50 protein-coding genes and 3 pseudogenes (2 of these 53 running past the window's edge) are annotated in these 57,671 nt (G+C 55.8%); 23 read left to right on the top strand and 30 right to left on the bottom strand.

Going from position 1 to position 57,671, the window contains the following annotated elements; translation table 11 throughout:
* Both FYJ63_RS00785 and FYJ63_RS00780 read left to right on the top strand, forming a co-directional pair.
* Positions 1 to 268: the 3' portion of a potassium channel family protein gene (locus FYJ63_RS00785; protein ID WP_277027357.1), read on the top strand. 395 nt of this gene lie to the left of the window's left edge; the window shows 268 of its 663 coding nt (coding positions 396–663); its start codon lies off the left edge, out of view; the stop codon is at positions 266 to 268.
* Between the two features lie 3 nt (positions 269 to 271).
* Positions 272 to 1,078: a potassium channel family protein gene (locus FYJ63_RS00780; RefSeq protein WP_154542813.1), complete on the top strand. Its 807-nt coding sequence runs from the start codon at positions 272 to 274 to the stop codon at positions 1,076 to 1,078.
* Positions 1,079 to 1,090: 12 nt separating this feature from the next.
* Here the strand turns inward: FYJ63_RS00780 and FYJ63_RS00775 are convergent.
* The 4 genes and pseudogenes from FYJ63_RS00775 to FYJ63_RS00760 form a co-directional block, all read right to left on the bottom strand.
* Positions 1,091 to 1,768, bottom strand: a pseudogene (locus FYJ63_RS00775) (DUF3159 domain-containing protein); the annotation flags it as partial.
* Positions 1,765 to 2,019, bottom strand: coding sequence for an OB-fold nucleic acid binding domain-containing protein (locus tag FYJ63_RS00770; RefSeq protein WP_154542811.1), 255 nt, complete (start codon positions 2,017 to 2,019; stop codon positions 1,765 to 1,767). The pseudogene FYJ63_RS00775 and the gene FYJ63_RS00770, both read right to left, overlap by 4 nt.
* A gap of 29 nt (positions 2,020 to 2,048) precedes the next feature.
* Positions 2,049 to 2,777, bottom strand: coding sequence for a DUF3710 domain-containing protein (locus tag FYJ63_RS00765; RefSeq protein ID WP_154542809.1), 729 nt, complete (start codon positions 2,775 to 2,777; stop codon positions 2,049 to 2,051).
* A gap of 44 nt (positions 2,778 to 2,821) precedes the next feature.
* The gene (locus tag FYJ63_RS00760) at positions 2,822 to 3,121 is read right to left on the bottom strand and encodes a DUF4193 domain-containing protein (protein WP_154542807.1); all 300 of its coding nucleotides are present in this window, start codon (positions 3,119 to 3,121) and stop codon (positions 2,822 to 2,824) included.
* 143 nt (positions 3,122 to 3,264) lie between these two features.
* Between FYJ63_RS00760 and sepH the strand changes: the two genes are divergently transcribed.
* The gene (sepH, locus tag FYJ63_RS00755; RefSeq protein WP_154542951.1) at positions 3,265 to 4,443 is read left to right on the top strand and encodes a septation protein SepH; all 1,179 of its coding nucleotides are present in this window, start codon (positions 3,265 to 3,267) and stop codon (positions 4,441 to 4,443) included.
* Between the two features lie 162 nt (positions 4,444 to 4,605).
* Here the strand turns inward: sepH and FYJ63_RS00750 are convergent, their stop codons facing one another.
* On the bottom strand, positions 4,606 to 5,757 hold the full coding sequence (locus tag FYJ63_RS00750) for an alkaline phosphatase family protein (protein ID WP_154542805.1): 1,152 nt from the start codon (positions 5,755 to 5,757) through the stop codon (positions 4,606 to 4,608).
* Between the two features lie 98 nt (positions 5,758 to 5,855).
* Between FYJ63_RS00750 and FYJ63_RS00745 the strand changes: the two genes are divergently transcribed.
* Entirely contained in the window at positions 5,856 to 8,312 is a 2,457-nt protein-coding gene (locus FYJ63_RS00745) for a DNA gyrase/topoisomerase IV subunit A (protein ID WP_154542803.1), read from the top strand.
* A gap of 17 nt (positions 8,313 to 8,329) precedes the next feature.
* Here FYJ63_RS00745 and FYJ63_RS00740 read toward each other — a convergent pair whose 3' ends face one another.
* On the bottom strand, positions 8,330 to 9,352 hold the full coding sequence (locus tag FYJ63_RS00740) for an N-acetyltransferase (RefSeq protein WP_229769828.1): 1,023 nt from the start codon (positions 9,350 to 9,352) through the stop codon (positions 8,330 to 8,332).
* A gap of 94 nt (positions 9,353 to 9,446) precedes the next feature.
* Entirely contained in the window at positions 9,447 to 11,570 is a 2,124-nt protein-coding gene (locus FYJ63_RS00735) for a DNA gyrase/topoisomerase IV subunit B (protein WP_338106776.1), read from the bottom strand.
* A gap of 198 nt (positions 11,571 to 11,768) precedes the next feature.
* On the opposite strand from FYJ63_RS00735, the gene FYJ63_RS00730 reads away from it, so the two are divergent.
* Positions 11,769 to 12,626 (top strand): DUF4300 family protein, encoded by an 858-nt coding sequence (locus FYJ63_RS00730; RefSeq protein WP_154542799.1) that lies wholly within the window; start codon positions 11,769 to 11,771, stop codon positions 12,624 to 12,626.
* 230 nt (positions 12,627 to 12,856) lie between these two features.
* Here the strand turns inward: FYJ63_RS00730 and FYJ63_RS00725 are convergent, their stop codons facing one another.
* On the bottom strand, positions 12,857 to 14,482 hold the full coding sequence (locus FYJ63_RS00725; RefSeq protein ID WP_154542947.1) for an RNA polymerase sigma factor: 1,626 nt from the start codon (positions 14,480 to 14,482) through the stop codon (positions 12,857 to 12,859).
* A 287-nt stretch (positions 14,483 to 14,769) separates the two neighbouring features.
* Here FYJ63_RS00725 and FYJ63_RS00720 point away from each other — a divergent pair, with 287 nt between their 5' ends.
* A complete protein-coding gene (locus FYJ63_RS00720; protein ID WP_229769827.1) occupies positions 14,770 to 15,747 on the top strand; it encodes a polyprenyl synthetase family protein in 978 nt (325 codons plus the stop codon).
* Here FYJ63_RS00720 and FYJ63_RS00715 read toward each other — a convergent pair.
* A complete protein-coding gene (locus FYJ63_RS00715) occupies positions 15,744 to 16,106 on the bottom strand; it encodes an Rv2175c family DNA-binding protein (RefSeq protein WP_154542795.1) in 363 nt (120 codons plus the stop codon). The genes FYJ63_RS00720 and FYJ63_RS00715 overlap by 4 nt on opposite strands.
* Positions 16,107 to 16,186: 80 nt before the next feature.
* On the opposite strand from FYJ63_RS00715, the gene pknB reads away from it, so the two are divergent.
* Positions 16,187 to 18,373 carry a Stk1 family PASTA domain-containing Ser/Thr kinase gene (gene pknB / locus FYJ63_RS00710; RefSeq protein WP_338106772.1) on the top strand — a complete coding sequence of 729 codons (2,187 nt, stop codon included), beginning with the start codon at positions 16,187 to 16,189 and terminating at the stop codon, positions 18,371 to 18,373.
* A gap of 25 nt (positions 18,374 to 18,398) precedes the next feature.
* Here pknB and FYJ63_RS00705 read toward each other — a convergent pair whose 3' ends face one another.
* The 3 genes and pseudogenes from FYJ63_RS00705 to FYJ63_RS00695 all read right to left on the bottom strand — a co-directional run.
* A complete protein-coding gene (locus FYJ63_RS00705; RefSeq protein WP_338106771.1) occupies positions 18,399 to 19,805 on the bottom strand; it encodes a class II 3-deoxy-7-phosphoheptulonate synthase in 1,407 nt (468 codons plus the stop codon).
* Positions 19,806 to 19,859: 54 nt separating this feature from the next.
* Positions 19,860 to 21,059, bottom strand: a complete 1,200-nt coding sequence (locus FYJ63_RS00700; protein ID WP_338106770.1) for a pyrophosphate--fructose-6-phosphate 1-phosphotransferase — start codon at positions 21,057 to 21,059, stop codon at positions 19,860 to 19,862.
* 37 nt (positions 21,060 to 21,096) lie between these two features.
* A pseudogene (locus FYJ63_RS00695) lies at positions 21,097 to 21,804 on the bottom strand (lysophospholipid acyltransferase family protein); the annotation flags it as partial.
* Positions 21,805 to 21,851: 47 nt separating this feature from the next.
* Between FYJ63_RS00695 and FYJ63_RS00690 the strand changes: the two are divergent.
* A complete protein-coding gene (locus FYJ63_RS00690) occupies positions 21,852 to 22,190 on the top strand; it encodes a hypothetical protein (protein WP_154542788.1) in 339 nt (112 codons plus the stop codon).
* An 18-nt stretch (positions 22,191 to 22,208) separates the two neighbouring features.
* Here FYJ63_RS00690 and FYJ63_RS00685 read toward each other — a convergent pair whose 3' ends face one another.
* From FYJ63_RS00685 to FYJ63_RS00660, 6 genes are all read right to left on the bottom strand, one after another.
* The gene (locus FYJ63_RS00685; RefSeq protein WP_154542786.1) at positions 22,209 to 22,613 is read right to left on the bottom strand and encodes a response regulator transcription factor; all 405 of its coding nucleotides are present in this window, start codon (positions 22,611 to 22,613) and stop codon (positions 22,209 to 22,211) included.
* A gap of 60 nt (positions 22,614 to 22,673) precedes the next feature.
* Entirely contained in the window at positions 22,674 to 23,735 is a 1,062-nt protein-coding gene (locus FYJ63_RS00680; RefSeq protein WP_154542784.1) for an FKBP-type peptidyl-prolyl cis-trans isomerase, read from the bottom strand.
* Positions 23,736 to 23,755: 20 nt separating this feature from the next.
* On the bottom strand, positions 23,756 to 24,640 hold the full coding sequence (locus FYJ63_RS00675) for an FKBP-type peptidyl-prolyl cis-trans isomerase (RefSeq protein WP_338106769.1): 885 nt from the start codon (positions 24,638 to 24,640) through the stop codon (positions 23,756 to 23,758).
* A 133-nt stretch (positions 24,641 to 24,773) separates the two neighbouring features.
* Positions 24,774 to 25,121, bottom strand: a complete 348-nt coding sequence (gene erpA, locus FYJ63_RS00670; protein WP_154542782.1) for an iron-sulfur cluster insertion protein ErpA — start codon at positions 25,119 to 25,121, stop codon at positions 24,774 to 24,776.
* Positions 25,122 to 25,236: 115 nt separating this feature from the next.
* On the bottom strand, positions 25,237 to 25,647 hold the full coding sequence (locus tag FYJ63_RS00665) for a hypothetical protein (protein ID WP_154542780.1): 411 nt from the start codon (positions 25,645 to 25,647) through the stop codon (positions 25,237 to 25,239).
* Positions 25,648 to 25,659: 12 nt separating this feature from the next.
* A complete protein-coding gene (locus FYJ63_RS00660) occupies positions 25,660 to 27,012 on the bottom strand; it encodes a dipeptidase (RefSeq protein WP_154542777.1) in 1,353 nt (450 codons plus the stop codon).
* Positions 27,013 to 27,076: 64 nt separating this feature from the next.
* Between FYJ63_RS00660 and FYJ63_RS00655 the strand changes: the two genes are divergently transcribed.
* The 3 genes from FYJ63_RS00655 (at position 27,077) to FYJ63_RS00645 (ending at position 29,971) form a co-directional block, all read left to right on the top strand.
* A complete protein-coding gene (locus FYJ63_RS00655) occupies positions 27,077 to 27,718 on the top strand; it encodes a DUF3043 domain-containing protein (protein WP_154542775.1) in 642 nt (213 codons plus the stop codon).
* 79 nt (positions 27,719 to 27,797) lie between these two features.
* Positions 27,798 to 28,811, top strand: a complete 1,014-nt coding sequence (locus tag FYJ63_RS00650) for an aldo/keto reductase family protein (RefSeq protein WP_154542772.1) — start codon at positions 27,798 to 27,800, stop codon at positions 28,809 to 28,811.
* A 128-nt stretch (positions 28,812 to 28,939) separates the two neighbouring features.
* Entirely contained in the window at positions 28,940 to 29,971 is a 1,032-nt protein-coding gene (locus FYJ63_RS00645; protein ID WP_154542770.1) for a quinone-dependent dihydroorotate dehydrogenase, read from the top strand.
* On the opposite strand, the gene FYJ63_RS00640 is transcribed toward FYJ63_RS00645, so the two are convergent.
* Positions 29,968 to 30,624, bottom strand: a complete 657-nt coding sequence (locus FYJ63_RS00640; RefSeq protein WP_154542767.1) for a hypothetical protein — start codon at positions 30,622 to 30,624, stop codon at positions 29,968 to 29,970. The two genes, FYJ63_RS00645 and FYJ63_RS00640, sit on opposite strands and share 4 nt — an antisense overlap.
* 189 nt (positions 30,625 to 30,813) lie before the next feature.
* On the opposite strand from FYJ63_RS00640, the gene FYJ63_RS00635 reads away from it, so the two are divergent.
* The gene (locus tag FYJ63_RS00635) at positions 30,814 to 31,686 is read left to right on the top strand and encodes a TrmH family RNA methyltransferase (RefSeq protein WP_338106768.1); all 873 of its coding nucleotides are present in this window, start codon (positions 30,814 to 30,816) and stop codon (positions 31,684 to 31,686) included.
* Between the two features lie 19 nt (positions 31,687 to 31,705).
* Entirely contained in the window at positions 31,706 to 32,287 is a 582-nt protein-coding gene (locus FYJ63_RS00630) for a sugar O-acetyltransferase (protein WP_229769826.1), read from the top strand.
* A gap of 81 nt (positions 32,288 to 32,368) precedes the next feature.
* Here FYJ63_RS00630 and FYJ63_RS00625 read toward each other — a convergent pair whose 3' ends face one another.
* The 5 genes from FYJ63_RS00625 to FYJ63_RS00605 all read right to left on the bottom strand — a co-directional run bounded on the left by FYJ63_RS00625 (position 32,369) and on the right by FYJ63_RS00605 (position 41,026).
* A complete protein-coding gene (locus FYJ63_RS00625; RefSeq protein WP_338106767.1) occupies positions 32,369 to 33,151 on the bottom strand; it encodes an HAD-IIB family hydrolase in 783 nt (260 codons plus the stop codon).
* Positions 33,152 to 33,347: 196 nt separating this feature from the next.
* Complete coding sequence (locus tag FYJ63_RS00620) at positions 33,348 to 34,529, bottom strand: methyl-accepting chemotaxis protein (RefSeq protein WP_154542763.1); 1,182 nt, start codon at positions 34,527 to 34,529, stop codon at positions 33,348 to 33,350.
* Positions 34,526 to 35,791 carry a methyl-accepting chemotaxis protein gene (locus FYJ63_RS00615; RefSeq protein WP_154542761.1) on the bottom strand — a complete coding sequence of 422 codons (1,266 nt, stop codon included), beginning with the start codon at positions 35,789 to 35,791 and terminating at the stop codon, positions 34,526 to 34,528. Before FYJ63_RS00615 ends, FYJ63_RS00620 begins: the two co-directional genes overlap by 4 nt.
* Before the next feature lie 3 nt (positions 35,792 to 35,794).
* Positions 35,795 to 37,771 carry an excinuclease ABC subunit UvrC gene (gene uvrC / locus FYJ63_RS00610; protein WP_154542759.1) on the bottom strand — a complete coding sequence of 659 codons (1,977 nt, stop codon included), beginning with the start codon at positions 37,769 to 37,771 and terminating at the stop codon, positions 35,795 to 35,797.
* Positions 37,772 to 37,783: 12 nt separating this feature from the next.
* Positions 37,784 to 41,026: an efflux RND transporter permease subunit gene (locus FYJ63_RS00605; protein WP_154542757.1), complete on the bottom strand. Its 3,243-nt coding sequence runs from the start codon at positions 41,024 to 41,026 to the stop codon at positions 37,784 to 37,786.
* A 306-nt stretch (positions 41,027 to 41,332) separates the two neighbouring features.
* Here FYJ63_RS00605 and FYJ63_RS00600 point away from each other — a divergent pair, with 306 nt between their 5' ends.
* Positions 41,333 to 42,079, top strand: coding sequence for a type IIL restriction-modification enzyme MmeI (locus tag FYJ63_RS00600; RefSeq protein ID WP_154542755.1), 747 nt, complete (start codon positions 41,333 to 41,335; stop codon positions 42,077 to 42,079).
* Between the two features lie 29 nt (positions 42,080 to 42,108).
* Here FYJ63_RS00600 and FYJ63_RS00595 read toward each other — a convergent pair whose 3' ends face one another.
* The 4 genes and pseudogenes from FYJ63_RS00595 to FYJ63_RS00575 form a co-directional block, all read right to left on the bottom strand.
* A complete protein-coding gene (locus FYJ63_RS00595; RefSeq protein WP_154542753.1) occupies positions 42,109 to 43,530 on the bottom strand; it encodes a hypothetical protein in 1,422 nt (473 codons plus the stop codon).
* Positions 43,531 to 43,550: 20 nt separating this feature from the next.
* Positions 43,551 to 44,078: a hypothetical protein gene (locus FYJ63_RS00590; protein ID WP_154542751.1), complete on the bottom strand. Its 528-nt coding sequence runs from the start codon at positions 44,076 to 44,078 to the stop codon at positions 43,551 to 43,553.
* Between the two features lie 211 nt (positions 44,079 to 44,289).
* A pseudogene (locus tag FYJ63_RS11535) lies at positions 44,290 to 44,698 on the bottom strand (hypothetical protein); the annotation flags it as partial.
* Positions 44,699 to 44,882: 184 nt separating this feature from the next.
* Positions 44,883 to 45,707 (bottom strand): recombinase family protein, encoded by an 825-nt coding sequence (locus FYJ63_RS00575; RefSeq protein WP_229769825.1) that lies wholly within the window; start codon positions 45,705 to 45,707, stop codon positions 44,883 to 44,885.
* A 13-nt stretch (positions 45,708 to 45,720) separates the two neighbouring features.
* On the opposite strand from FYJ63_RS00575, the gene FYJ63_RS00570 reads away from it, so the two are divergent.
* The 4 genes from FYJ63_RS00570 to FYJ63_RS00555 all read left to right on the top strand — a co-directional run bounded on the left by FYJ63_RS00570 (position 45,721) and on the right by FYJ63_RS00555 (position 50,897).
* Positions 45,721 to 45,927 carry a hypothetical protein gene (locus FYJ63_RS00570; protein WP_154542743.1) on the top strand — a complete coding sequence of 69 codons (207 nt, stop codon included), beginning with the start codon at positions 45,721 to 45,723 and terminating at the stop codon, positions 45,925 to 45,927.
* A gap of 122 nt (positions 45,928 to 46,049) precedes the next feature.
* Positions 46,050 to 47,477 (top strand): leucyl aminopeptidase, encoded by a 1,428-nt coding sequence (locus FYJ63_RS00565; RefSeq protein WP_154542741.1) that lies wholly within the window; start codon positions 46,050 to 46,052, stop codon positions 47,475 to 47,477.
* 190 nt (positions 47,478 to 47,667) lie between these two features.
* Positions 47,668 to 49,035 carry a dihydrolipoyl dehydrogenase gene (gene lpdA, locus FYJ63_RS00560; RefSeq protein WP_154542739.1) on the top strand — a complete coding sequence of 456 codons (1,368 nt, stop codon included), beginning with the start codon at positions 47,668 to 47,670 and terminating at the stop codon, positions 49,033 to 49,035.
* A 44-nt stretch (positions 49,036 to 49,079) separates the two neighbouring features.
* Complete coding sequence (locus tag FYJ63_RS00555) at positions 49,080 to 50,897, top strand: biotin/lipoyl-containing protein (RefSeq protein WP_154542736.1); 1,818 nt, start codon at positions 49,080 to 49,082, stop codon at positions 50,895 to 50,897.
* A 2-nt stretch (positions 50,898 to 50,899) separates the two neighbouring features.
* Here the strand turns inward: FYJ63_RS00555 and FYJ63_RS00550 are convergent, their stop codons facing one another.
* Positions 50,900 to 52,489 (bottom strand): protein kinase domain-containing protein, encoded by a 1,590-nt coding sequence (locus tag FYJ63_RS00550; protein ID WP_154542734.1) that lies wholly within the window; start codon positions 52,487 to 52,489, stop codon positions 50,900 to 50,902.
* A 123-nt stretch (positions 52,490 to 52,612) separates the two neighbouring features.
* Between FYJ63_RS00550 and FYJ63_RS00545 the strand changes: the two genes are divergently transcribed.
* The 4 genes from FYJ63_RS00545 to FYJ63_RS00530 all read left to right on the top strand — a co-directional run bounded on the left by FYJ63_RS00545 (position 52,613) and on the right by FYJ63_RS00530 (position 56,244).
* Positions 52,613 to 53,338, top strand: a complete 726-nt coding sequence (locus tag FYJ63_RS00545) for a DUF4191 domain-containing protein (protein ID WP_229769824.1) — start codon at positions 52,613 to 52,615, stop codon at positions 53,336 to 53,338.
* Positions 53,339 to 53,437: 99 nt separating this feature from the next.
* Complete coding sequence (locus FYJ63_RS00540) at positions 53,438 to 54,379, top strand: transporter substrate-binding domain-containing protein (protein WP_154542730.1); 942 nt, start codon at positions 53,438 to 53,440, stop codon at positions 54,377 to 54,379.
* Positions 54,380 to 54,469: 90 nt separating this feature from the next.
* Positions 54,470 to 55,381, top strand: coding sequence for an amino acid ABC transporter permease (locus FYJ63_RS00535; protein WP_154542728.1), 912 nt, complete (start codon positions 54,470 to 54,472; stop codon positions 55,379 to 55,381).
* Positions 55,378 to 56,244, top strand: coding sequence for an amino acid ABC transporter ATP-binding protein (locus FYJ63_RS00530; RefSeq protein WP_154542726.1), 867 nt, complete (start codon positions 55,378 to 55,380; stop codon positions 56,242 to 56,244). The genes FYJ63_RS00535 and FYJ63_RS00530 overlap by 4 nt, the downstream gene beginning before the upstream one ends.
* A 92-nt stretch (positions 56,245 to 56,336) precedes the next feature.
* On the opposite strand, the gene FYJ63_RS00525 is transcribed toward FYJ63_RS00530, so the two are convergent.
* Positions 56,337 to 56,984, bottom strand: coding sequence for a phosphatase PAP2 family protein (locus FYJ63_RS00525; RefSeq protein ID WP_154542724.1), 648 nt, complete (start codon positions 56,982 to 56,984; stop codon positions 56,337 to 56,339).
* Positions 56,985 to 57,094: 110 nt separating this feature from the next.
* On the opposite strand from FYJ63_RS00525, the gene FYJ63_RS00520 reads away from it, so the two are divergent.
* On the top strand, positions 57,095 to 57,671 hold the 5' portion of the coding sequence (locus FYJ63_RS00520; protein WP_154542722.1) for a hypothetical protein. Its footprint extends 92 nt past the window's final position; 577 of the gene's 669 nt are visible here — the first part of the coding sequence; it begins with the start codon at positions 57,095 to 57,097; its stop codon lies off the right edge, out of view.

Raw genomic sequence — 57,671 nt, 5'->3', positions numbered from 1 at the left:
GCTCGATACCGAGGTAGTGTTTACGGAGGAAACCGGAAAGCTTGTTCTGTGCCGCGCTTTGATTGAGACCTCCTGGGTGGGGCGCACCATTGCAGAAGTTGAAAAGGTGCTCGGGGTGCGCGCCGCCTATGTTCTGCGTTTTTCGAAAGTCTCTTTGGTCAGTGAAGACACCGTTCTCCAAGAAAACGATGAACTGTACTACTTCACTCGCGAAGCCGAGCGCCCCGCCGTTTCTTCCCGTCTTGCCCGAGCCTTCAAGGAGGATTAAGCCATGCAGATTGTGATTGCGGGAGCCGGATCCGTGGGGCGTTCCATTGCGCGGGAACTCATAGCGCGCGGCCACGGGGTGACTTTGGGTGATAAGGATCCCGAAGCGATGAAAGTGTCCTCGGTGGCGGACGCGAACTGGATTCTCGGCGATTTTGCAGCCCCCGACGTGTTGGATCGAGCCGGAACTGACCAGGCTGAAGTTTTGGTGGCCGCTACTGGAGATGACCGTGCGAATCTCGTGATTTCTCTGCTCGCCAAAACCCAGTTCGGGGTGCCGCGGGTGATTGCGCGGGTGAACAATCCGAAAAACGAGTGGATGTTCGATGAGTCCTGGGGTGTCGATGTTCCGGTTTCGACCCCGCGGATGATGACCGGTTTGGTGGAAGAAGCGGTCAGCGTGGGAACTCTCGTTCCCCTGTTTCACTTCTATAACTCTCGAAATTCCCTCTTCTCGGTGGTCTTACCAAGTATCTCCCCTGTTCTATCTCTGAGTCTCGAAGAAGTGAACTGGCCAGCGGGCGTGTTACTGTGTGCGGTTATGCGGGAAAGTCAGCCGCTGTTGCCGAGCCAAATCCACACCCTGCAAGCCGGAGATCAACTGTTGTTCTTGATTCCTGACGGGCGCGGCGAGGCGCGTGAGGAGTTAAGCGATGTCCTCGTGGGGACTATTAGCGTCGAGATCCCCGAGGGAGACGGCGCTACCGGTGCCAGTGGCGTGGTCAGCGGGCTCGGGCAGGCCGGAGTCGAGGAAGGAGCCGCGGGTGCGTCTGAGCAACAGCCAACTGAAATAGAGGAAAAGAGCAAATAACGGCACCCCCATCAAGAGATGAATCGTCCCCAAAATCGGCACGTTACCAGCCAGGTAGAGCGGAAGTTTCACGAGTAGGCGCGCCGCGAAAAGAATCATCCACAAAACAGTCACCACGTAATAGGCTTTGCGGTCGCGGCGTAAGCGAGGGTCTTTGCGCCACTTCACGCCTTGCCCGCGGAACCAGCCGACTACGAGACCGATTAAGGGATAACGCACCAGAACTGAAATCCCCAAGGCGAGGAAATACGCCGCGTTCAGAATCAAGCCATAGAGGAAATAATTCTCTCCTTTGCCGCTCCACATCGCCCAGACAACACCGATAATCACCCCAAAAAAACCGGCAGTGGCCTGGGTAATCGTCTGTTTGGAAAAGAGCCTGGCAATAATCAGGCCCACCGCAAGACCCAGTGCTACCGCTCCGGATTTCCACACGTCCAAGCCAGCCACATAAGCCACTACGAAGACCAGGGTCGGGCCGATCGATTCGATGATTCCGCGCGGCCCCCCGACGGCATCTTGCCAGGAGAATTCTTCAGAGTCGAAACGTCCCCCAAAGTTGTTCCCCACCGTTTCTTGGAACTCTTTCAAACCTGAGACCAGTTCAGGTGGCTGGGATTCCAGGATTTCCGAAGTTTCACGGGACTGCCCGCGTGTCTCGGAGGGTTCGGTAGATTTGTTTGGGCTCATGCACTCGCCTTCAACAACTGATAGTCGGGATTAATGAGGTCAAGAGTGTCCTCGTTTCGAACCGGTATCCCTTTGACCTCAAGTTTCGAGCCGAGACCCACTCCTGGCACTTCGCGTCGCCCCAGCCACTTGACGGAGAGAACTCCCTCACCGGTTTCCAGGCGCACGGCATACATCGGCGCACTCTCGGGAGGGGAGAAAGTGGTGGAAAGCACCGTTCCCACTCGGGAGATGGCTTCGCGTTTTTCCATGAATCTCAAACCAATCTTGGCGCGCGACTCTAGGCGTTTTGGAGTTGGCTCAACTGGCGGGCCAGCTCGTCGGGCAAAACTACCGGAATAATGGATCGGGGGGTCATCGGCTTGTCGCCGCGCACCACCACGAGGGTTTTGACGACCGCTTCCAAGGTCACCAAGTCGGGGTCATCAGGGGTCACCACTCCGTTGAAGACGAGACGGACAAACCAGTTGGGGCCGTCCACGCCACAGTAGCGAACCTGAATATGGCCGCGTTGACCATTCGGAGCCTGGACCGCCATCTGGACCAGAAGCTCCTTGCCGAAACTGCCGACGCGTTCTTCACAGGTGTTTCCCTGTTTCGTGGTTTCCCCGCGAATATCGGCGCGTAAATCTCCCCAGAGTCGTTTCGATTTCGGCGCCGCCACCGCCAACAGTTCCACGGCAGCTTTCCCGTACTGGAGAGTCAAAAAGCCGAAGCTCTTTTCATCCAAGGGAGACTCGGGATGAACCGCCAAACCCGGCATTTTCGGGACGAGAAAAACCCCGAAATCAGCGTAGTCAGACATCTGTTCAGCAGTGATTTGGGAAAAGTCTAACGGCCCTTCGGGAAGAGACTTGGGTTGAGAGTTGGATTGAGAATCGTCCGTGGTAGCACTTGGCGAGTTCTCTTCCTCCTCGGTTGCTTCCGCTTTGGAGTTCTCGGCCAAAACTGCGGAATCGGTTTCCTCAGTTTTTTCTTCCTGTTTTTGTTTTTTTGAAAAAAGCCCCATGCCTCGCCTTATCCCTTGTTGAATTCGACCTCACTAAACGCAGTCTAACCCGCGCACTCAATACATACTGGTTTACCGTCTTCCTCATAGGCCAATTGGGAGGCGTGGTGAACCATGAAGCATTGGGAGCACACAAACTCGTCTTCCTGTTTGGGAACCACCCGCACGGAAAGTTCCTCATTGGACAAATCCGCCCCGGGAAGTTCAAAAGAGTCTGCCGCTTCGCTTTCGTCTTCGTCGACAGAAGCATCCTCGGAGTCTTTACGGCGAGATTTCAGTTCTTCCAGGGACTCCTCCGGAGTCTCCTCATCTCGCTTGCGAGGGGCATCGTAATCGGTTGCCATAACCTATCCTTAAATCATTGTGGTTTGCTCTAGCGTGGCGATACTAGCACCAACTGAGAAAAAATGCGATTTGAACGGATTATACCGGCGGGTTGCCTAGAGTTGAAACTCTATTTTTGGCACTCTTAGGTCAGGAGGAATTCATGAAGGATCTGTCACTGCTCGGAATCCATACGGATAGCGAACATCTGGTTTTAGTCGATGAGGAAGGCGAACGCTACCTTTTACCGATTAACGAGGAACTTCGCTCTATAGTGCGCCAGCATCGTCGGAAGATTGCGGCGGCGCTTGAGAACGCGCCCGCGGGTTCGATTCGCCCCAAAGAAATCCAGAGCATGATTCGCGGTGGAGCCACCGCGGAAGAAGTTGCTACTGCCGCTGGAATCGAGTTGGAGCACGTCAAACGCTATGAGGCTCCGGTGCTCTCCGAGCGCGCTTGGGCCGCCCAGCAGGCTCGACAAACCCGCGTAGCTCCCGATCCGGACGCCCCCGATTTGGGGGATTTGGTGATTGACCGCCTCGCCACTCGCGGGGTCGCTCCGGAGTCCCTCCGCTGGGATGCGACCCGTCAGCCTGGTGAAGAGTGGATGATTCACCTGGAGTTTGTTCAAGACGCCAAGACTTTCGAAGCGAACTGGGAATTCGACATGGATAATCGGGTCATCTCCGCCTTGGATGAGCAGTCGCGGTGGTTGACCGAAACCGCGACTCCTTCCGGCTCAGCCTCGCTGATTCGGCAATCCATTTTCGGCCGTGACGCCGAGACTGCGGCGGATCCGAGCGGGGGCGAGAGGTCAACAAGCGGTGCTGGTGGCGCTTCCGCTGGAGTTTCCGCAGGGGGCGGGATTCCTGTGGATTCTCCGGCTCTGTCAGAAACCGAAGCCCTTTTGAACGAGTTAAATGCGGCCAGAGGAACGCGGCTGACAGTCGTGAGCGGAAACGATGATGATGATGTGGCTGCCATGGAGGCCGCGATTGCCTCCGGTTTCCAAGAACCGCCCGAAGACGGGGTCGCGCAATCTCGCAGTTACACCGCGGATATTCCGATTGGGGCTGCGAGAAAGAGCTCCGCTAGCGCCGATTCGTCTGGTTCGGAACGCGACAACGTAACAAGTTTCAGGTCTCTGCGAACTCAGGGAGGGATTATTTCTGAAACCGAGCCGCCTGCTCCTGATGACGTCTCGGAGGGGATCCTTCCCGGAATGGAGGCGCTTGCTTCTGAAACTCCTCCAGCTCCGGAGCCGCCGAGACGCTCCCGCCAATCTGGGCGCGCGCCCATGCCTTCTTGGGACGAGATTCTTTTCGGCTCCAAATCCGAGTAGGCTATCAATTCATTTATGAGATTCCGGTTCCAGTTCCAGAAAAAACGGTTCGCACTGCCACTATTTCAAGTGCGAACGATATTCTTCCGGGTTTGGATCCTCCCATAGTTGTCTAGCCGCACGATCTTCGCGAAAGATTTTCTTCGCTCCATGCTCGGTAAATTACGACCGGTATTTCAACAGAGGCACTCGCATTTCGATTTCCGAGAGCCCGCCATGGACTCCAACCATATGAAACGTTTGCTCTTTGAAGAACCTCGAATCCAAGACTTGGGCTGACCCGCCGCTGACAATTACCAAGTCACCCAAGAGATCGCCGCGACTAACGGACACCCCGTTATAAGCCTCAAACAGCCCCTTCGCCTCAGCTCGAGTAAACACATGCGAATCCGGAGAAAACTCCGCCAACGCTTTTTCAACTGTCCGCGCAACTATCGCGACGTCCTGCAACTCCACTCGCAGGTGCAGCACTCGCCCCTCCCCCGACACGTTCACAATATGACGCGATTCGTGGTTCGTCGCCAGATCGTAGGTCTCCTCCGCAGAGGTATTCAACATGCCGTGGTCGGCGGTTACAATCAGCTCCGTCCCCGAAGGGAGCTCATTTAGCAACACGCCCACTGCCCGGTCGGCCTCCTCCAGAGCCGCCAGCCACGTATCCGAGCCCACCCCGTGGCCGTGTCCCGCGTGGTCCACTTCGGCCATATAGTAATAGGTGAACCTGCCCTCACTCGCCACGCGAGCCGCATCGCGGGCCCTCGCCTCCAGGCTTTCTGAAGCCACATATTTCCCGCCCCGCAGCGCCGCGCGGGTGAGTCCTCCCCCAATAAACTTTTTTGGCCCCAGAGCGAAACTCGTCTCCCCGCGAGCCGCGAGTCGCTCAAACCAGGTGGGCTGGGGCTGGAATTGTTCGACCACTCCGGGGTAGCCTTCGAAGCTGATGAGATTGAAACGTTTGCGAACCTCGGGATCAAACACCTGGTAGGACAGCATGTTGTGGGCTCCCGGAGCAAGTCCGGTCAAAAGAGACGTAATCGCGGCGGCCGTGGTGGAGGGGAACACACTGCGAGCCGTGTCGGCCTCGCCTACCTTTTGCGCCACCCCATCTCTGAGTTCACCCTTGATGAGCCTGCGCAAAGTTGGGGCGTAACTCAAGTACTCTTGGAGATTCCACCACCCGAGCCCGTCAATCAACACCAAAACCAGGTGCCGCGTCCCCTCGCTGTCCCCCAGTTCTCCGTCCAAAATCTGTGGCAGAGCCAAGTCCGGATCGTCGGGTTTCACAAAGCGCGTCAAGGATTCTTTCGTATTCATCAACTTATTGTTTCATTTCCGCGCCTCTCCCTCGGGATTTTTGACCTCAACCGGCGCGGGAAACCCAAAATCGAAACTGTTTTACCACAATTAACCTTATGTCCAATTCCTCGCAAACCACTGTTGACCATATCGAAGACATCGACGTGATAGAGGAAATGGAGAATTCTTTTCTCGAATATGCCCTCTCCGTCATCCACTCCCGTGCACTTCCTGACGCGAAGGACGGCCTGAAACCAGTGCAGCGCCGCATCCTGTTTCAGATGAAACAGATGGGTTTGACCCCGGACAAGGGCCATGTGAAGTCCTCCCGCGTTGTCGGCGAGGTCATGGGTAAACTCCACCCCCACGGTGACGCTGCAATCTACGATGCGCTGGTTCACTTGGCCCAGCCCTTCAATCTCAGGCTCCCCCTGGTGGACGGCCACGGCAACTTCGGCTCTCTCGATGACGGCCCGGCAGCGGCACGCTACACCGAAGCGCGACTCTCCCCTGCGGCGCTCTACCTGGTGGAGGGCCTTGATGAAGACACGGTCGATTTTGTCCCGAACTATGACAACCAGTTCATGCAACCGGCGGTGCTTCCCGCAGCATTCCCGAACCTGCTGGTCAACGGGGTCAACGGCATTGCGGTCGGGGTGGCGACCAATATTCCGCCCCACAATGTGGGAGAAACCATCGCGGCGGCGATTCACCTGTTGGACCATCCCGAGGCGGAGCTCGACGATTTGATGAAGTACTGTCCCGGCCCGGACCTCCCCGGTGGCGGAGTCATTGTCGGAACTTCGGGGATTCGCGAAGCCTACGAGACCGGTCGCGGGATTTTTGTAACGCGCGCGCGGGCTTCGATTGAGCAGGTCACCGCCCGCAAACGCGGCATTGTCATCACGGAGTTGCCCTATATGGTGGGTCCGGAGAAAGTCGCAGAGAAGCTCAAAGAAGCCGTCAACTCGGGGAAAGTCAAAGGGATTTCCGGCTGGCAGGATCTTTCCGACCGGAAAAACGGGATGCGACTCGTTATCGAGGTGAAAAACGGCTTCCATCCCGAGGCGGTTCTCGCGGCTCTCTATAAGCACACCCCGCTCCAGGAGTCTTTCGGGATTAACGCCGTCGCCCTAGTTGACGGGGAAGTGAAAACTCTTGGCCTCAAAGCTGCGCTCCAAGTTTTCGTAGACCACCGCGTCGAGGTCACCAAGAGGCGTTCCGAATTCCGGCTCGGTAAGAAACGTGACCGGTTGCATCTGGTTGACGGCTTGCTGATTGCCGTGTTGAATCTTGATGAAGTGATTGAGGTTATCCGCACCTCGGATGACTCGGGGGCGGCTCGCACGCGCTTGATGAGCGTATTTGACCTTTCGGAGCCGCAAGCGGAATATATTCTCGAGTTGAAGTTGCGTCGCCTGACAAAGTTTTCTCGCATCGAACTCGAGGCGGAGGCTGATGAACTGCGCGCGGCCATTGCTGAACTCGAAGAGATTCTAGGCTCCAAGGAGAAACTACACGGGGTAGTTAGAACCGAACTTCAAGAGACTGCCCAAGCGCTTTCCACCCCGCGGAGGACGGCACTCCTGGAGGAAGACGGCACCGAGGTTGCGATTTCTGAGAATGCGGAGGCGCCACTGGTGGGGGCAACGCTTAGCGCGGAGGTTCCCCTGGAGGTTCCCGACGAGCCCTGCCGGATTGTGCTGTCTTCCGACGGGCTCGCGGCCCGTCTGAGCGATGTCGGTCCCCTGGTGCGCCCGAAAGGGGTAGCCGTGGCGGGAAGTTGCGTGACGCGGACTCGCGGAATTTTCGGGGCGGTGACATCTTCCGGTTTCGTCGTGAAACTGGATGCTTTCACCCTGCCTCCTGCCGCCACTGGCCCAGACGGGGATTCGTGGTCTTTCGCAGGCGCACCGCACTTGGCTGCGACCGCGAATCTGGAAGAGGGAGAAACTGTTGTCGGGATTCTTTCCCTCGATGAGGATGAAACCGTGGGGATGATTACCGAAAGCGGGGTCATCAAGCGCATGCGACCGGACTATCCCACCACTCAGAACCGGTTTACCATCATCAATCTTGAAGACACTGACCAGCTTATCTATGCCGGACCAGCTCCCGATGATGCCCAATTCGTGCTGATTTCCACCGATGCCCAGCTTCTGCGAACCTCCGCCGGAGCGGTGCGTCCACAGGGGCGTAATGCCGGAGGTGTCGCTGGAATGAGTTTGAAGGCCAACACTAAAGTTTTGGGAGGCGCAGTCCTGCCGGAAACGGAGGTGGCCGGCGCGGTGGTGGCGACCGTGGCGGCGGTGATGGATGCGATGCCGGGAACAAACCAGAGTTCGGTGAAGCTCACTCCCCTCGATCGTTTCCCGATGAAAGGTCGCGGCGGACAGGGTGTACGCGCCCAGCGCTTCTTGAAGGGAGAATACGCCCTCGATAAGGCATTCGTGGGCCCCGATCCGGTGGTGGCTGTGAGCGACCGTGGGAAAACCGAGACCCTGCCGGAGCTAGACGAGCGCCGCGACGGCTCCGGAAGCCCGCTGAAAACCCAGATTGCTTTCTTTGGCTAAAGTCGTGCGGGCTTGACTCAGGCAGCAGACTGGTTGGCCTCGGCAATATCTTCCAAGGTAGGTTTGTCCTTCAAATCCACCACCCACATGGTCGAACCGCCGGTCGCCTGATACCCGAAACTGGTGTAGAGTTTCGCGACTTCAGTCGGGTTTTCTTCGGCCAACCCCACGGCAGCAAACGCCATCCCGGAATCTCGGTAGGTGTTCAAGGTGCGACTCAAAAGCGCCTGGGCAACTTTCGACTCCGCATAATCAGGCAGCACCCCCAGTATTTCGGTGTAGCCTTCTTTCCAACCCAAGGCTTCCCAGTCCTGTTCGTAACGTGCCGACAATAGATATCCCGCTACCTCGGCCACATCGCTGGATTTATCGAGAGCGATGAAGGACCATTCGGGGGCAAAGAAAGGACGGTTCGAGGTCCAAGACTCCATGTCTTGGGCTGGCGACCCGGAAGTGAGTTCCATCAACTCGTTGTGAGCCCGACGCACGCGGTCATCAAAGGTTTCGCTCCACGGCACGATTTTGAGGTACTGTCCCGGCTCAATCTCGGGAATGGGTTCATTCAGGTCTCGGCGCAACTCCAGGAAAGAGTGTTTCTTTTCGAAACCGAAAGTGTACATCCACCCGGAAATATTGCTCGAAGACCGGTCCACGAAACATACAATCTGAGCCGGACGGGGCTTATCTGCAAGCATTTTCCGTGCAGTGGCGACTTCCCATTGAAAAATCTCCGTTCCCACGCCGCGCTTGCGCCAGTTTACTCCCACCCCACCGGAACAAATCGCTTGGTATCCGTTGGTTTCCACCAGGCGAACAATGGCATAGGCAACAAGTTGAGAATCCTGGTCCCAGCCGCCAAGTCCGGCATAGGTGACAGCAAAAATCTGATCCACTTCCTCAGCAGAGGTTCGGTAGGGCGGGTTGTCAATGCGTTCCATTTCAGCAATGAGCCTGATGAGGTCATCGCGGTTTTCGGGCTGAAGCGGTTCCCACACGAGTCCCGGGGTTTCCGGCAAAGCCACAGGCGTTGAATCTGACAAAAAACCCACTCCTCCCCGGTCGGTAACTCGTTTGCGTTTGTTCGAAACTCTACTGGCTTGTCAAGGCTCGCGACAAAGCCGTCTGGAAAAGAGTCTAGGCGTCAATCATCTCTGCGTCCAACTTGGCCGCTCCCTCAACGATGAATTCTCTCCTGGGCGGAACCGAGGAACCCATGAGAATTTCGAAGACTTCCTCGGCCTTGTTAACCGCCCCTTCATCGGAGAGTCGAATCCGGCGTAACGTGCGGTGATGTGGCTCCATTGTGGTTTCCGCAAGTTGGTCGGCATCCATCTCTCCGAGGCCCTTATACCGTTGAATCGGCTCCTTATAGGTTCGTCCGGTCTTTTCAAGTTTGGCGAGTTCCTTGTGGAGTTGATCCTCGGAGTAGGTGTAAAGGAACTCCCCGGGCGTTTTCCCCTTGGCATTGACCTGGATGCGGTGCAAGGGCGGAACCGCGGCATAAACTCTTCCGGCGGCAATCATCGGCCGCATATAGCGGAAGAAGAGGGTCAACAAGAGCGTGCGAATATGGGCTCCGTCCACGTCAGCATCCGTCATCATAATGACTTTCCCATACCGAGCCTGATTCAGGTCAAAGGTTCTTCCCGAGCCGGCGCCGAGAACCTGAATAATGGCAGCGCATTCGGCGTTGGCGAGCATCTGGGCAGTGCCGGTTTTTTGGACATTCAAAATCTTGCCGCGAATGGGGAACAGGGCCTGGAACTCGGAGTTACGCGCGGCCTTGGCGGTTCCGAGCGCCGAGTCACCCTCGACAATAAACAGTTCGGATTGTTCCACGTCATTGCTCCGGCAATCCACGAGTTTCGTCGGGAGCGTGGAAGTCTCAAGCGCATTCTTTCGGCGAGTGATTTCTTTGGACAGACGCGCGGAAAGCCGCGAACGCATTTCGGCAACAATTTTCTCCAACAAGGCGCTCACCTGGGTCTTATCCTCGCGCCTTTTCGAATGGAGGAAAGCAGCGAGCCTGTCGGAGACCACTTTGGTGACGATCGGCTTGACCTGCGCCGAGCCGAGAGCCTCCTTGGTTTGCCCCTCAAACTCCGGTTCGGGAAGACGCACGGTGATAACCGCAGTCATGCCCGCGAGGATATCTTCTTTCTCGATTTTCGTGTCTTTATTGCCAAGTTTCAGCTTCCTCGAGTTGGCTTGAATCTCGGCGCGCATAGTCTTCACCAGCGCAGCTTCGAAGCCGGCAAGGTGCGTCCCTCCGACCGGGGTTTCAATAATGTTGACGTAGCTTTGCTCCACTGTGTCGTATCCGATTCCCCAGCGCAGCGCCACGTCCACCTCGCAGGTGCGTTCCATTTCTTTCGGTTCCAGATGTCCTGTTTTCGGATTCAAAACCTGGACGGTTTCGGTAAAAGTTCCGGAGCCGACGAGCTGCCAGGTGTCGGTGATGGCCGTGTCCGGAGCGAGGTAATCCACGTAATCTACGGTGCCGCCTTTGTGGAGATAGGTCTCGCTTTGGTGCTCTTCGCCGCGAAGGTCGTTGACGGTAATGGTGAGGCCGGGAACTAGGAAGGAGGTTTTCCGAGCGCGTTCTTTCAAATCCTCGAAACTGAATTCGGTGGATTTAGGGAAAATCTGGAAGTCTGCCCAAAACCGGACGCGGGTTCCGGTCGTGCCTTTCTTGACCTTGCCGATTTGGGTGAGCTTGGAGGAATCTTCAAAAGGCTGGAAAGGGTTGTTGGGGTTGAGCTCACCCTTCGGATCCGTAAACACTCCCGGTTCCCCGCGGCGGAACTGGAGTCCCTGGGTGAGCCCGCCACGGTCAACCTGAACGTCCATCCGCGCCGAGAGAGCGTTTACGACCGAGGCACCCACCCCGTGCAGGCCACCGGCCACCTTGTAGAGTCCGGAATCGAATTTGCCGCCCGCGTGGAGTTTCGTATAGACAACTTCAACCCCGGAAAGGCCGGTGCCGGGGACTTCATCAACGGGCACGCCGCGCCCATTGTCCCTTACTTCCGCAGAATAATCGGGGTAGAGGAATACCTCAATGTGGTCACAAAATCCCGCCAAAGCCTCATCAACGGAGTTATCGATAATCTCCCACAGGCAGTGCATGAGCCCGCGGTGATCCGTGGAGCCGATATACATGGCTGGCCGCTTGCGGACAGCCTCCAACCCCTCCAGAACGGAGAGGTGATGAGCGGAATAATCTGATACGTCTTTTGCTGTTACCACGGGTTTTATCCTATGCAATCAGCGCGGGGTAGCGAGATTCCCCCGCCGAAGGTTCCGGAATTTTGGATGTCCCGGGGGGTCTTCACGACGCGCTTCGCGAGCAGTGAGACAGAAAGTTGCTGAAGTTTTTTAGCGGGTTTTGGCTCCTGTCACGGGCGGAGCCGGTTTATCTTTAGTTGTCCAAATAATTCCACTACGAGGAGTGTCATGAGGAAAATACTTGCTGCCGTTGCGGTGGTGGCCCTGTGTGGGCTCGGTGGTTGTCAAACTGGTGCCGGGGCGGAAGCGGCGTCTCCGTCTAGCCAGGTGTCATCGAGTTCCGCAAATGCCTCTTACCAGGTGTCTAACTTGGCTGATAAAACCAGTGTCGCGGAAGTTACCGCCGCCTTAAAGACGGCTCTTCCCGCGGCAGACGTGGAGAAGTTCATGGGCTTGGTGAAGGATTATAACGATACGATTCAAAACACCAGTCTCACCTCGGGTTTTCAGGCAAAGGCCCCCGAATACGACATGGCGGCAATCTCCGAGCTGTGGCAAAAGTCGAAGGGCACCTTTGTTGGCACCGATTGCCGGATTAATACCTTCACGCTCCTGAAAGACACGATTGAATCCCGGGCCAGCGGGAGCGACGGCACCTTGCTGTTTATGGACCTGGAGGCGATTCAAGACGGGAAACTCTTTGACGGGCCGGACACGGAAAAATTCCAGCAGCTCTTCTCGAGAATCCCAACCGAATCCACTAAAGACGTGAAGGTTCACGCTCAAAAGATGCGCGAACATTTTGCTAGTTTCGATTTCGGGTCAAAGGCCTCCATGGTTTCTGTCGTGGTCCACGATACTCTCGAAGGGAGCTATCTTTTTGTCGGCCACGTCGGCGTTCTCGTCGCGGATCAGGGAGGGTATCTTTTCTTGGAAAAACTCACCTTCGAGGAGCCCTATCAGGCCTTGAAGTTCCAGACGAAGGAAGCTTGTTTCCAATACTTGCTCGGAAAGTATTCCGCCTACACGGACGAACATTCCGCCAAGCCCTTCATTATGGAAAACGGTGAACTTGCCGCTTCCTGATTTTTTCGAAAATGGGTGACGTGAATAACCACGGTCCTTACCTGAATAACCACAGTAGCATGGATTTTTTGTGGGTGATTTTTTACAACCCCAGGTCAAGCGAATTCCCCATCCGGTATGATACCTTGTACAGAAGGACGTGTGGTTATTCATGTCACCCTTGTGGTTATTCACGTCACTCCTCGGAATCGCAGCGCCTATAACCGCTTGCAACTCAAGGCGACCCATCGCTAATTCAAATAGTCGCGCAAGGACTGGGAGCGGGCCGGGTGGCGCAACTTCGACATGGTCTTCGACTCAATCTGGCGGATGCGCTCGCGGGTCACGCCGTAGCGACGCCCGATATCATCAAGGGTTTTCGGAACCCCGTCGCTCAGGCCGTAGCGCATCGCAATAACGCCAGCTTCGCGTTCACTCAAGGTGTCCAAGACGCGTTGGAGCTGTTCTTGGAGCATGACGAAACTCACCGCATCGGCCGGTACGACTGCCTCGGAGTCTTCAATCAAATCCCCGAATTCGGAGTCACCATCCTCCCCAAGAGGAGTGTGGAGCGAAATCGGCTCGCGACCATATTTCTGAACCTCCACGACCTTTTCCGGGGTCATGTCAAGTTCGCGCGCCAGTTCGTCCGGGGTGGGTTCGCGTCCGAGATCTTGGAGCATCTGGCGCTGAACGCGGGCAAGCTTATTAATGACCTCGACCATGTGGACCGGAATCCGGATCGTGCGCGCCTGGTCCGCCATAGCGCGGGTGATGGCCTGACGAATCCACCAAGTCGCATAGGTCGAAAACTTATAACCCTTGGAATAGTCGAACTTTTCCACTGCGCGAATGAGCCCGAGGTTGCCTTCCTGAATCAAATCGAGGAACAGCATTCCGCGTCCCGTATAGCGCTTCGCCAAAGAAACCACCAAGCGCAGGTTCGCTTCCAAGAGGTGATTCTTCGCGTTCACGCCGTCTTGGACAACCCAGTGGAGTTCGCGAACTTGTTTTGGGGTCATCGAGTCTTGTTCGGTCTTCAACAGGTGTTCGGCGTAAAGTCCCGCCTCGATGCGTTTGGCGAGGTCAACCTCTTGTTCCGCATTCAGCAAAGCAACTTTACCGATTTGCTTCAAGTAGTCCTTCACTGGATCGGAAGTTGCCCCGGCTACGGTGACTTTTTGGGCCGGCTCGTCGGTTTCGTCCTTTTCCGAAATCACGAATTCGGCAGGCTTGCCGTCTTCCGCAGTCTCCTCCGACTTGCCTTTACCGTTATCTGAGTCCTCGTCCTCCTCGGAATCATCCTCGGAATCGCTATCCGCGTCGCCGTCTTCAGACTCTTCATCTTCGTCAGACTCAAGATCGTCCAAATCGTCATCCGAGAGGTCGGTATCCTCCAGCTCCCCGTCTCCCGGTTCGGTTTCTTCATCCTCGTCTTTGATTTCTTCGTCTTCCAGAGGCCTGACTTTCGATGCCTCTACGGTTTCTTCGTCTTTCTTTTTAGACCGGCGAGGGGTGGTTTTCTTGGCGGCAGTGCTTCCCTTGGCGGTTGTGGCCGCTTTCTTGGCAGTTTTAACAGTTGCTGTTCCGCTCTTAGCCGCAGTGGCCTTGGTTTTCTTAGTTGTGGCACCAGCGGTTTTGGTGGTACCGGAAGTCTTACCAGCAGTCCCAGTCACGCTAGCCCTAGCTTTAGTCCCGGCAGCTTTAGTCCCGGCAGCTTTAGTCCCGGTCGTCATCTTCGCTTTAGTCGCGGTAGAACCAGTCTTTGCCTTCGCCGCGGAAATTCCCGCCTTTGCGGTGAGAGACTTTTTGGTCGAAGATTTTGTTACAGTGGCCTTTCCCGCCCGCGTCGCACTCTTCTTGGCAGCGGTTTTCATCGGGGTTTTGGAGGTGGTGTTCTTTACGGTTCCCTCAGTAGATTCGGCTTGAACTTTGCCAGTTTGCTTTTGATTTGTAGACACCAGGAACCTTTCTCACGCTAAGTCATCATCCAAAACGTACAAGGCTCAATTATAATTGGATACTACCAGTTTTTCTCGTCACATGGTAAATTTGAGCCATGCTCGAGGAAATTCCCCTTATTGCAGAAGTCCGCTCTGGTGTTGGCGAACGCCTTAATAAACCTTGGCAATATTGTACCAGTCCCGCTCTCTCGGCTGAACAATTGGACCGTTTCTCTGCCCCCGCTGTCGACTTACTGGGACGTGGCAAGCGGTTTCGCGCTATCGGTGCCTACATCGGATGGATTGCTGCCGGTGGTACTGTTGAGCCGGAAATTCCCAGTCCTTTGCTGGATTTAGGAACCTGCCTCGAACTGTTCCAGGCTTCCGCAATCGTTCATGACGACATCATTGACGAAGCGAGAATCCGACGCGGCCTGCCTTCCGCCCAAATCGCATTCATGACTTCGAGTCCGGAAGGCGGGCCAAAGTTTGGAGAATCCGCTGCGATTCTTTGGGGTGATTTGATTTTCGCGGCCGCGAATTCATATTTTGCCAAGGCCGCCCGCAACCTTGATACCGACTGTTTCCATCGCGTATGCCAACTGTTTGTCACGATGCAAGCCGAGGTCGCTTACGGCCAATATTTGGATCTTTTTGCGGAAACCCGTGAGCTGACTGCGGATGTTCCTCCGAGCCAGGAAAACGCCATGGAGGTGATCCGCCACAAGACCGCGCGCTATTCCGTTGTGATTCCCATGCTGATGGGAGCCGGATTGGCCGGTGGGTCTGCAAAGTTCCTTGACCAGCTGGCGGGCTTTTCTACGCCCCTCGGGATTGCCTATCAATTGCGGGATGACGATTTGGGGATTTTTGGTGACCAAGAGTTGACTGGAAAACCGAGCGGAGATGATATCCGTTCCGGAAAACGCACGGTGCAACTGGCCTTGGCCTGGAAGATGACCGATGATGCGGGGCGCGATTATCTTCAGCGCTACTGGGGTGCTCCCGACCTCACTCCCCCGATTATTGCCAACATCCAGGCCATCATTACGGGTTCTGGTGCTCGGGGTGCGGTTAGCGATCTCATGAATAAAAACCTGGATCAGTCCCAGGCAGTGCTCGATAGCATGGATTGCTCGGCGGACGTGAAACAACAGATGCTGGCTTTCGGAACGTCCCTAGTGAACCGCGCCAGCTAGAGCGCTAAAGCACCCGCCACCCGCCGAACCGCTTTCTTCTTACCCGACAGAAGTGCTGCGAGCGGGGTTTGTCCCAAAGAATCTTCCACAGTGAAAAGCCAGGTCACTGCCTCCTGGTCGGAAAAACCGCAATCGCGAAGCAGCGTCACTGTCCCGCGTAGCGTCTCCAAGGGTCCCGCGTAGTCTTCTTGTTTCACTAAAAAGTCTTTCGGAACCGCCTGTTTACCGTCTTCCGGACTGGGAACCGCGAGGAGTGACCCGTCCTTAATCCAGGCGCGAACCACCTTGGGCTCCACTCCCAAATACTCCGCAGCAACTTTCGGAGACATCCACTCGAGGTCTTTCCAAATATCACTCATGTAACAAAACTATGATGAAAAGTGGAGCTTATCGGGGAGGGACACAGAAAAGTATCAGATTTTCCCTTAGACTTACCGGCGTGACGGAAACGCGCGCATCGAATCAGACGGATCTCCCCGCAGATACCACTAGAGGTGAAAACCCGGCTCTCCCCGAGGAGACAGTCGGCTCAACGGACACTACCCGGATTTCTTCACCCGAACCGGATTCGCAGCCCAGCGAGAGGGAGAACTCCAACAATCGCGGCAAGCCCAGTTCCGGCGGGAAACACAGCGCCGGGGTTCCCGAGTCCTTCCCGCCACAAGATTCTGACTCTGTCAAACCCCAGTTCCCGCCAGTGGTTGGTTCCAGCAAGCCTGCGGAAACTTCGCTTCCGACTTCTATTCCAAAACTGCATGAAGAAATGGGAGATGCCCTGGTGGGGACGACGGTCGATTCGCGCTACGTGATCGAGTCGCGGATTGCCCGCGGAGGGATGGCCACGGTTTACCGTGCGCGCGATACCCGTCTTGACCGGCCCGTGGCGTTGAAAATCATGTATCCGCATCTTGCGGAGTCCCAGGATTTTGTGGCGCGGTTCCGCCGCGAGGCTAGGGCTGCCGCGAAACTCACGCATCCCGGGGTGGTGGCGGTCTATGACCAGGGAACTACCGAGGGGTCGAGCTATCTCGTGATGGAGCTCGTCCAGGGGCCGAATCTGCGCACGTACCTTCGCTCCCAAGGCTGTTTGAGTGTCAAGGATGCGCTCACAATCACGAAACAAATTTTTCAAGCGCTCGCCGCGGCACACCGTTCCGGCCTGGTTCACCGCGATGTCAAACCGGAAAACGTGCTTATCCCCGAAAATGGCCCAGTCAAGGTAGCCGACTTTGGGCTCGCTCGTGCAGCCTCGGAGGCTACTGCGGCCACTACTGGTTCGATTCTCGGAACCGTGGCTTATCTAGCGCCGGAAACCGTCTCCGGAGATCCGGCCGATGGACGCGTCGATGTGTATGCCACCGGAATCATGCTCTATGAGCTCTTGAGCGGGGTGCCGCCTTTTACCGGTGACTCGCCGATTCAAATCGCTTATGCTCACGTCCACGATGACACCCCGCGGATTCGAGAGGCGGAGACTTGGGTTCCTGAGTCCGTTGACGATTTAATCGCGAAACTGACCGAGAGAGACCCCGCGAAACGCCCTTTGGACGGAGAAGCCGCCGGCACTTTGGTCGATGAAGTTCTCGCCAACTTGAGCGAAGAGGAACTGTCGCTGCGCGGAACGGCGGAGCCCACTTTGGATGATTCCAGCGACTTGGCCGGGGTCATGGTTACTCCCACATTGAGTGAAGTGCCGTTGCCGGAGGCCAAGAAGAGGAAGCCCAAAGCTTCTTCTCCGGCTTCCTCTCGCCGTAATCTCCTCATCGGGATTATCGCTGCGGTCGTAGCCATCCTGATGCTTTTTGGCTTGTGGTTTTTCCTGTGGGGCCCGGGTTCCTACCGCCCGATGGTAGATGTCACCAATCAGCAATGGGCTAGCGCGTCCAAAACCTTGACGAGCAACGAGATCGATTTTGAAAGAATCGACGTCTTCCACGACACTGTTCCTGTCGGCAATGTGGCTCGAACCGATCCTGCGCCGGGGAAGCCCCTGGGACGATTCCAGAAGGCAAAAATCTATGTCTCTAAAGGCATCGAGATGCTGCAAATGCCCGATTTGACCGGCAAGACTAAAGATGAGGCACCGGCTCTCGTCACGAAGGCACGCTTCGACCAGCCCCAACTGAGCGAGGAATTCTCCGACACGGTGCCCGCCGGTCAAGTCGCGGCGCAAGATCCCGCGCCGGGAGCGTCTGTCCCTCACAATACGGTCGTGAAAGTCACGATCTCGAAAGGACGAGAGCCGGTAACGGTACCGGAAGTCGCCGGTAAAATGCGGGACGAAGCCGCCGCCATCCTGACCCAAAGCGGGCTTTCCCCCGAGGTCAGCGAGGACTTTTCCGACACGGTTCCCAAGGGCGCAGTGATTTCTCAAAGTATCAAGGCGGGAACAACGGCTTTCCGAAACGACAAGGTTGGGATCGTAGTCTCCAAGGGGCCACAAACCGTGACTATGCCGAACGTTGTCGGGAAGAGGGTTTCGGAGGCCCGCGCCACCCTGGAGGGGCTGGGATTGGTCGTGAAAGTTGATCAGATCTATGCCATCGCTGGTATCGTGGCTGAGTCGCGGCCGAAAGCCGGCACCCAGGTCAAGGTGGGCTCCACCGTCACTATCCGGACGATTTAGTCGCGGGGCGCGCCTAGGTGACGAATTAGAAACCCAGAGCCGGAAAATCCGCAAGGTCAGCGGTTTGCAGGCCGGGACGCAATCCCGCGAGCATTTCCGCCACCAAAAACGCCAGTTCCAAGGACTGCTGGTGGTTTAGACGCGGATCAACCAAGGTCTCGTAGCGTTTCGCGAGAGCGGATTCATCGACTGTCTCGGTTCCGCCAACGACCTCGGTAACATCGTCCCCGGTCAACTCCATGTGGATTCCCCCGGGAATCATCGACTCACCCTCATGAACCTCAAAGAAGCCCCGCACCTCATCGAGAATCGTCCCGAAGTGGCGCGTCTTGTAGCCGCTGGCAGTTTTCACCGTATTGCCGTGCATCGGGTCACACATCCACACCAGGGGCACGCCCGTCTCTTTACCGGCACGCAACAAAGACGGCAAAACCTCGCGCACGTTATCGGCCCCCATGCGGGCAATCAGAGTCAGTCGCCCCGCGACTCCTTCCGGATTCAAGCGTTCCACGAGGGTTTTCACCTCATCAGGAGTCGTGGTCGGACCGAGTTTAACCCCGATCGGATTGTGGATTCGAGAGAGCATCTCCACGTGCGCCCCGTCGGTTTGACGGGTGCGTTCCCCTATCCAGATGAAGTGGGCGGAAGTGTCGTAGAGGTCGCCCGAGATAGAATCCACTCGGGTCAGCGCACTTTCATACTCCAACAACAGTGCCTCGTGAGAAGAATAGAAATCCACGGTTCGAAGCGCGTCCGAGGGAACCCCCGTCGCCTTCATGAACTGCATGGCCGCATCGATAGAACGAGCCAGCGCATCAAAACGCGAATAGGCCGGATTCGTCATGAACCCCTTGTTCCACTCGTGAACCCGTCGCATATCGGCGTAACCACCCTGGGTAAACGCGCGAATGAGGTTCAAGGATGCCGCCGAGTACTGGTAGCTTTCTACCAGGCGATGCGGGTCGGGGGTGCGTGACTCCTTGGTGAACTCGTGACCATTCACGGCATCCCCGCGGTAGGCCTCGAGAGTGACCCCGTCGCGCGTTTCCGTGTTGGATGACCGTGGTTTCGCGTACTGTCCAGCCATCCGTCCCATCTTCACCACTGGCAGACCCGCACCGTAAGCCAACACGACCGCCATCTGGAGGATAGTTTGCACCTTCAGCTTCAGGTGGTCTGCGGTGGATTCCGCAAAAGTCTCCGCGCAATCCCCTCCGGTCAGAACAAAAGCCTCTCCCCGAGTAGCTTTCCCGAGTAGCTCGCGCAGTTCATTGACTTCACCGGCAAAGACGAGAGGCGGGCGCTGCTTCAACTCGGCAGTCGCTTTCGTCACCTCAGCAGAGTCTGGGTATTTGGGCTGTTGGACGGCAGGGCAAGCCCGCCAAGCCGTTTCAAAATCTTGCAGGATGTTTGCTTCGCTGGTGTTTTCCACTCTTATAGTGTCCTCATAATTTTGGTTGGGAAAAACGGTTAAATTAACCGCGACCTAGGCTTGCCCGATTTCGGCCAGCATCTGCTTGAACCACGGCAGGTTCACATCGAAAGGCTTACCGCCCTTGATGCGCTTGAAATCGATACAGCTTAGAATGTCGCGATTTTCCTCATCGTGACCGATTACGCCGGACTTCCCTTCAAAAGCGCAGGTGACACCGAGATCCACCATGCCTTTGATGAGTTGAACATCGGCCTTGTTGGAGGGAGCTGAACGCGCGAAATAACCTGACTTTTGAACAAGTACCTTTTCAGCGTCCAAAGCCAAAGCGAACCGCTTCGCAAAATATTGTCCCGGATTGATTTCATCCAGGCGCACGTGCCCAAAAGCATCGCGGTTCACGGTTTGACCGGCCGCTTCCATCTCCGCCACAATATCCATCACTCCGGCACCCTCGGAGAGGAAAATATTCACGTTGCCAGTCTGATCCATAATGGTTTTCAAACGCTTCGATTCCGCGTCGATATCCATGTGCATTTCTGGAACATAAATCCCGTGAATGTCCCAGTGGGCTCGATCGAGACCAACGGAGGGAACAAAAACCTGTTCGTCCAGCCATTCGCGGTAGAGTTTCGCAGCATAAGCGGTCAGCCAACCACAGTTGCGCCCCATGACCTCGTGCACAATCAGCATCCGCGGGGAAACCCGGGACTCGGAGATAATGTGGGACGCGAAAATCGCAGTGTTTTCGGCGGCCGTGTAGGCGCCCAAGGACTGGCGAATCGGCACGACATCGTTGTCGATAGTCTTCGGCAAGCCCACCACGGTGAGGTGATAGTTATTGTCCTCAAGATAGGCTGCCAAGTCAGCGGCGGTGGTGTTGGTGTCATCACCACCAATGGTGTGCAGGACATCTACTCCGTCTTTCACCAAGCGATCCGCCGCGACCTTCAAAGCATCCTCGCCTTCTTGAATGAGGCCACGTTTCACCAAGTCGGCAGTGTTGGTGAGTTTCACGCGAGAGTTCCCGATGGGAGAGCCGCCGTAAAGCTGGAGGCGGGCAGCTTTGGCGCGAGCATCTTGATCAATTGTGAAATATTTACCGGTCAACAAGCCGTGGTAGCCGTGTTCATAGGCGATAATCTCCACATCGGGATTGGTTTCGTTGTATCTTTCAATCAACATCCCTACCGCGGTAGACAGACAGGGGGCAAAACCCCCGGCGGTTAGGAGAGCCACTCGCTTCACAGTCACTTTTTCACCTTTCGTTGTTGGGTTTCTATTTCTGGACAGTTTCTTTTTCCGGTTCTTTCGCGGATTTCTTTTCCGCTTCCAGTCGCTTCTTCACGTTCGCAGCGTACTCGTCCACGTATTCTTGACCGGAAAGCAGCATCAGGGAGTACATGACTTCGTCAGTAATAGAACGCAGCGCGAAGCGGTCGTTCTCCATGCCGGCATAGCGGGAGAAGTCTAGGGGCTCCCCCACAATGACGCCGATACGCTCCGGACGAGGCAGCCGTTTCCCAATCGGTTGGGACTTGTTGGTTCCGACCATAGCCACGGGGATAATCGGGGCCCCAGACTCCAGCGCGAGGCGCGCGATACCGGTTTTCCCGCGGTAGAGGCGACCATCGGGGGAACGGGTTCCCTCGGGGTAAATCCCAAACAGTTCCCCGCGTTTGAGGACTTCCAGCCCTTTTTCGAGCGCCACCTGGGAGGCTTTACCCCCGGAGCGATCCATGGGGATAACCCCTACAGACTGCATGAAATGCTTGGTCAACCAGCCTTTGAAGCCGGTTCCGGTGAAATAGTCGGCTTTTCCGACGAAAGTAATCTCCCGCTTCGACATGAGGGGAAGAAACACCGAGTCGATCACAGCAAGGTGGTTGGAGGCCAAGATGGCAGGTCCCTCATCGGGAATGTTTTCTGCGCCGCGAATCCACGGTTGAAACAGCAGATGCAGCAAAGGACCCACAATGAGCTTTGCTAACCTATACATTCGAACCTCCGCTTGCCTGTGAGTAATTTTCTGGATATTTTTGCGATATGTCTTTATTTCCGAAACGCCGCCCCGAGGAGTTTCCTGAAAACGATGCCGAAATCGAACGCCGTTTCGAGGAACTTGCCGCCGCCACTCCGGAACTGGGAGGTTTCGGACCTCGAGATTGGTCTCCGGCTGAGGACACCGAGGGATTTATCCCGCCGGATCCGCCCCTACCGAGATTGCGTCCCGCCACGATGTGGGGTTGGATTCTCCTCGCCATTGCCTTGGGAGGCTTCATCGTTTTGGGGATTCTCCGTCCGGCTTTTTCCGCAGTTCTCGCCGGGGGCTGTCTCCTCGTCTTGGCCGTAAGCTTCTATCTCTTGATGTTCAAGAAACGCTAGCTCAAAGCCAGCGTGGGCTCAGTTGGCGGGTTTCAAAACCTCGCGGATGGTGTCGACGACGTCCTCGGCATCATAGGGTGCCGGTACGCACCGCTTTGCTCCGGACCAGCGGGCCATCCACTCGTCTTGTTGACGCGCCACCAGCATCACCACCGGTGGAACCTTCTCGCTGTGGTCATGCAACCAGCGCGAGACGGATTCACCGCCCTCTTTGGGGACTTCCGCGTCCAAGACGAGAGCCGCGAAACGTCCTTCCTCGAAGTTCTGTTTCACGGCAGCGGAAGTTGCGACTTCCAACCACTTGATGGGAGGGAGGTCGAAAACGCCGCTGACTCCAGCCGCGTCCATGATGGTTTCGCGAGTGTGTCTGTCGTTGCTGAAAAGCAAAATCTCCACAGCATCGGGGGCTGCTTTTACATCCATAAAGGCTCCTTTTCTTGGCTTGTTCCAGTCTACCCTCGCTGGCGGGGGCGACAAAAAGAATCACTGGGCGGGTACGGCTCCCTTGTCGGAAAGGCTCATGGCGTCGACAATGTCAACAATCTGGACCACTCCGCGCGGGGCAGACTCGTTGGGAGGTCCCACCAAGACGGCACGAGAGCCTACCTTCTTCCCGACCGCTTGCACGTCTTCGGCTTGGGCCCAACTGACGCTAGAGCCGTTGGTCCAGGTGGATTTAGGGGCGTCACCCCAGGACCCGTAGACAATGACATAGCCAATCTGGTCTCCCGCCTCTATGGTGCGACCTTGGCCTTCCATCGTCCACACGGTTCGCGGTTGGGAAGGAACTTTCGAGTTTTCCACATAAGCCGGCTGGGGTTCTTCACCGGGTTGACAATAAATCTTCAAACCGTCAGGGAGTTTTGCCCCGGTAGGCATCGATTTGGACAGGACCTGGGTGTAGGCGGCGAGTTGGGTTTCGGCCAATACCGGCGGAGAAAACACCACATCGACCACGAATACCAGGGTTTCACCGGCGAGTTCATGCTTACCGGGAACCTGCTGGCCGGCGGCTTTTAATGCCTGCTCATCAGGGGTTAGCTCCCGGTAGCCGAGCTTCGGGGGAATCACGAGTTCCACCCGATCCCCCACGTGGGTTCCGGCGAGTCCCCAACGCCAACCATCCACTACGTTGTGGAGGTTGAAAGAAGCTGTGGAACCTCTTCCCCAGGAACTGTCGAAGACCTCCCCGTTCCATTTCTGTCCCTTGTAGTTCACGACCACATCTGCTCCGGAAGACACTTCCGTACCGGTTCCCGAGATGAGGATATTGCGGATGAAGTCATTGGGGGCATTGCCCTCACCCGGAGCAATCGCCGGTTCTTCGCCAAATTTTGTTCCCGCAGTTACCGCCGGAACCGGAGCGTTTTCAGCCGGTTTCACTTCGGGCACTTCCGCGGAGGCCGCCGGAGTGATGGTTTTCACACAGGCTTTCGGATTCGCCAAGGGGGCATTTTCACTTTTCCCCTCATTCGTGCAGGCGCTAAGCACTACCGTCAGGCCAAAAACCGCCAAAATAGACGCAAACCTAGTAATCTTTAGCAAGTTAATTTCCTCTCTTCGGATTAGCGGCCCGCATCGTAGGCAGCAAGAATCTGAACTAGGGTCGCCTGGGGTCCACTGGAAGGCGTGGCGGGATAGAGCACCACGGCAATGGTTCCGAGTGGCTGGTTTTCGAGGTTTAACACGCTCGCGGAAGTGGCGCTAAGTTTCGAAGCCGTCCAGGCCTCGGGAGTGGAGGCTTCGCCCCAGTTGGCCACCACCTGTTTGATGACCACAGATTGTCCGGGCGCCACTGCCGACCCGTTGCCGGCGGCATAAACTGCAGTTTCTTGCTTCGTGGGATAGGCGCGTGCGGCTTTAGCATCTACTATCATGGCTCCCTTATCGCTAGCGGTGACGGTGACACCGGCAGGGAGAGGATTATTCGTTGGCGTAGTCTGGAATTGGCTCGCAGCATCGGGTGACACGGTGGAACGAATATCTACCACGTAGGCGAGAGTATCGCCTTTCTTCACTCCAATGGATTCGCTGCCGAGGTCGCCGTAAGCCTGCTGGGGAGGAACCACCAACAACACTCGCTGACCCGTTTTCGCTCCCTTTAGCGAAGACCAGCCCTCAATCGGCGGGTCGACCAAAGAAATCGCCCTAGGCCCAGTCGCATCCGTAATCGTGGAGTCGGGCAGCAAAGCGCCGCCCCACACTTTACCGTAGTAATCCACGACCACGAGGTCATTTTCGCCCACGGTAGCGCCCTTGCCGTCACCTTCGTCCAAGACTTTCATGACGACGCTCTTAGGCGGATTCCCAGCGGGGAATGAAATCTCCGGAACCGTACCATACACGGGTGAAGATACGGTGGGGAGAGCATTGCCACCGGATTTACCGCAAGCAGAAAGGGCAAATACCAAGCTCACGCTGGCCAAGATAACAGCTGCTTTTCGAAACACAATACTCCAATGAAATTGTTGAAACCCATGAAAAAGTTGTCTTTATTCTATAGGGAAACTCCCCTGAGCACTACAATTTAAAGCTATCAGGTTTCGATTCAGCGCTGGTAGACCTGTCAAGTGGTCTACCAGTCTAGTGGAAGGAACCTCCGCAAGAGCAGGTGTTGGCGGCGTTGGGGTTGTCGATGACGAATCCCTGTTGGGCCAAGGTGTCCTGGAAATCGATAGAGGCTCCAGCCAGATAAGGCACGCTCATCTTATCGACCACAAGTTTCACTCCATCAAAGTCGCGTACGGCATCGTTGTCCTCGATGACGTCATCGAATTCGAGCTGGTAGATGAGCCCCGAGCAGCCTCCCGGAGCCACCCCCACCCGCAGGTTCAAGTCATCGCGACCCTCTTGATCCAAGAGATGCTTAATCTTGTCCACGGCCGCATCGGTCAGGGACACTTCGTGGGTCAAAGTGGCGGTGTCGCTCATAGTCTTACCTTTCCTAAAAGTTGTTTATCCAGGTCTTCAGTTTAGACCGAGTGTTTTCGTAGCGCCTCTTTCAAGCGGAGCTTGTTCGCTTCCGGCTCAAAAACCGAGGTGGGATTCATTCCAGGTGCCAGGTTTGGGCGAGGATTCTTCCCCAGTCCTCCGGTCCGCGACGCGGCTGTTCCTCGCGGAAATAGGTGCCTGAAAAACCGAGTTCCTGGATTTGCCGCTTCGAAAGCGGCGTGTTTTGGGCAAGAACCACCACCGGTTGGATTCCCAGGCGCCTGGCCCGAGCCACCACCAGATTCGCCAAATCCTGGGTTCCAGGATAGTCGGTGAGTTCAGCTTGCATCACCAAAAGCAAATCGGCATCGTCTTCGATTTCTAAGCGGGAGGGCAACACCATTCCTTGAGAGGTTTCCACCACTTGGATCTCGATGGCATCGTCCTCGAAGCGCTCTTGCCAAGCGGCAGTGAACTGTTTGGCAAAGTGGTTCCAATTGGGAGAGGCAAATACCTGGAGTCGCAAATTACTCCTCCCCTAGGCGCCGAGGCGCCCAAAGAACAGGGCTTCAGCCAAGGCGGCTTTCCGCATCTCCTCCAGGTCTTGGGACTCATTTTCGGAATGCGCTTGGGACAACGGATCTTCTACGCCGGTAACGAGAATCTGGGCCTCGGGGATGAGCTCGCGGAAGGTTGCTATGAACGGAATAGAACCGCCCGAGCCGATATTGACAGAGGTCTTTTCGAAAGCATCCGTGAGGGCCTCATGCATGAGCTTGGTGGCTTCGGCCTCCAGGTCTGCCGCATAGGAAGGTCCGAGTTCGTTAATCGTGACCTTGACTTCAGCCCCGAAAGGCGCGTGGTTTTCCAGATATTTCTGTAAGGCGGCGGCAGCGCTTAGAGGATCTTCTCCCGGAGCAATGCGCATGGAGATTCGCGCCGCAGCGGAAGGAATGAGCGTGTTGGAAGAATTCGCTACCGTGGGGGCATCAAGTCCAATAACACTGATGGCTGGTTGCGACCACATTCTGGATGCCAAATCCCCCTCCCCGATAAGTTCCAGGCCGGGAACCATTCCCATTTGTTCGCGCAGTTCCGCTTCCGGATAGTCCACATCCGCCTCCAGCTCACGCTTCAGACCCGGAACAGCTACCCGTCCTTTCTCGTCGTGAAGCGTCGCCAGCAAGCGGCACAAGGAAGTCAAAGCATCGAGCGCCACTCCCCCAAATTCGCCGGAGTGAACGGCGTGAGTAAGAGTCCGAACCTCCACGGTGGTAGAAAGTACCCCGCGCAAACCGGAAGTGAGTGCTGGAGTTTCCGGATCCCAGTTTGATGAATCCGCCACCATGATGACATCGGAGCGCATAAAGTCAAGGTTTTGTTCCAAGAGGGCGCGGAAAGTCGGGGAACCAACCTCTTCCTCCCCTTCGATGAAGAGCTTTACGGTCACCGGCAGTTCCTCGCCCCAGGCTCGCAAAGCGGCCAGGTGAACTGCGATTCCCGCCCCGTCATCGCTGGAGCCGCGGCCATAGAGCCGACCGTCTTTTTCCACCGGCTCAAAGGGAGGAGTGTCCCATCCCGACTGGCCCGCTGCTGGTTGGACATCGTGGTGGGCATAAAGCAAAACGGTGGGAGCGTTTTCAGGACCGGCTTTCACCCCGAGAATGGCTGGGCGCGAGACTTCACCGGTATTGGGATCCGTGACCTGGATGACCTTGGCGTCCACACCGGCGTCTTCGAGTTGGGACCGCACGAACTGGGCGCTTTTCACCATGTCTTTCTCGTGTTCCGGAAGCGAAGACACCGAGGGAATCTTCACCAGTTCTTTCAAGAAACCTACGATTGCTGGAAAGTCTTGGGTCATTTTTTCGCGTAATGCGGTTTCTTCCATGAGGAAGCCTCCTTAGTGACGGCGTTTATTAGCGCCTTGCAAGTTGTGGAATAATCAAGTCATCATGAGTCTATTCAAAAACAAACCAGTAAGTGAACCGATTGACGCCGCAAAGACCGCGGCGGGAAAGCCCTCCCAGGTTAATTCGCGGCAAAAAACGGGCCCTACTCCGTCGCGGAAAACCCAGGAAGCCAAGCACTATCAAGGCATCGTGGGAGGAGACAAGAAGGCAGCGAAAGCGCGGGCGCGGGAAGAATCTCGTCGCCGGATGGAACTGGAGCAAGAGGGTTTACGCACTGGTCGCGAGGATTTACTGCCGGTCATGCATCGGGGCGCCGCGAGGCGAGCGGTGCGGGACTACGTTGATTCGCGCTACACCTTCTCGGAATGGATGATTGTCCTCATCCTCATTCTCATGTTCGGCGGTTTGATTGCGGTTTCCATCATCAACCAAAACAACGAAGCCTTGGCTTTGAAGATCAACACCTGGTCCATGATTCTGTCCTATGTCTTTTTGATCGGTGGCTGTTTGGAAGGGGCTTTTTTTGCGAGTCGCGCTCGCAAACACGCCATCGAGAAACTCGGGGAAGAGAAAATTCCCAGAGGCTTGCGCTGGTACGCGTTTTCCCGCTTGGTGATGCCGCGCCGGTTCCGCCAGCCACGCCCGCAGGTCACTCGTTCTTTACGGGGCAAACCCCAGGAGTGATTGTTAATTCTTTGTAAAATGTGGGTTTGTTTTCGGAAAAATCTTCTTTGGTGGGGTTTTCGCTAATAAACTGAACCGTATGGAACAAAGATATTTAGGAAATTCTGGACTGAAAATTTCGAGTCTGATTCTCGGCAACTGGCTCACCCATGGAAACCAGATTGAAGACAAGACCGCGGAAAAATGCATCAAAACTGCCCTTGAAAATGGGATTTACACCTTCGATACTGCCGATGTCTACGCCAACGGCGCCGCAGAAAAAGTTCTCGGAAAGGCTCTCAAAGACGAAGACCGCCGTGATCTCGTCATCATGACGAAAGTGTATTGGCCGGTTCATATATTCGGCCCCAATGATTGCGGATTGTCTCGCAAGCACATTATGGAGGCTGCCGAGGCCTCGCTGCGGCGCTTACGTACCGACTATATCGATGTCTATCAGGCCCATCGCTTCGACTACGAGACTCCCCTGGAAGAAACGATGCTGGCGTTTTCGGATTTGGTCCGATCCGGCAAGGTGCTCTACATCGGGGTCAGTGAATGGTATCCCGACCAGATTCGGGCCGCGGCCGGTTTGGCTCGAGAAATGAGGGTACCGCTCATTTCAAACCAGGCGGAATACTCCATGCTGTGGCGCACGGTTGAAGACGGGGTGATTGATGCCTGCGAAGAAAATGGCATGGCTCACCTCTGTTTTTCTCCCCTGACTCAAGGGGTTTTGACCGGCAAGTATCGTCCCGGGGTGGCGCCGAAACAGAAGACTCGCGCTGCGAGTAAAACCGCCGGTCAATTCATCCGCGACCGCTGGATGCGCGATGATTTGCTTCAGGCGGTGCAAGGTTTGCGCACGATTGCTGAGAAGGCCGGCTGTAAGTTGAACGAACTGGCCCTGGCCTGGCTGTTGTCTCGTCGCAATGTGGCGGGGATTATTTTCGGCGCTTCTAAACCTTCGCAGGTGGAAGAGAATTTGAAGGCCCTTGACGTGCGGTTGGATGAGGATGTTTTCGGGGCTATCGATGCGGTTTTGGGCGACTTCATTGTCCGTCACCAGCCAGAAGATCGCCCGAAGTCTCCAACTTCTCGCCCGACAATGTAGCGACTCCATCTGGGCTCGCGTCGCGCGGCTGCGGTCCAGCGAGCGTTGTGCATCACCTTACAAGCTAGTGTCCACACCGGTAAAAGTACTCAAAAAATGAAGAAATAGTTTCCGGTAGGATTGCGGGTATGTATAAATTTTTGTTTCGTCACGTGTTGGTGAAGCTCGATGCTGAATGGGTGCATCGGCGGGCGATAGAAGTTCTGGAGTTTGCGGGCCGGTTTGGCTGGGTAAGGAAGCAGGCGGCATGCTTGGTGAAACGACCGGAGAAACGCTTCGAGTGGCCACTCAAAGATAATTCTGGCACGGGGAAAGAACAGCGGATTTACGGGCCTCTTGGCCTCGCTGCCGGCATGGACAAGGAAGCACGCGCCGTACCGATGTGGGATGCACTCGGTTTCGGTTTTGTAGAAATCGGAACGATTACTCCCCTCGCCCAGCCCGGCAACGACCGTCCGCGCTTATGGAGATTACCGGAGCAACGTGCGCTTAGAAACGCGATGGGCTTCAACAATGAGGGCGCCCGCGTAGCGGCGAGACGCCTGAAACGACTGCGCTTTGAGTTCGGAAACTCTCTAGTTATCGGCGCCAATATCGGGAAAAACAAGGTCACTCCCGCCGAGAAAGCCCCGAGCGATTATCGTAAAGTTACTCGCTCCTTGGCTTCCCTAGTGGATTTCCTCGTCATCAACGTGTCTTCCCCCAACACTCCAGGTTTGCGCGACCTCCAAGCGGTTTCATCCTTGACTCCGATTGTGCGCGCGGTTCAAAAAGAGCTGCAACTTCAAGACCTCGAATCCCTACCGGTTTTCGTAAAGATCGCTCCAGACCTCGCCGACGACGACGTAATCGCCGTTGCTGACCTCGCCGTAAAGGAAAACCTGGCCGGCGTAGTCGCCACCAACACCACCATCAAACACGATCTCGGCGCCGGCGGATTATCCGGAGAACCCCTGCGGGAACGCGCCCTCGAAGTGGTGGCCCTGCTACGGTCCCGATTGCCGGAAGATAAAACCATTATCGGGGTCGGTGGTATCACGACCGCAGGCGACGCTAGGGCCATGCTCGAAGCCGGAGCAAACCTGGTGGAAGGAATCTCTGCCTTCATCTATGAAGGACCGGACTGGGCCGCCCGACTGAACCGCGAACTCACCGACTAATCCCACCAGAAGCGCCAATAGGGGCGTTCGCGATACCACTGACAGATTTCATCGGGGCTAGAAACCTGGTCAAGACCAAGTTTTATGAAAGCATCGTGGGCGTCTAAAGCATCGGCGTTCTCTGAATCTAGGCCGAGAAACTCCGGACTGATATAAAGCGCGTCGGCGCTGAGGCGTTCATCAAAACGCTGCGGGCCAATCAGGTACCCACTAAATAGCGCATCATCGGGATGGTCTTTGATGAAATCCAAAATCGCGCCCAGACTCGGGGCATAGTTTTGGCGCTCCTCGAGTGCTGCCTCGGGTATTCTTCCCCATATCCGTTTCGCGAGCCAAGAGTCTCCCCCAAAGTATGGCAGGTAGTCGATCATTTCTTCCGGCTTCACCCCCGGAAAATCCTCGGCCGTATCCATCCACATCCAGTCCGAATATTGCAAGGCCAAAACAGCGACTCCGGACAGAACAGTCCATCCGCGAGGCCCATAGAGCCCCTCATCGAGATCATTCAAGCCAATCAAATGACCGAGATTATCCAACGCTACCGTTCGCGCCATCGCGCATTGCTCGCAAGTACAGCTCACCTCGTGGTGAATCGGTTGTTCCGCGCGACGGCTCCGCAATCCCTCCAGGGCTTCCAATACAGGTGTCGGCATGATAGTTCCTTTCTTATTTGTTTTTCTAAACTGCCTTCACCCCAGTTTTTTCTAAGTTGATGGTTTTTGCAGCCCCAAGATTTTTACCATGTGAATTCGGGGTGAAAATTGCAACTGTGGAAAACCTTCGAAACCCACTCCTAACTTGGCAAACTTGGAAAAATCCGGTTTTTTAACGAGAATTTAGAGGTGCTGATTCATCTTCAAAACCTCAGAGAACACCGGGAGCTGCTCCGCGACTACACGGAGTTAAAGGACGTCAACCTGCGCCGCAGTTTCGAGGCGGAAAACGGGCTGTTCATGGCCGAATCTAACGAGGTAATCGGCCGCGTCCTCGCGGCGGGCTATCGCCCCCGCTCGCTTTTGTTGACCCCGCACTGGCTGGAGATTATTGCGCCTCACCTGGGCAAAAGCCCCTTTACCGGAGGGGATCCCCATGGAGGCCCGATTCCGGTTTTTATTGCTGATGAGGCCCTCCTCGAGTCCCTAGTCGGGTTCCACCTCCACCGCGGAGCCATCGCGTCCATCGAGCGCCCGCCACTCCTTGACCCCAGCGAGATTCTGGCGCGGTCTCGTCGTGTCCTGGTGTTAGAAGACCTCGTGGATCACACGAATGTGGGAGCAGCGGTTCGAAGCGGGGCAGCCTGCGGATATGACGCCATTTTAGTGACACCCTCTTGTGCCGACCCGCTGTACCGTCGCGCCGTGAGGGTTTCGATGGGAACTATTTTTCAGCTTCCCTGTACTAGGTTGAGCCGCTGGCCCGATCCGGAACTGTTTCATCAAAATGGTTTCGAATTAGCCGCGCTGGCTCTGAACGAAAACGCCGTTGACCTGCGAGACTATGCCGCCGAACTAGCGGGAGACCCCACTCGCAGGGTTGCGCTTGTCGCCGGAGCGGAGCGTGACGGGCTAAAGAAACGTACCTTGGCTGGAGTGGATAAAGTTGTTCGCATCGAGATGGCTCACGGGGTAGATTCTCTAAACGTGGCAGCGGCCTGCGCGGTAGCCTGCTGGGCGACCGAGCGCCAAAACCCATTTGAGGGCGAACAGAACAGATAAAACCCGATAGGCTGGGATTATGGAACAAGATAACCCCACCATGTATGAACGGATGCGGGCCGGTGAACTCTATAAATTTGCGGGCCCCGAGTTTGAGCGCCTCGGCGCCGAGTCCGCCAAGCGCATGGTGCACTACAACACTTTGACCACGGCTCCTCGAGAGGAGGTGGATGCCGCACTCCAAGAAATGTTTGGCAAAGTTGGGCCCGGCGTCACCATTCGCCCGCCGCTCTATATTGATTACGGCATCCACACCACCATTGGTGAAGGCACCTTCATGAATTTTGGCTGCGTACTTTTGGATGTGGCTGATATTACGATAGGAGCCCGTTGCCAGTTTGCCCCCGGGGTGCAGCTCCTCACCGCTTGGCATCCCTTGGAGGCCACAACGCGCCGAGACGGCTGGGAGGCCGGCACGCCCATCACCATTGGTGACAATGTCTGGCTCGGAGCCAACACGCTCGTTTTATCGGGCGTGACCATCGGAGAAAACACCGTGGTCGGAGCAGGTTCGGTCGTCACCCGCGACCTCCCCGCAAACGTGATTGCCTTCGGGAATCCGGCTCGGGTACAGCGTCGTCTGCCTGAGGAACGAGAATAGCACGCTTTCAGACGGATTAGGGATTAAAGTCGTGAAGATTTCGACGTCAAACCCGCCATAGCGGCTCTCGTGTCGAAATCTTCACGACTTTGGCGCGAGAAGCTCCTCAATCAGTGTGAGGGTTTCTTGTGGGTCCCTGACCTCCTGGCAGGGAATGCCTGTTGCAACCACTGGAAAATCGTTACCGGCCGGGTCAAGACGGTCCCCCACGAACAACACCTCGTTCGCCTCCAGGCTTTGCGCCGCTAAAAGGGCTCGCATCCCGTAGGCCTTATCGACGCCTTTCGCCGTGATATCAATGGAAGTCGAGCCACCCGAGCGAACCTCAAGACCCGGCAATAGTGGCGTTAGCGCCTCCACCAAGCGGCTTCGCTTCGATTTGTCGGGATCCCAATCTCGCTTGGCCTGCAACGGCGCATTTTGACCCAGGGCTGAAAACGTCACCTGTGTTCCGCGATCTTCAATGATTTCTCCCCAGGGATGCTCCTCCCAAAGCCCCAGTTTGGTGGCTACTTCCTGGAGTGTCCACTTCACTTCTTGGCGCACCGCGGGCTCGAGGGCCTCCACGTACACGGTTTCAATCTCACCAGCGGGTTTGCGCCGGTAATACCGGGTTCCGCAGGTCGGCAACAGGTGCAGGGTGCGAGCGCTAAATCCAAGCTCCAGCCGCTTCAAAACCTGGGTTTGGAACTGGGAAAACTGGCCCCCCGAGATAACTGCCACCTCGAAACGCGTCAAAAGCCGCGCTAGAGCCGCAGCCATGTCAGGAGAAATCGGAGCCTTGGAGTCTGCCAAGGTGTCGTCCAAATCGAAAGCCACCAGCCGTAACTGAGCCTCGACGACCTCACCAAAAGTGCATTTCACCAGGTCAGTTTATCAAGGGCGTGTGAGACGTGCGGACTCCGCAGGGACTCTTTGCGACGCGAGGCGTACACGAATGTACGGCGTAGGAAGAATTTTGCAAGAACTACGAAATCATTAAAAACGAATTACCTAGTGAAAGGAAATAGAAAAAACTTTGCCGTCTGAATTTTGCCGTACACCGTACATTCATGCACGCTTAATCGACTCGGAAGCGAGAAACCCGTTTTTGGAGTGCCGCCACCGCGGAAGAAAGCACGCCCATGTGTTCTTGGAAACGCAGGGATTCCCCATGCGAGGCGTCCACCAATCGAGATAGGTCAGTAGCCTGGCCGGACATTTCTATAGCCAAATCTCTCACTGCCGTCACTCCCCCGTGTGATCGTCCCAAGGCTTCCTCTTGCCCAGCGACCGCCTCGCTAACCGCTTGTTGACCGTCACTCAGGGCCTCGAGTTGTTCCAAGAGCTCGGCGATCTGGACGGTTCCCTGTGTGGCCTGCTCTTCCAACACCTCGACTCTCGCCAAAACATCGGTCGTCGTCTCCGCAGTTTGAGTGGCGAGATCCTTTGCCTGATCGGCAACAACCTTAAACCCCTTCCCCGCTTCGGCGCTGCGGGCAGCCTCAATAGTGGCGTTGAGAGCCAACATATTGGTTTCACCTGAAATGGTCGCAATATCTTGCATCAAACTGTAAATCTGGTCTACGGCCTGTTTCAACTCGTAGATTGCAGATTCCAGGTCTTTGGCCGCGGTCATGCCTTCAGTCCGCAGCCTCTCGTTTTCTGTGGCGGTCCCCGACAGTTTCGCGATGTCTCCAGCCACTGCGGTACCGTTATCTGTCAAGGATTCCGCCATCGAGTTGAGAGCCTCACCGGTAGTGGAAAGTTGCTGAGTAGAGCGAAGTACCTGGTCGTTTCCGGTTTGAACCGCGGTGGCCGCCTGAGAGGAAGTGGCGGCAAATTGTTCCAGGCGACTGGAACCCTCATTTAGTTGTTTCACCAAGGAAGTCAAGAAATCCATGAGTTTATTCACGGATTGTGAGAGTTCCCCAATCTCATCTTGAGAATAGATTTTCGCCCGCCTAGTAAAGTCCCCGTCCGCGGAGGCGGACAAAACTTCTGAGACAGAAGATACCGAGCGGCGAATCCGCGCCCGCATCGTGAAGCCCACAATAGTCCCCAGGACAGCCAACACTGCTAAAGCCACAATCTGAATCATCAACTGGACGATAATGGCCTGTTTTTGACTCTCTGCGTTGGTGATTCCCTGTAACTGCACCAGCCCAACCACCAGCAAAATCACCATCAAAATCGTGAAACTATAGCTAAGAATCGCTGTGAATTTGAATTGGCCTGCAATGTTCAAACCCTTGAACTTCATGATTCCACCTCCGTGGTCGCGCCTGCCGATTCACTGATGGTCTCCGCAACTGCATTCAAATCCAGGTGGGAGACGAGAGCGCGGACTGAGTCAATGGATTGACGGGCCTGTCCGGCTCCGGCAGTGATAACCTCCAAATTGTCGCGAATCGAGCCGGCAGCAGTGGAGATGCTCGAAATTTCTTCACTGAGGGTTTTGGCTTCCCCCAGTGCTTCGGTGCAAGAGCTTTCCATGGCCTGCACCACGCTAGCCTGGTCGGACACGGCTTGGCTGGATTCGGTTTGAGAAGCATTGATGGAAGTGAGCTTTTCGCTCACGGTTTGTGCCATCCCTACTGTGACGTCGCAGCGCGTTTGAATCGTTGCGGAGGCCTCGGTGACGGTTTCTGCCGCAGAGCTCGTTTGGACGGCAAGATCCTTGATCTGACCGGCAACAACCGCGAAACCAGCGCCGATTTCCCCCGCTTTGGCAGATTCTATCGTGGCGTTTAAGGCCAGCAAACTGGTTCGCTCCGCAATGTCCGCAATTTGCTCAACTGCTTCGGAGATTTCAGCAGATTGCTGTGAGAATTCTTTAATGAGAGACGAGATGGCTGCGACTTTCTCAACTTCTTTTACCCCGATTTCGAGGGTGGACGCGGCTTGGACGGCAATTCGTTGGCGCGCAGACGAAATATCACTGGCCGCCTGGGCGAGATTTTCCGCCGTGGAGTATAGTTCGCGAGCCCGCTGGCTGACCGCGCTCACCTTCGAACTCACTTCACCGGATGAATCGCTTAAACCTCCTACCGTTTCGCGCAGGCGTTCTTCCTGGGTGGCCACTTCACGGTAGACCTCGCGGGTGTCGGTCAACAAGTCGCTCAGCGAGTTACGGGTGGAGTTCATCACCGCAGCAAGATCGGACAACTCATCATTCGTGACTCCGCGAGCACCTCGAGTGAAATCGCCAGCGGCCATAGCCTTTGCTGAATTCGCCGCTGACGCAGCTGCTTCGGTGACAGAGCGGGAGATAAAACGAATCAGCCACCAAGCTGCCAATCCCCCGAGCGCGGACACGACCAAGAGTCCCCCGAAAATGAATGGCCAATTGATGAGAAGTTTACCTCCGGAGTCTGCCCGAAAATTGAGCTGTAGGAGCACGACAAGAGAAACTAGGAAAACCAGCCCTGGGGTCAGCAAGACGCCAATCCCGCTGACGATATTTTTCGCCAAAAGATTGAAGCGCAGGTTGCGTAAACGTAACGGAGAGTCCGGCTGTGGCATAGGTTAATTTTTACCTGAATTGTCCTTAGAACGTAGGTATTTAAACAGATGAGTCGCGGATTTTGCCCCGAATCCGGGTACTTGTTCGATTTCTGCGGCGCTGGCCTCCCGCAGTTTTTTCACGGAACCAAAATGTTTCAACAAGGCCTTCTGTTTCGCGGGTCCCAGTCCTGGAATATCATCAAGCACGGAGCGAGTCATTGCTCGCGCACGCTTTTGGCGGTGCGCGGTAATCGCGAAACGGTGGGATTCATCGCGCAGATATTGCAAGAGGTAGAGCGCATCAGAAGTGCGCGGGAAGATGACGGGGTATTCCGAGTCCACAGTCCACACTTCCTCTAAGCGCTTGGCTAGGCCGATAACCGGAATGTCCCACACCCCGACTTCGTCCATGGCGGCGCGGGCGGCATGAACCTGGGGCAGGGCGCCGTCCACCACCACCAAGTCGGGACGATAAGAAAACCGCCGCGGTTCCTTTGGTTCCGACTCGTCGATTGCGCAAGGCTCCGCTTCTTCGGCGATAAGTCGCTCAAAGCGCCTCCGCAGCACCTCATTCATCGCCGCGGTGTCGTCGGGCGCCCCCTTACCTTCTGGTCCGCGAACCGTGAACTTCCGGTAGGCGTTCTTCCGCGGCGCGCCGTCCTCGAACACCACCATCGAGCCCACCTGGTAGGTGCCTTGGGTATGGGAAATGTCGTAGCATTCAATGCGCAGCGGCGGGTCAAAACCAAGGAGTCGCCCGAGCTCATTTAGCGCCAAATTGCGCTGCGTCAAATCGCTCGCCCGCCGCGTCTTATAGAGTTTCAAAGCCTCCGCAGCATTCATTGCAACCCGCTCCATGGCCTCGCGTTTCAACCCCCGCTCGGGTCGGCGAATCGTGACTTTCGCTCCGCGCACCGTAGAAAGCCACTGCTCCAAGGATTCCCGTCCTTGGGGCAGAACTGAAACCAGAATCTCCGTCGGAATAAACACCTGGTCAAAATGCACGACATCATTGGCGGAACTCGGCTCGATTCGCTTCGCTCCCCCGTTTTCTTTGAGACGAGAAGCCACCTCACCATAGATTTGTTCCAGAGCGCGCGACATCAAAGCGCGTTCGTCCATATCCTCTTCAATGGTTGAAATCCAGCCGCGTTGTCCACGAATCCGCCCCGCCCGCACATAAAACACCTGGACCGAGACCTGGAGTTCGTCCGCCGCCAAAGCAAAAAGATCTGCGTCGGTATCGTCATTCAAAACCACCGCATTTTTCTCCAGGACTTTTCGAAGCGCCTCCAACTGGTCGCGTTTCTTTGCGGCTTGTTCAAAACGGAAAGCCTGGGAGTCGGCCCACATCTCGCTTTCGAGATCCTTCAAAAAACCGGCTTCATGACCGCTCATGAAGTCGCAGACCTGTTGGGCCAACGCACGATGTTCCGACTCACTGATCCGCCCGATGCAAGGCGCCGAACACCTTCCGATATAGCCCTTCAAACACGCCCTACCGGCCGAACGCGCCCGCGAAAACACCCCATCGGTACAAGTCCGAACTGGAAAAACCGTCTCCAATAAATCCAGAGTCTGCCGGATTGCCCACACGGCCGTGTAGGGCCCGAAGTATCGCACCCCGCGTTGGTGGGCGGTCCGCAAAACTCCCATTCGGGGGAATTGCTGGTTCATGGTGACGGCAAAATAGGGATAGGACTTGTCGTCTTTGAACATGACATTGAACTTCGGGTCATATTCCTTAATCCAGGTGTATTCCAAGGTGAGCGCCTCGACCTCGGAGCCCACCACGACCCAAGACACCGACTCGGCTGTCGCGACCATTTTTGCGGTACGCGGGTGGAGCCGCTCGGGCGAGACGAAATACGAGGTCAAGCGGTTACGGAGGTTTTTGGCCTTACCGACATAGATAACCCTCCCGCTTGAGTCGCGCCACCGGTAGACCCCGGGGACAGCGGGAATCTCGGAAGTCTTGGGAAAATTTTCGGGGCGCATCGTTCTCCAGGTTCACTCTCGGGTCTCTACCGTGGTGAAATCCGAGTCATCATCTGAATCCAGAATTGCCGGTTTTTGAGCCTTTAGCAACTCCTCACCGACGAGCCCGCGATTCCCTCTCTCTCCAGCCGCGGCATCTAGGGTGGCGTTTTCCCGCCTCGCCCTTGCTGACTTATGCTTTTCCAACCAGCCCACGACGAGCCGGTACAGCACCGGCAGTAGCACCAGCGTCAACAAAGTCGAAGACACGAGCCCACCGATAACCGTCACCGCCAGCGGTTTAGAGATGAAACTCGAGGTGGAGCCAAATCCGAGAGCCATCGGAACCATCGCGGCTACGGTCGCCAAAGCGGTCATCACAATCGGGCGAAGCCTCTGCATCGCGCCGTCTCGAATCGCGCTCGGAATGTCATCTCCGCGTTCGTGATACTGGTTGATGAGGTCAATCAGGACGACCGCGTTCGTGACAACGATACCGGTAAGCATCAAGAGCCCCACCATCGCCGACAGATCCAGAGCCGTTCCGGTCACCAACAGCGCCACGAAAGACCCGATGGCCGCGAAAGGAATCGCCACCAGGAGGAGCGCCGGTTGAAGAAGTGACTTGAAAATCCAGACCAAAACGAGGTAAATCAAGAGCACCGCCGCCATCAAAGCCAGCAATAGCTGGTTGAAGGACTCGGTGAGATCTTGGGAAGCGCCGGCCTCGGTGACCGACACGCCGTCTGGGAGATCCGTGCGGTCTATCGCGCGGGACACGTCATTCGCTACCGCCCCGAGGTTCCCGTTGGCTTCTGGTTTTACGGAAATCGTGGTGGTGGTTTGTCCATCAATGGTCGTGATCGTCGGTTGAAGCTTCACCTCTTCGATGGTCGCAAAAGTGTCAATCGGTCGACCAAGCAAAGTCATCGCTCGCAATTCCTCCAAGGTTTTCACCGGATTCGTGGCCGCGACTTTGATGGAGGTGTCGATATTGTTCAAGGTGATGGTACCGATTTCGGGATTCACGAGTTGCGCGGAAATCATTCCCACCACGTTGTTTTCGCTTACTCCCGCCGCGGCTGCCCGGTCTTTATCGACCGTGATCTGGATCGCTGGGGTGGCTGCGGTCAAATCCGACTCTATGGATTTCACGTTTTTGAGGTCAGCAAGGGCCTTCAGCAAAGCGTCGTTGGTTTGAATCGCCGCGTCCTCGTTCGGGGCCGTGAACTGGATGTCTATCGAACTCGAGCCCAGCATCGTGGAGCTCAGGTCGGTTATCGTCCCGTCACCCGATTTCACCCCCAAGGCGTCTTCAGCCGTGCCCACGAGCGTCTTGGTGATTTTGCTCAAGTCGAGGTTGCGGTCGATGGAAACCATGTAGGAAATCGCGGGGCCGCTGGTAGATCCTCCCCCTCCCATGGAGAATCCGCCACCTGAGCCGCGACCATTGCCTCCCCCGAAAGCCGCCACCGAAGAAACCCCATCTACCTTTTGGAGCGCGGCTTCTACCGGTGCCGCGGCTTTTTCCAAGGCGTCGAGGTTCATCCCGGGGGTGACCTTTTGGGATAGCATCACCATGCCGGAGTTTGAGGTCCCCATCAGGTTAATCTTCAAAAGCGGGAACATGGCCGCGGTGGCGAGCAAGATTGCGAGGGCGGCCGCAAGGGTCCACCCCGGATGGTGCTGGGTCACCTCGAAGGCGGGACGATAGGCGCGCCTGAGCCAATAGTTTTCCTCCGCGGCTTCCACCTCACGCCGGTGAGCCTCCGAGGTTCCCTCGCGGGCTGCCAGTCGGGAGGCCACCGAGGGGCGCAAGAACCAATAGGCCAAGACTGGCACAATCGTGAGCGCCACAAACAGGGAGGCTGCAAGGGCGATGACGACGGTGAAGGCGAAGGGACGGAAGAGTTCTCCCACCATGCCAGAAACAAGTCCGATGGGGACAAAGACGATAAACGACACGATGGTGGAGGCGATTACGGCTCGGGAGACCTCTTTGACCGCGTCAACAATGGCTTCCCGCTTGGGTTTGCCGTATTCGAGATGACGCTTGATGTTTTCAATGACGACAATCGAGTCATCCACCACCCGCCCGATTGTGAGCGTAAGCGCCGCGAGCGTGAGCATATTGACCGTATAGCCGCTGATCAACATACCAATGAAACCAATCAGGAGCGAGAGTGGAATCGAGATGGCAGTAACGAGGGTGGATCGCAGCGAGGTCAGGAACATGAGGATGACGAGCACGGCGAAGAGGAGACCTAGAATCCCTTCCCGAGCGAGCGATTCCACGGAGCCCGTGATGTAGGGAGCCTGTTCAAACATGGTGGTGAACTTGGTGTTGGATCCGATTGTCTTTTCGAGTTCCCCGAGTTTGTTGTTGAAGGCTTGCGTGGTTGCGACGATATTGGCGCTAGCAGTGGGATAAATAATGATGGCTTGAGCCGGTTTTCCGTTGATATTGCCGAGCGAGGTCTCTTCGGCCATTTGTAACTCCACGGTTCCGAGATCAGCCAGTTTCGTGACTTTTCCTCCTGCGTCACTCGGAATCGGAAGATTTTTTAATTCGTCGAGGCTCGACATGGCTTTTCCGACTGTCACATCAAGGGTGTTGTCCCCGTTTAGAACCGATCCCACCGGAACGGCGAGTCCCGAGTTCGTGAGCACGTCGCGAATGGTGTTTTGGTCAACGCCGGCTTGGGCGATTTTCGCCGCGTCAAGGCTCAGCAAGACGTTTTGTTCTGGAGCGCCAATGAGCATGACCTGGGAGATTCCGGAAACTTTTTCGAGACCGGGGACGACGGCGGAACGGATGCGATCCGCGACTTCCAAGGGAGAACCATCAGAGGTGACGGCCACAAAGGCCAGTGGAATAGACGAGGTGCCCCCGCTCACAACATTGGTCTCGGCACCTTCTGGAAAATTCGTGTTGGCGCGGTTTGCTGCCAGTTCTACCTTCGAAGTCGCGCGAGCCAAGTCGGTGCCGTAGGCAAGCGAAACTTGGACCATCGACAGGCCCGAAGAAGATCGGGTCGTGGTGGACTCTACCTCGGGAATGAGCGCAACCTGTTGTTCAATCGGGACGGAAACGCGGGCCTTCATCTGTTCCGAGGTGGCTCCTGGTGAAACCGTGACGACGCTCACCTGCGGGAGTTCCACGCTCGGGATGAGTTCTTGGCGCATCGTGAGGACGGAGAAAACCCCGAGGACGGTGATAATCACGGAAAGCAGCGCCACAAAGGCGCGGTTTTTCAAAGACAGTCTGGTGAGCACTGATTCATTTTATGGCAAGTAATAGTTTTTTTCGCTTTGGTCTTTCCTAGCTCAGGATGCCAGACCTGTCCGAAGATTTGGGCACTGACCGATAACAGACGGGTCTATCTGGCTGGGCATTAGACTGTTGCTTTGTCTTTTGAGGTTTCTTTGCGGTCTCCGGCTGAGGTGGGGGCGGATGTGGGTGCGTTTGTGGATTATCGTCTCAAATTTCTTGAAGTTTCGGGTGCATGACCTCAATAAAGAACATCCCGAGAAGGGCTTCCTTGAGTTTGGTTTGGCGGATTGCGCCAGAAGCCGCATTTGTTGGATTTCTTGTTGGATGCGTCGCTGGCGCGGGAAACCCTGGAGCAAGAGGTTTCTATCAAGGCTGGTGAGCTTATTGGGGAGCTCCATGCAGCTTTGAGCCGTCAGTATCTTGATCCGGATTCTGTGGAGGAGTCTCATGCGTTGAATGTGTTGTGTGTCCGGCTGGTGTTCTGTCTCTATGCCGAGGACGCGGGGCTGTTCGGTAAAGACGCGTTCCTGGGGTATCTCTCGGGTTTTGAGGCGGGCCAAATGCGCTCGGCCTTATTGGATTTGTTCAAGGTGTTGGACACGCCGGTGGAGGCGCGTGACCCGTATCTGTCTGACACCCTGAAGGCTTTCCCGTATGCGAACGGCGGGTTGTTTGCCGGTGAGTTTCAAATCCCGCAGTTCACGGCGGAGTTAAAGACCTTACTTGTTGAGCGCACGGCGCGGGATACGGACTGGTCGCGAATCAGTCCGACGATTTTTGGCGGGATTTTCGAGAGCACTTTGAACCCGGAAACGCGCCGTTCGGGCGGGATGCACTACACGGATCCGGTGAATATCCACAAGGTGATTGACCCCTTATTTTTGGATGACCTCAAAGCAGAACTCGAAGCAATCCTCAATGACACGACGCTTACCCCGCGCCAGAAAACGAACCGCCTGACGGCTTTCCAAGACAAGCTCGCGAGCCAGCGTTATCTTGATACTTTCCGCACGGATTGGATACAAACCTACGACTGTCTGAAAGTCGCCGCCTAGAGGGTTCACTTTTTGAAAAAGGGTTCACCCTACGCCTCGGTGTCGATGTGCGCCGGGGTTTCAACAGTCTTGGTCGTCGCGCTGGGCTTGTCGGCGTTCACTTTCGCGCCGCCGAGATCGATGCCGAGTTTCTCCTCGACTTTCGCAATGGCCGCCTCGTTCTTCTTATTCAACACGGCCTGCAAGAAATCCGCCTGGTTCGGAACATCCTTCGTCCACACCAACATATCCAACAAGTTAGTCGTCGAATTCCCGTCCTTATCCTTACCCGGAAGCAACATCACCTCCATAAAATTCGAGGTCGCAAACGCCTTCGCCAAAGCATCAACCTTGGACATTTCCTTGTCTCCCTTACCTTCAGCAAGTTCGTAAAGAGCCCCAAGAATGTTTTTCTGCCCATCGGATAACGAACCAACAAAACCAGAGGCCCTCTCAGCATATTTACCCTCAAAGCTCTTTATGCCATCTCTAAGGTAATTGACTTTTTCAGAAAGATTGTGAGCATTTCGATCACCCGTCGCTTCGAAGCTCGTGGGATCTTCCTTAGCTATTTTATCCATAGCATCATAGGCTCGAATCTTCATTTGACGCCACTGCATATACTTCTGACCTTCAGGGGTGTTAATCGCCGGAGAACCACCGGGATTATCCGAATGGTCTTTTGAATACGCATAGACGAGTTTCTGTATCCCCTTCACCCAGTCAAGATGATTTTCTATTTCACCAAAACGACTTGTAAATGCGTGTTCCATAGCTCGGGTGCTAATCAAGGAATCTTTGGCGGCATCCGATGAAAAAGTCTCCAAAACAACACTATCGATTTGCGATTGATAAGCATTATTCGTTGCCGATCCTGGACGGCCATCAGGAGAATAAATATGCATGCCAGAGGTGTAAGTTAACTCAGCGGCACCATACATTCCTCCCTCCACGTGATCCCAATATTGTGGCATCAACGACGAGGTAATTGATACGGCAAGTTGTGAATCTAAACCATTGTCATGGCAGTAAACATAAATATTGGCAATAAAGTTACGTTGCTCATTGGTGAGCTGATTCGCCGCCTTCAGTCCAGCGCCAGGCCCAATCCCATCAGGCGAATAGTCAACCGGATTGTAGGCATAAATAACCGGCATGTCATTACGATCCCCGCCATTTTCAATACCGAAGGAATTCTTCAGCATCTCTTCCCAACCGTTATAGCCATCAATAGCCGAAGATGTTGCCAACGCTCCACCGTCATGTTTTTGTTCGAAAGGCCCGTCAACAGCAGTGGGATCAAAAACCTTCGCCGCACTTTGCGCCAGTGAAGAAATTTCGACTGTGTCAACGACGGGCGTGCTCGCCACCGTTGACACAGTAAAAGGATCGCTCTTAGTCGCAGACGTAGAAGACTTAGGCAGCGTCGAAGCCACCATCGTGCTCAATCCATTGACCAATCCCGCATCCATGCCAATCAACTCCTATGTATTCAATATGGTTTCTTTACAAAAGAAACCGATATCGTGTCGTAACCCGGATCATTGTAGATAGCTGAGGCAACACCGTCGGGGAAACGGTGTTCCACAGTGAATTCCCCTTTTGCAGAAATCTCAGCAGTATAGACCGTCCCGATGTATCCACCCTGCGCATCTACGGTTAGGAAACTTCCCATGGCGTCACCAGACACCGTTTGATTCTGGACTTCTTCGTAAAAAGGTGTGCAGGCAGCGTATCTTGTTCCAAACGGAAGGGTATAACAAAGCGGCATGTCCTCTTGCTTTACCGTTTGGCTGTAACCGACCATGGAAACATTAACCGCTGTCGCCTTATACATGGTCGTAACCGATGAAGGAGCCAAGAAAGTAGAGGTGACAGTCAAAGGTTGATTAACACTGTAGATGTTGTAGTGCTGTTGAGATCCGATCCACTGTCCGGCGGAGGCGAACGCCGTCCCCGCCATCAAGGTCGAAAGACCCAACGCGGCGGCTCCAGCAGCGAGTTTACGAAGCGCAGCCATTTTTAATCCTTTGTCCGATGTCTTATGGTTTACATAAGCCAGCGCACAGCCAATTCTTCGGCAGCAGAAGACTCTTTTTAAGGATTTTTTCAAAGATTTAACCTCAACGACGCCTGCGCGATTCAAAGCCTCTGGTCACCGAAAACAGGGAAGATATTTTCCGACAAGTCACACCCACATTCCGACGAGTCTCTGACGTGCCCCCGTTTGTAGGGCCAGTTTGTTTGGCGGGGGCCGCATCCAGGTGCTCACGCAGCACAGGGGCGGTTATAGAGCGCTCCACCATGCCACCAACACACTCACGCGTGAACTCATCCACGATAGACACGATTTTCAACGCCTTCCCGGTCTCGTCAGCATCAAACTGGAAATCCACAAACCCGCAAGCTTACAGGCCTTACGCTCGCTAATATCAAGGCGTTCCATCAAACAAACCACGCCCGCCCGGCGCCTAGCCGGGCTCAGAAGTTTCCCTCAGCCAACTCCCTCAACGCTGCCTTCTCCAGCTCCGCCTCAGCCAAAAGCCGTTTCAAAACCGCGTTCTCCTGACTCAACACTTTCATCCGTTTCACGCCAGGCAAATCCATGCCCTGATAATGGTTTTTCCACCGGCAATACGTCGGCTCAGTTGATGCCAATCTTGCGACACGCATCAGCCACCGCACCCCCCTCAGCCAACACTTTCACCGCCCTATCCAGCGCTTTCACAACATCTTCCGAACTATAACTCCATGCACTTACTCACCATAAGCTCCATTCTGCCAAAAACGGCCATCAAGAACTCTCAAAACAAACGAACCTAAATTACGGAGTCATGCCACTGGCTTCGAAGTGTTTGAAGCTGCGGATACGGTTTTCCCGGTCGACTATCTGCGCGGCAACCTTCTCGTATTTCACGTACAGCTCCCCGTGGCGGGCGGTCAGCGCGTTGAACTGCCGGTTGTATTCTGCCTGGTTCGACGCGGTGCGTGCGTTACGGTCGATGAGCTTGTCGATAGCCGCTGAGGCTGATTTGACATCGGCGATTAGCTTGTCGGCTTGCTCCTGTAACCGGGTGGTGTCGAGTTCCGCCATGACTTCTTCACGCACGATCCTGCTGGCTTCGTCGCTCTCGCCGAGCAGGTCGGTGACTGCTTGCAGGTAGAGGTTTTTGGTTTCGGGTTCTTCGAGTTTCGGGGTGGTGCAGTTTTCGCCGTGCCCGTATTTGTGGTTGCATCGCCAGATGGTTTTCCTGTATCGCTCATCGTTGGAGTGCCAGGTTTTCGACCCGTACCATCCCCCGCAGTCCCCGCATTGAATCTTCCCGGAAAACAACAAATGCCTCGAGTAGGAGCGGTTCGCTTGCTTCCGGGTAGCGATTTCTTGTTGCACGAAGTCGAAAACGGCAGGGTCGATGATAGCCTCGTGGCTCCCGGTCACATAGTACTGCGGCACCTCACCCCGATTCACCACCTGCTTTTTGGTGAGGAAGTCCACCGTGTAGGACTTTTGCAGCAACGCGTCGCCCTTATATTTCTCGTTGCGTAGCATCGAGCTGATATGCCCAATTGACCATTTACACCCGGTCGGGTTCGGTGCCTGCTCCCGGTTGAGAATCTTCGCGATACCCGAGAACGATTCGCCTTCCAAGAACAAAGCGAAAATGTGTTTGACTGTTTCGGCTTGCTCCTTGTTGACGACCAGCTCCCCGTTCGGGCCGCGGTCGTATCCGATGGACCTGGAAAACGGGATGGTGGTTTTCCCGACTGCTAATGCCGAAGCGGACGAGACTGAACAACCGCCCGAATACCCCGAGCGGTGGATGCCACGCGCAGGTGAAGCTGAAGCACTGGGCGTATTACCTGAGTGAAGAAACCCTCAACATCATTGATGCTTTTGTAAAACGCGGCGGGTAACGGCTGTTGACGAGTTCAACTCAGACTTAACTTCTCCAGGCTCACGCCGCTTGCCTGATGCGTCTAGGATGGAAGTATGACTACATTTACGACTTTTTCCGACTTGAAGACTTTGAACATCCCTCTCATCTTGGGGGTTACCGCGGATCGCGACGGAAACCTCCAGGTTCCTACTTTTCCGGCCCTTGCTGATTTTGCCAGATCTGCAGGAGTAACAGGGAAGGCTGGTGAGGCCCAGCGTTCCCCCTCCCCCCACGATTTCGCCTCTCCCTACGTGGTTTTTGTAGGCCTGGGAGATTTGGAGAACCACTCCTTCCCCGCCGAGGCCTTGCGCGCCGCCGCAGGAGCGGGAGCCCGCCTCGCCGAAGCCTCCGAACTGGCCCTCTCCTTTCCCACCAGCGATACTACCGCAGCAGTAGCAGTAGCTGAAGGCGCTTTGCTTGGTGGATACCACTTTGACAAATACCTCACGAAGAAAAAGCCCCTGCTGAAACAAATCATGCTTCCTGCCGAAAACTTCCCCGCTGCGGAATCCTTGAATCGGGTCGAGATTCTCGGCAAGGCTATCTTTGATATTCGCGATCTCGTCAACGCTTCGCCTTCCGCGCTCTATCCCGAGACGCTGGCAAAGTGGATGGAAAAAGCCGCAAGGGGGCTTCCCGTGAAAGTGAAAATCTGGGACTGGGAAGCGCTGAAAGCCGAGGGGTTTGGCGGGATTGTCGCGGTGGGACGCGGGTCTAAGCGCAAGCCGGTCTTGGTGAAGATGACTTACGAACCCGAAAATCCTCGGGCCCAAGTGGCGTTGGTCGGCAAGGGGATTACCTTTGACTCGGGCGGTTACTCTTTGAAGCCGTCTAATTCCATGGCCACAATGAAATCAGATATGACCGGAGCCGCCACCATGGGCAATGCGGTTATCGCCGCGGCTAAGTTGGGGTTGCCGGTCAAGGTGACTGCCTGGTTGGCGTGCGCCGAGAACATGGTCAGCGGTGGAGCCACGCGCGTTGACGACGTCATCATCATGAAAGACGGCACCAGCGTGGAGGTCACCAACACGGACGCGGAGGGGCGCTTGGTGTTGGCCGACGGCATCGCGATGGCAGTTGGGGAAAAACCTGACTTAATCGTCGATATGGCCACCCTGACCGGGGCTCAGATTGTAGCGCTCGGTTCCCGCATGGCCGGCGTGATGGGTTCAGCCAAAGACGATTACTTCGAGGCAGCCAAGCGAAGCGGCGAGATGGCATGGCCTTGCCCCCTGCCGGAGCACCTGGCGGATGACTTGAAGTCTGACATCGCAGATTTACGTAACTCCGGCACTAAACGTGAGGGCGGAATGCCTCTGGCGGGATTGTTCTTGAAACACTTCACCAAGGGCGCGCGTTGGGCTCACGTCGATATTGCCGGCCCCGGCTTCAACAAGGGCTCAGCCTGGGGCTACACCCCAAAGGGCGGCACCGGCTACGGGCTTCGCACCCTGATTGACCTCATCGAGCGCCTCTGACCTGCTGAAACGGTGGGGGCGTGCTTTATCGTCCCAAAAGTGGGACGAAAAAGCACGCCCCCATCGTTTCACATTAAACATGACGTAAAGGCCGTTCAAAGACCCAGTTTATCTGGAGGACATCGAGAAAAATTCGTGACAGAATAGAGGTCATAGGTATTTAGTCCCAACAAAAACATTGGAGTTTATTTTGAGCGAAGAAACTTATGACATCGTCATTTTGGGCGGCGGAAATGCCGGTTACGCTTGCGCTTTACGGGCTACCGGCCTGGGCATGAGCGTGGCGATGGTAGAAGAAGACAAAGTCGGCGGCACCTGCTTGCACCGTGGCTGCATCCCCACCAAGGCTTTGTTGCGTGCCGCCGAGGTCGCCGACACGGTTCATGAAAGTCTCGATTGGGGCATCGCTTCGTCATTCACTGGCATCGATATGGCAAAGGTTTTGGAATTCCAGTCCGGTGTCGTGAACAAAATGTATAAGGGTCTCCAGCATCTCGTGAAAGCCCACAAGGTTGAACTCGTCAATGGTCGCGGTCGCTTGACCGGCCCGGACACCGTCACCGTGGGCGAGCGGGTTTTGCACGGTAAAAACGTCGTTCTCGCCTCCGGTTCCTTCACCAAATCGCTCGGTATGAACCTCGGCAACCGTATCCTCGGCTCAGAACACGCTCTGTTCCTCGACCACGTGCCGAGCTCCGTCGTGATTCTTGGCGGCGGCGTTATCGGGGTGGAGTTCGCAAGCGTCTGGAAGTCTTTCGGCGCTGAAGTCACCATTATTGAGGCTCTCCCCCATCTAGTCCCGAACGAAGACGAGGATGTCTCCAAGGGACTCGAAAAGGCCTTCAAATCTCGCGGGATTAACTTCTTGACCGGCACCCGTTTTGCGAACGCTCAAGAAGACGAGTCCGGCGTGACCGTAAACACCGAGGACGGTCAACAGTTCCGCGCCGACTATCTCCTGGTGGCGATTGGCCGTGGCCCGAACACCGCCGACATGGGTTACGAGGAACAGGGCATCCCGATGGATCGCGGTTTCGTGCTGGCTAACGAGCGCCTCCACACCGGCGTCGGCAACATCTTTGCCGTAGGCGACATTGTGCCTGGTCTACAGTTGGCCCACCGCGCCATGATGCAAGGCATTTTCGTCGCCGAAGAAATTGCTGGATTGAACCCGCGCGTGGTTGACAACGATAACGTTCCGCGCGTGACCTTCTGTGAACCGGAAATTGCCTCCGTGGGTCTCACCGAGGCGAAGGCGAAGGAAGTCTATGGCGCCGAGAATATCGTGTCTGCCAAGTCGAATATGCTCGGTAACGCGAAGTCGCAGATGCTCAAGGCCGCTGGCTTCGTGAAACTTGTCCAGGTAAAAGACGGCCCGATTGTGGGCTTCCACGCCCTGGGACAGCGCATTGGTGAACAAATCGGTGAGGGACAACTCATCGTGAACTGGGAAGCTGACGCTGAAGATTTGGCCTACCTCACCCACACTCACCCGACTCAAAACGAGATGATTGGCGAAGCAGCCATGGCCTTGGCCGGAAAACCGTTGCACGGCTGATAACCTAGTTTTTGAAAAACCGATTCAAAGAAGAAGGAAACAAAATGGCTCAAACAGTTTCAATGCCGGTTTTGGGTGAATCTGTCACCGAAGGCACCGTTACCACTTGGCTCAAAAAAGTGGGAGACACGGTTGCCATAGATGAGCCCCTGCTGGAAGTCTCTACCGACAAGGTTGACACCGAGATTCCCTCTCCCGTAGCGGGAGTTCTCTTGAATATTTTGGTGCCGGAAGACGAGACTGTCGATGTGGGTACTCCCTTGGCCGAAGTCGGAGAAGCCTCCGAGATGGGTTCCACCGGCGCAACTCCCAGCGCTGCGCCCGCCGAGGTTCCGAATCCGGAGATTCCTTCCACCGTGACAGCATCCCCTGATGGTTCCGCGCAGGTCGAGTGGTCTTATCCAAGCGTGCCGCCGGTGCCACCAAAGGCTGAAAATGTGCCCCCCGCGGCGCCCACACCACCCGCCTCACCTGCTGCGCCCGCGGCTCCTGCCGCCCCAGCTCCTGCTCCGGCCAGCGCGTCTGGAGACAGCACGGGTGAGCCCATTAAGATGCCCGCGCTTGGTGAGTCCGTGACCGAAGGAACCGTCACGACTTGGCTAAAAAAGGTCGGCGAAACAGTAGAGGTGGACGAGCCTTTGTTGGAAGTCTCTACCGACAAGGTTGACACGGAAATTCCTTCTCCCATTGCGGGAGTTATTTCCCAAATCGTTGTCGAAGAAGATGAGACTGTCGAGGTGGGAACCATCTTGGCTTATGTGGGCGGTTCCGCAAGCGGGACTGCTCCAAGTGCGGCTCAAGATTCAACGCCTGCGCCTGCTGCCACTCCGCCAGCTCCCGCGGCTCCCGCTGTCCCTTCGGCGCCAGCAGCCCCGGCCCAACCTGCGCCGCCAGCAGCCCCGAGTGCCCCCACTCCTCCGGCGATGCCTGCTCCCGCCGAGCCAGCTGCGCCAGAGACTCCCGCCGACACGACCGCGAAACGGACGTCCGGTTCTCAAGGCGAATACGCCACCCCGATTGTCAGGAAACTCGCTGCTGAAAAGGGAGTAGACCTGAATACGATTCAGGGAACCGGAGTGGGGGGGCGCATCCGGAAGCAAGATGTCTTGGATGCTGCTAATCTCTATCAAAGCGCTCCGAATCGCGTGGTTCCGGCAACTCCTGCGACACCAGTCGCACCCCCGCAGTCAAGTGGGCCCGCAGTCCCCAGCGCTCCTGCCGCCCCGGCGGCTCCGGTTCCGCCAGCACCCCCGACTCCGCCACAGCCAGCCTCGAGCGGGCAGGGAACCGCTACCACTTCGGTTCCGACGAGCTTGGGCGAGTTGGATATGGCACGATTGGCCCAGTTGTTTACCGAAGTTGCAAAGGCTTTTGGTCAACAAGGTGCTGCCGCTCCGGCGGCTACTCCCGCGCCCGCCGCCCCGAGTCCGGCTCCTGCGGCTCCCAGTGTGCCTACTCCACCTCCGGTGCCAGCGGCTCCAAAACCGCCAGCAACGCCGACTCCTCCAGCTGCTCCCGCAGCACCAGCAGCCCCAACCCCGCCTCCGGCTCCAGCAGCACCGAGCGAGCCCGCAGGCCCGAGCGCCGCGAACGCTCCGGAGCCCCCCGCGCAGACCGGCGGTTCCGGTGGCGGCGAGCCCATCAAGATGCCCGCACTTGGTGAATCGGTTACCGAAGGCACCGTGACGACTTGGCTCAAGAATGTGGGAGACACGGTAGCGGTGGACGAGCCTCTGCTCGAGGTCTCCACCGATAAGGTAGACACCGAGATTCCCTCACCCATCGCTGGCACCATCACCGAAATCGTGGTGCCGGAAGATGAGACTGTGGAAGTCGGAACGATTCTCGCCTATGTGCAATAGTCTCAATCCAATCTCACGACGCTAGCGATTCGCCAAGGATGGCTCAACAAAGTGATTTCTTGGTGAACTTCCGCTAGTGGCGGGATTTGGTGTTGATTCCCGAGTCGATCCGTCTGTGTGTAGGCGCCCTGTAAAAGCGTCACCCGCAGGCGGATTCGATCATTTTTCCCCTCCACTATCACCACGTCCTTGACCGCCGTGGCGAGACCGGAAATGCTGGTCCCGCTCCTTCGTAACTGGGCCAGGAGCTCGCTGTCGGCTTGACTGATTATGGAGTCTTTTACAGTGAGAGCACCCAAAGCCTTGGCATCGTTCTCCACAATCGCACGGTCGCGCCGATTTAGAATCTCCTGCATGACTGCCAGTGCCTCGTTCTCATTCGTGATAGATCCGGTCTCAAGCAGGTTTTCGGCTCCGGATTTCTCAAAGTCAGCCGAGGGAAGGAGACTGTCCGGAACCGGTGTGTCCGATTGCGAGGGTGTCCCCTCCGGTTTCGTTGACGCGCCCGGTGAGGGAGCCGCCTCCCGAGGACTAGGGCTTTCCCCCGAAACGTCCTCGGACTCGGGGCTCAAAGGCGTCTCCAGAATCTCGCCGGGGGCGGGAAGTTGTGGCGCTGACGTGGCTTCCCTCGCGGGTTCACCGGTAGCGACCGCGGGAGGAAGAAACCGCGGCACCACCAACACAAGCGCCAGAGCGAAGGCGGCTCCCGCCAAACTCGGAATCGCAATCTTCAAGATTCGGGGCTGTTTTGCTGATTGATAAGCGCGAGAACGGGACGGACGAACCTGCGTCCCCTCTCTTTGTGGACGCGAAGCCCGTGCCTGTTCACGTTCTTCTCGCGCCGCGTTAGCGCTTTCGTAGTTAAGGCGCTGCCGGCGTTTCCCGACTAAAGTCGTGGTGACGTCTCGTCCCGCGGCTCGCATTTTTGCGGCCATCAACTCGCTTCCCGACAGCATTCCCACTCCGGCTCGCGGAAGGCTCTCCCAGGATTTTGCGAGCGCCATAGCGGTAGGGCGCTTGGTGGAATCCGGATTTAGGGCCTCACCCAGTAAACGAGGCTCCATCCCCAGCCCCGACATCATCTGAGCAAATGCGTAGACATCGTCTGCGGGAGTCGGTTGTGAGAGTGGCTCATTAAAGGCCAAGGTGGTTCCCTCCGGACTTCCCAACACGTCGACCCAGACCACACGACCGTGAGTCGTGAGGACAGCGTTGGCCGGAGAAATATCCCCGTGAGTAAGGCCCGCCGCGTGGAGGTCGGCAAGCCCCCTGGCCAACGCGAGCCCAATGAAGTTCAGTTGCGCGGAGCCGAGCCGCTGGCCCGCACGAAGAATCTCCAGGTTTTGTCCCTCCAGGAATTCGTACAAGATAACGAAACGCCCGTCGGTGGCCTTCCGGATTTGTTGCACCTCCACCACATAGGGACTGTCGAGTTTCCGGAGCACCTCCACTCGTTTTTCCAAGTCCGCAGAAAGCGAAGTTCCGAGAACCTGTAAAGCAGAGACTCGACCTTGAGCATCCACGCAGCGCCACAGAGGACCTTTAGCCCCAAAGCCAACTGGCTCATATAAAACATACCCATCAATATTCATACCTAAATATATAACTCAATAGCCCATAAAATGCTAGTCCGAATTCGCTACCTGTGGAAAACTCCTCCGAACGAGCCGGCGCAAGGTTTCAAGCTGATGGTAAAAACACATAAGATAGGCCTGATGGCTAAGAAAACTGATAACACCAAAGCGGGTGGCGCTAAAGGCGCCGGCGCCCCGAAGAAGCGCAACATTATCCAGAACCTCAAGGATTCCTACACTATTGTCCACCGGAGCTTCCCCTGGGTCACCTGGGCTATCTTGGGAACACTCCTCCTGACAATCGGAGGAAATATCGTCTATATGGTGCTTTCCAAATCCTGGATTTGGGGAGCCATCACGACGGTGCTCCTGCTTTTACTGGTTCCGATGCTGTGGTTGTCGCTACTTTTATCCAAGGCCATGTTGCGCCAGATTGAAAATGTGAAGGGTTCGGTCGGCGCTTTGTCGCAGATGATTCGTCGCTCCTGGGTAGCCGAACCGGAACCGGTGGCGGTCAACAAGGACCAAGATTTGGTGTGGCGTTTCGTCGGGCCGCAGGGCATTTTGTTGGTCAGTGAAGGACCGCATGGTCGCGCCACGAGGTTGTTGAATGATGAAGTGAAAAAGACTTCTCGAGTAGCCTCGCAGGTTCCGATTCACACCATCGAGGCCGGTACCGGCGCTGAACAGGTACGCCTCGAAAAGGTTTTGAAGACAGCTTATAAATTCCCCAAGGCCTTGTCTCGCCACGAAATTCCCGCGGTAGTCAAGCGTTTGAAAGCCCTCCACCGCAAGGATGGCTTACCCATTCCGAAGGGGATTGACCCGATGAAAGTTCGCCCGAATCGCCGCGCCCTCTACGGATAACTTCTCTCCCCTGCTCCGAAAAATACTAAATCTAGTTGCATAAATTTACATAGATGTGTAAATTTATTACTGTTAGTTTTTTACAAACGAGGAGATAATATGCGTAATCTTGCGATTCCCGCCGCTTTTGGCGCTTTGGCTCTAGCTTTAACCGCTTGCGGAAGTGGCACCGGTGGAACGGAAACAACCTCCGGACCGACTGACACGATGAGTAACCAACCGTCTGCCGCTACCGAATTCGACTTTTCGACTATTAAAGCCGATCCCGCAGTCGAGGCTTTGGTTCCGAAAGACATCAAGGATCGCGATGTTTTGCGCAACGGAGCGTCTACCGACTACGCCCCCTTGGAAATGCTGAAAGACGACGGCACGACCCCGACCGGTGCCGAAGTGGACATGGTGAAGGCCATTGCTTTGACCATGGGACTGTCTGACGGAACCACGACCACCGAGACTTTTGCGGCTCTCCTTCCGAAGGTGGGCTCGACTTATGACATTGGTGCCTCCGGATTCACCGTCACCGATGAGCGGGTTCAGGCCTATGACATGCTGGCCTACAAGGATATGGGGACGCTTTACGCAGTCGCTAAAGGCAATCCGAGCGGTTTCAATCCGACCGATGCTTGTGGAACCACTGTGGGGGTTCAAACCGGCACTTACCAAGAAACCGAGCTCCTTCCGAAGCTGAATCAAGATTGCGTTTCTCAAGGTAAGCCCGAGATTGATGTCAAAAAAGAGGATCTTTTGAACAACATCATTCCGAAGGTGATTTCCGGACAGTACGATGCTTTCATTGCTGACGATCCGGTGACGGCTTTCAACGTGAAGAAAGCCAACGGACAACTGGAAATCTCTGGAGAAATTTTTGACTCCGCACCTCTCGCCATCGTGGTCAACAACAAAAACCAGGAACTCTCCAAGGCAGTAAAAGCCGCTATGGATTCTTTGATGGCTTCCGGGAAAATGAAGGAAATTCTGGCTCTCTACGGAGCTGATGGTGGGCTCTACCCCGAGATTAAACTCAACACCTCGGTGAAGTAACCCTTCAGCGCAAGATAATGAGTTTTTTGCAGGCGAGCAATAAAACCTATTTTCGACCGCGAGCAATAAAAACTAGAGAATCGATAACAAATGAGTGACTTTTTGGAACGCAACCACCCCCGTCCGGTATTCCGTTTGGGCCGCTGGATCAGTGTCGTCGTGGTAGCGGTCATTGTCGTCCTCATTGTCAACTCCCTCTTCACGAATCCCAACTATCACTGGGATAAAGTCTGGGAGAACCTGTTCCACCCCACGATTATTCGCGGCATCGGTTTCACCTTGCTCCTGACAATCGCTGCCATGATAATCGGGGTGATTCTCGCGGTGACCATGGCCATTATGCGCCAGTCCCCCAATCCAGTTTTGAAATCGGTGGCGTGGTTCTACATCTGGTTCTTCCGCGGCACCCCGATCTACACCCAGTTGATTTTCTGGGGATTGTTGCCGACCCTCTACCCCATGGTCGGGGTCGGCTCCCTAACAGTGGATATTAACCTGGTGTGGAACGTGTTGTGGGCGGCGATTCTCGGCCTTGGCTTGAATGAGGGCGCATATCTTGCCGAAATTGTTCGTGCCGGTTTGAACTCGGTAGATGCCGGCCAGTGGGAGGCCGCCACCGCTCTCGGGATGAAACGCGGGCTCGTGTTGCGACGCATCATTATCCCCCAAGCTATGCGAGTCATCGTCCCCCCGACCGGCAACGAAACCATCTCGATGTTGAAAACCACCTCCCTGGTTTCCGCCGTTCCCTTCACGATGGAACTCACTTTCGCGGCCCAAGCACTGGGACGGCAATCGTTCTTGCCGGTGCCGATGCTGATTTGTGCGGCGATTTGGTATCTCCTCATCACGTCCATCTTGATGGTGGGCCAGTTCTATCTCGAGAAATATTTCGGGAAAGGATTCAACAAGGGTGGTAACGATAAACGCGTCAAGCGTCGAGTCAAGGAAGCCGACTTCGCCGAAGCTAACCCGGGAGCATTTTTGGATGTGACGCCATGAGTGAGACAAATAACACGATTCCAGCCCCCGCCGATGTCGCAGGGACGATGGTCGCGCTGCGCGGAGTGCATAAATATTTCGGTCATCTCCACGTCTTGAAGGGCATCGATCTCGACATCCACAAGGGAGAAGTCTGCGTCCTGATTGGGCCTTCGGGGTCGGGAAAGTCCACGGTTTTACGCTGTATCAACCAGCTGGAGGAAATCAGTGCGGGAAGAATCTACCTGGATGGAGAGCTTCTGGGGTTGTCGGAAACTCCGGCTCCGACCGGCGGGTTGCTTCGCAAGTGGTACCAGCGTACCGGCGCCCTGACCGGCCACGACACTGTCTTGCGACACTTGCCGGACAAAGCGGTTTCCTCCCAGCGCGAGCGTATCGGGATGGTGTTCCAGCGTTTCAATCTCTTCCCTCACAAGACGGCTTTGCAAAATGTGATGGAGGCTCCGGTTCACGTTTCGAGAACTCCACTGGCGCAGGCACGCACGCAAGCCCTGGAGCTGCTTGACCGCGTGGGTTTGGCTGATCGCGTCAATCACTATCCCGCCCAGCTTTCGGGCGGTCAACAACAGCGGGTTGCCATCGCGCGAGCGTTGGCGATGAATCCGGACCTCATGCTCTTTGATGAACCGACATCCGCCCTTGACCCCGAACTCGTCGGAGAAGTCCTCCAAGTCATGAAAGACCTGGCACGTGAAGGCATGACCATGGTCGTAGTCACCCACGAAATCGGGTTCGCCCGCGAAGTAGGGCACAATGTGGCTTTCATGGACGGCGGGCAAATCGTCGAAATGGGTAAACCCGCCGAGGTTCTCGATGATCCCCAGGAGGCTCGTACCCGCGAGTTCATCTCCAAGGTGCTCTAAAGGTTCAATAATTTGCGTTCAATGCCGTTTAAGGGGAACTTTCTGAAATTATTTGCAAATTAATCCCCTTAAAGGGCATTTGCTATTGGGGACTAGAGCCCTAGCGGCCCTAAAATCGCCTCGGTCAGCCCCTGGCTGACCACTGACCAGCCCACCGAGAGCCCCAAAACGGCGATCGGTATCGCACTCACGACATCAATCACGACATGCTGCTTGGTGAATAACGTGCCGATTACGATACCTACAGCAATCACAGCGAAAACCACCCGTGCCACCAGCGGCAGCTCCGCTGCACCCAGTGAAACCGCCAGTATAATAAATGACGTGGAACAATGCAGACTCGGCGCGCAGTTAATCCCGCGAAAACTCGCCTTGTAAATCCACACCAAAAACCTCCCCGAGAAAGTATTCGGTGGCTTCGGGCGATCAAATGTCGTGGGATATACCAGATAAATGACCGTGCTCACCACCACTGCCACCAGCCACGCCACCTGGGAGATAATGTAGTCTTCGCGCGAAAAAAAATACAGGGTGAAGGGGAAAATTGCCAGGACGGGATACCACAGGAAATAGGGGAAAACCCAGGCCGGAACGAGAGGGATTCGTCGATCAACGGGCCGAGACACGTCATGGAAATTGTGTTGCAGCAGTTCAGACCCGAAATAAAGCAGGCTTTGAAAACCGATGATAAGAGCCTCAATCACAATGAGTTTCCAGATAATGTACACCGGTTGTTTCATTCCTAACAGTTCGAACCAATCCCTTGTATTCTATCCGGCGGTATCGTCGCGGATAAATTTACAGCCCCTAGCTCCTGTTGACATTTTTTGAAAAATGCGAAATACTGTGATTGTCAGAACATATTCTGGAGATTCTACAACTGTCTAATGAAAATCCATTCGCTGCCCCCACCAACCACTCCCCCGAACCCACCGGCGCTCTGGGGTTCAGGTCCAATCAAGCGCTGATTCCACAGCCAAATTCACCAATGCCCTATCCCCCTTCTCCAGCCGGCCCCTCAGCGACATATCCCGCTTATCCTGCGGGGGCTCCTGTAACACCTGGTGGAGCCCCTTGGGGCAACGCCACTCCGGTTGCTCCGGCTCCCGTTTCTTCCTGCAACTGCATTTCGGCAGCCGCCCTCACTACCGGTATCTCTAGCATCGCCCTGTTCGCGATTGCGCCACTGGCCATTATCTACGGTCTAGTGGGACTAATTCTTGGAATAGTCGGTATCGTGAAAGCGAATAAGCTTCCCGCCCACTCGGGGAGAGCCATGAGTATCACGAGCGTGATTCTTTCGGTTATCGGAATTGCTATAGGCATATTTGCAATCGCGTCATTCTTTGCACTCATGGCGGGGATGATGAACTCGTTGTCGCAAATGACAAGCGACCCTTCGGTTTTAGATCAGTTGAAAGAACTGT

This window comes from Mobiluncus porci (genome assembly GCF_009695935.1).
GTDB lineage: Bacteria > Actinomycetota > Actinomycetes > Actinomycetales > Actinomycetaceae > Mobiluncus > Mobiluncus porci.
This window is presented reverse-complemented; position numbering and strand designations above follow the sequence as displayed.

Bases quoted from the DNA above. Each gene is read 5' to 3' on its own strand.
- uvrC (WP_154542759.1), bottom strand. From the start codon at position 37,771: ATGCGCCCCGAAAATTTTCCCAAGACTTCCGAGATTCCCGCTGTCCCC.
- sepH (WP_154542951.1), top strand. From the start codon at position 3,265: ATGAAGGATCTGTCACTGCTCGGAATCCATACGGATAGCGAACATCTG.
- FYJ63_RS00715 (WP_154542795.1), bottom strand. From the start codon at position 16,106: ATGAGTGATATTTGGAAAGACCTCGAGTGGATGTCTCCGAAAGTTGCT.
- FYJ63_RS00655 (WP_154542775.1), top strand. From the start codon at position 27,077: ATGAGTCTATTCAAAAACAAACCAGTAAGTGAACCGATTGACGCCGCA.
- FYJ63_RS00765 (WP_154542809.1), bottom strand. From the start codon at position 2,777: ATGGGGCTTTTTTCAAAAAAACAAAAACAGGAAGAAAAAACTGAGGAA.
- FYJ63_RS00770 (WP_154542811.1), bottom strand. From the start codon at position 2,019: ATGGAAAAACGCGAAGCCATCTCCCGAGTGGGAACGGTGCTTTCCACC.
- FYJ63_RS00565 (WP_154542741.1), top strand. From the start codon at position 46,050: ATGACTACATTTACGACTTTTTCCGACTTGAAGACTTTGAACATCCCT.
- FYJ63_RS00640 (WP_154542767.1), bottom strand. From the start codon at position 30,624: ATGCCGACACCTGTATTGGAAGCCCTGGAGGGATTGCGGAGCCGTCGC.
- FYJ63_RS00750 (WP_154542805.1), bottom strand. From the start codon at position 5,757: ATGAATACGAAAGAATCCTTGACGCGCTTTGTGAAACCCGACGATCCG.
- FYJ63_RS00530 (WP_154542726.1), top strand. From the start codon at position 55,378: ATGAGTGAGACAAATAACACGATTCCAGCCCCCGCCGATGTCGCAGGG.
- FYJ63_RS00595 (WP_154542753.1), bottom strand. From the start codon at position 43,530: ATGGATGCGGGATTGGTCAATGGATTGAGCACGATGGTGGCTTCGACG.
- FYJ63_RS00535 (WP_154542728.1), top strand. From the start codon at position 54,470: ATGAGTGACTTTTTGGAACGCAACCACCCCCGTCCGGTATTCCGTTTG.
- FYJ63_RS00630 (WP_229769826.1), top strand. From the start codon at position 31,706: ATGGAACAAGATAACCCCACCATGTATGAACGGATGCGGGCCGGTGAA.
- FYJ63_RS00550 (WP_154542734.1), bottom strand. From the start codon at position 52,489: ATGAATATTGATGGGTATGTTTTATATGAGCCAGTTGGCTTTGGGGCT.
- FYJ63_RS00525 (WP_154542724.1), bottom strand. From the start codon at position 56,984: ATGAAACAACCGGTGTACATTATCTGGAAACTCATTGTGATTGAGGCT.
- FYJ63_RS00730 (WP_154542799.1), top strand. From the start codon at position 11,769: ATGAGGAAAATACTTGCTGCCGTTGCGGTGGTGGCCCTGTGTGGGCTC.
- FYJ63_RS00780 (WP_154542813.1), top strand. From the start codon at position 272: ATGCAGATTGTGATTGCGGGAGCCGGATCCGTGGGGCGTTCCATTGCG.
- FYJ63_RS00590 (WP_154542751.1), bottom strand. From the start codon at position 44,078: ATGGCTGCGCTTCGTAAACTCGCTGCTGGAGCCGCCGCGTTGGGTCTT.
- FYJ63_RS00620 (WP_154542763.1), bottom strand. From the start codon at position 34,529: ATGAAGTTCAAGGGTTTGAACATTGCAGGCCAATTCAAATTCACAGCG.
- FYJ63_RS00685 (WP_154542786.1), bottom strand. From the start codon at position 22,613: ATGGATGTAAAAGCAGCCCCCGATGCTGTGGAGATTTTGCTTTTCAGC.
- FYJ63_RS00555 (WP_154542736.1), top strand. From the start codon at position 49,080: ATGGCTCAAACAGTTTCAATGCCGGTTTTGGGTGAATCTGTCACCGAA.
- FYJ63_RS00650 (WP_154542772.1), top strand. From the start codon at position 27,798: ATGGAACAAAGATATTTAGGAAATTCTGGACTGAAAATTTCGAGTCTG.
- FYJ63_RS00645 (WP_154542770.1), top strand. From the start codon at position 28,940: ATGTATAAATTTTTGTTTCGTCACGTGTTGGTGAAGCTCGATGCTGAA.
- FYJ63_RS00615 (WP_154542761.1), bottom strand. From the start codon at position 35,791: ATGCCACAGCCGGACTCTCCGTTACGTTTACGCAACCTGCGCTTCAAT.
- FYJ63_RS00540 (WP_154542730.1), top strand. From the start codon at position 53,438: ATGCGTAATCTTGCGATTCCCGCCGCTTTTGGCGCTTTGGCTCTAGCT.
- FYJ63_RS00725 (WP_154542947.1), bottom strand. From the start codon at position 14,482: ATGAAAACCGCTGCCAAGAAGAGTGCGACGCGGGCGGGAAAGGCCACT.
- FYJ63_RS00545 (WP_229769824.1), top strand. From the start codon at position 52,613: ATGGCTAAGAAAACTGATAACACCAAAGCGGGTGGCGCTAAAGGCGCC.
- FYJ63_RS00570 (WP_154542743.1), top strand. From the start codon at position 45,721: ATGTGTTTGACTGTTTCGGCTTGCTCCTTGTTGACGACCAGCTCCCCG.
- FYJ63_RS00760 (WP_154542807.1), bottom strand. From the start codon at position 3,121: ATGGCAACCGATTACGATGCCCCTCGCAAGCGAGATGAGGAGACTCCG.
- FYJ63_RS00660 (WP_154542777.1), bottom strand. From the start codon at position 27,012: ATGGAAGAAACCGCATTACGCGAAAAAATGACCCAAGACTTTCCAGCA.
- FYJ63_RS00745 (WP_154542803.1), top strand. From the start codon at position 5,856: ATGTCCAATTCCTCGCAAACCACTGTTGACCATATCGAAGACATCGAC.
- FYJ63_RS00690 (WP_154542788.1), top strand. From the start codon at position 21,852: ATGTCTTTATTTCCGAAACGCCGCCCCGAGGAGTTTCCTGAAAACGAT.
- erpA (WP_154542782.1), bottom strand. From the start codon at position 25,121: ATGAGCGACACCGCCACTTTGACCCACGAAGTGTCCCTGACCGATGCG.